Origin of the sequence: Rhizobium sp. CB3090, assembly GCF_029714285.1 — a bacterium.
Taxonomy (GTDB): domain Bacteria; phylum Pseudomonadota; class Alphaproteobacteria; order Rhizobiales; family Rhizobiaceae; genus Rhizobium.
On sequence record NZ_CP121662.1, the window covers coordinates 1,528,616 to 1,585,026 of the forward strand.

General features: G+C 59.2%; 58 protein-coding genes and 1 pseudogene (2 of these 59 running past the window's edge). 30 read left to right on the forward strand and 29 right to left on the reverse strand.

Annotated elements, in window-relative coordinates:
* Positions 1-470, forward strand: partial view of a tyrosine--tRNA ligase gene (gene tyrS / locus QA646_RS07455; protein ID WP_283058409.1) — the end only. 787 nt of this gene lie to the left of the window's left edge; only the last 470 of its 1,257 coding nucleotides appear in the window; the start codon falls outside the window, past its left edge; the stop codon is at positions 468-470.
* A gap of 201 nt (positions 471-671) precedes the next feature.
* Complete coding sequence (locus QA646_RS07460) at positions 672-998, forward strand: hypothetical protein (RefSeq protein WP_283058410.1); 327 nt, start codon at positions 672-674, stop codon at positions 996-998.
* Between the two features lie 103 nt (positions 999-1,101).
* Here the strand turns inward: QA646_RS07460 and QA646_RS07465 are convergent, their stop codons facing one another.
* Complete coding sequence (locus QA646_RS07465; protein WP_283058411.1) at positions 1,102-4,521, reverse strand: DUF3971 domain-containing protein; 3,420 nt, start codon at positions 4,519-4,521, stop codon at positions 1,102-1,104.
* A gap of 130 nt (positions 4,522-4,651) precedes the next feature.
* Between QA646_RS07465 and QA646_RS07470 the strand changes: the two genes are divergently transcribed.
* From QA646_RS07470 to QA646_RS07490, 5 genes are all read left to right on the forward strand, one after another.
* A complete protein-coding gene (locus tag QA646_RS07470; RefSeq protein ID WP_283058412.1) occupies positions 4,652-5,134 on the forward strand; it encodes a peroxiredoxin in 483 nt (160 codons plus the stop codon).
* Between the two features lie 11 nt (positions 5,135-5,145).
* Positions 5,146-5,976, forward strand: coding sequence for a ferritin-like domain-containing protein (locus tag QA646_RS07475; RefSeq protein WP_283058998.1), 831 nt, complete (start codon positions 5,146-5,148; stop codon positions 5,974-5,976).
* A 116-nt stretch (positions 5,977-6,092) separates the two neighbouring features.
* Positions 6,093-7,427 (forward strand): peptidoglycan DD-metalloendopeptidase family protein, encoded by a 1,335-nt coding sequence (locus tag QA646_RS07480; RefSeq protein WP_283058413.1) that lies wholly within the window; start codon positions 6,093-6,095, stop codon positions 7,425-7,427.
* Positions 7,428-7,626: 199 nt separating this feature from the next.
* Entirely contained in the window at positions 7,627-9,141 is a 1,515-nt protein-coding gene (locus tag QA646_RS07485; RefSeq protein WP_283058414.1) for a DEAD/DEAH box helicase, read from the forward strand.
* Positions 9,142-9,155: 14 nt separating this feature from the next.
* Positions 9,156-9,578, forward strand: a complete 423-nt coding sequence (locus tag QA646_RS07490) for an NUDIX domain-containing protein (protein WP_283058415.1) — start codon at positions 9,156-9,158, stop codon at positions 9,576-9,578.
* Between the two features lie 3 nt (positions 9,579-9,581).
* On the opposite strand, the gene QA646_RS07495 is transcribed toward QA646_RS07490, so the two are convergent.
* The 7 genes from QA646_RS07495 to QA646_RS07525 form a co-directional block, all read right to left on the reverse strand.
* Positions 9,582-9,902, reverse strand: coding sequence for a TfoX/Sxy family protein (locus QA646_RS07495; RefSeq protein WP_283058416.1), 321 nt, complete (start codon positions 9,900-9,902; stop codon positions 9,582-9,584).
* 3 nt (positions 9,903-9,905) lie between these two features.
* A complete protein-coding gene (locus QA646_RS07500; RefSeq protein ID WP_283058417.1) occupies positions 9,906-11,540 on the reverse strand; it encodes a molybdopterin-binding/glycosyltransferase family 2 protein in 1,635 nt (544 codons plus the stop codon).
* A complete protein-coding gene (locus QA646_RS07505; protein WP_283058418.1) occupies positions 11,537-12,244 on the reverse strand; it encodes an XdhC family protein in 708 nt (235 codons plus the stop codon). Before QA646_RS07505 ends, QA646_RS07500 begins: the two co-directional genes overlap by 4 nt.
* Positions 12,244-12,573 carry an XdhC family protein gene (locus QA646_RS07510; RefSeq protein ID WP_283058419.1) on the reverse strand — a complete coding sequence of 110 codons (330 nt, stop codon included), beginning with the start codon at positions 12,571-12,573 and terminating at the stop codon, positions 12,244-12,246. Before QA646_RS07510 ends, QA646_RS07505 begins: the two co-directional genes overlap by 1 nt.
* A gap of 7 nt (positions 12,574-12,580) precedes the next feature.
* Positions 12,581-13,828, reverse strand: coding sequence for a VWA domain-containing protein (locus QA646_RS07515; RefSeq protein WP_283058420.1), 1,248 nt, complete (start codon positions 13,826-13,828; stop codon positions 12,581-12,583).
* A gap of 4 nt (positions 13,829-13,832) precedes the next feature.
* On the reverse strand, positions 13,833-14,765 hold the full coding sequence (locus QA646_RS07520; protein WP_283058421.1) for a MoxR family ATPase: 933 nt from the start codon (positions 14,763-14,765) through the stop codon (positions 13,833-13,835).
* Positions 14,766-14,888: 123 nt separating this feature from the next.
* Complete coding sequence (locus QA646_RS07525; protein ID WP_283058422.1) at positions 14,889-15,407, reverse strand: flavin reductase; 519 nt, start codon at positions 15,405-15,407, stop codon at positions 14,889-14,891.
* 144 nt (positions 15,408-15,551) lie between these two features.
* Between QA646_RS07525 and QA646_RS07530 the strand changes: the two genes are divergently transcribed.
* The 4 genes from QA646_RS07530 (at position 15,552) to purB (ending at position 19,322) form a co-directional block, all read left to right on the forward strand.
* Positions 15,552-16,634 carry an ABC transporter substrate-binding protein gene (locus tag QA646_RS07530; protein ID WP_283058999.1) on the forward strand — a complete coding sequence of 361 codons (1,083 nt, stop codon included), beginning with the start codon at positions 15,552-15,554 and terminating at the stop codon, positions 16,632-16,634.
* Positions 16,635-16,726: 92 nt separating this feature from the next.
* A complete protein-coding gene (gene rpe, locus QA646_RS07535; RefSeq protein WP_283058423.1) occupies positions 16,727-17,413 on the forward strand; it encodes a ribulose-phosphate 3-epimerase in 687 nt (228 codons plus the stop codon).
* An 88-nt stretch (positions 17,414-17,501) separates the two neighbouring features.
* Complete coding sequence (locus tag QA646_RS07540) at positions 17,502-17,921, forward strand: hypothetical protein (protein ID WP_283059000.1); 420 nt, start codon at positions 17,502-17,504, stop codon at positions 17,919-17,921.
* A 99-nt stretch (positions 17,922-18,020) separates the two neighbouring features.
* The gene (gene purB / locus QA646_RS07545; RefSeq protein ID WP_283058424.1) at positions 18,021-19,322 is read left to right on the forward strand and encodes an adenylosuccinate lyase; all 1,302 of its coding nucleotides are present in this window, start codon (positions 18,021-18,023) and stop codon (positions 19,320-19,322) included.
* Positions 19,323-19,326: 4 nt separating this feature from the next.
* On the opposite strand, the gene QA646_RS07550 is transcribed toward purB, so the two are convergent.
* On the reverse strand, positions 19,327-19,788 hold the full coding sequence (locus QA646_RS07550) for a low affinity iron permease family protein (protein WP_283059001.1): 462 nt from the start codon (positions 19,786-19,788) through the stop codon (positions 19,327-19,329).
* Between the two features lie 176 nt (positions 19,789-19,964).
* A complete protein-coding gene (locus tag QA646_RS07555) occupies positions 19,965-20,783 on the reverse strand; it encodes a DUF2189 domain-containing protein (RefSeq protein WP_283058425.1) in 819 nt (272 codons plus the stop codon).
* A gap of 175 nt (positions 20,784-20,958) precedes the next feature.
* Here QA646_RS07555 and QA646_RS07560 point away from each other — a divergent pair, with 175 nt between their 5' ends.
* From QA646_RS07560 to QA646_RS07585, 6 genes and pseudogenes are all read left to right on the forward strand, one after another.
* Positions 20,959-21,513, forward strand: a complete 555-nt coding sequence (locus QA646_RS07560) for an alpha/beta hydrolase (protein ID WP_283058426.1) — start codon at positions 20,959-20,961, stop codon at positions 21,511-21,513.
* Between the two features lie 282 nt (positions 21,514-21,795).
* Positions 21,796-22,560 (forward strand): phosphoribosylaminoimidazolesuccinocarboxamide synthase, encoded by a 765-nt coding sequence (gene purC / locus QA646_RS07565; protein WP_283058427.1) that lies wholly within the window; start codon positions 21,796-21,798, stop codon positions 22,558-22,560.
* Between the two features lie 17 nt (positions 22,561-22,577).
* Entirely contained in the window at positions 22,578-22,820 is a 243-nt protein-coding gene (purS, locus tag QA646_RS07570; protein ID WP_283058429.1) for a phosphoribosylformylglycinamidine synthase subunit PurS, read from the forward strand.
* A 104-nt stretch (positions 22,821-22,924) separates the two neighbouring features.
* The gene (gene purQ, locus QA646_RS07575; protein WP_283058431.1) at positions 22,925-23,596 is read left to right on the forward strand and encodes a phosphoribosylformylglycinamidine synthase subunit PurQ; all 672 of its coding nucleotides are present in this window, start codon (positions 22,925-22,927) and stop codon (positions 23,594-23,596) included.
* Between the two features lie 137 nt (positions 23,597-23,733).
* Positions 23,734-24,138: a hypothetical protein gene (locus tag QA646_RS07580; RefSeq protein ID WP_283058432.1), complete on the forward strand. Its 405-nt coding sequence runs from the start codon at positions 23,734-23,736 to the stop codon at positions 24,136-24,138.
* A gap of 57 nt (positions 24,139-24,195) precedes the next feature.
* Positions 24,196-24,564 (forward strand): annotated as a pseudogene (locus QA646_RS07585) (AAA family ATPase); the annotation flags it as partial.
* A gap of 35 nt (positions 24,565-24,599) precedes the next feature.
* Here the strand turns inward: QA646_RS07585 and QA646_RS07590 are convergent.
* Positions 24,600-25,967 carry a metallophosphoesterase gene (locus tag QA646_RS07590; protein WP_283058433.1) on the reverse strand — a complete coding sequence of 456 codons (1,368 nt, stop codon included), beginning with the start codon at positions 25,965-25,967 and terminating at the stop codon, positions 24,600-24,602.
* Positions 25,957-26,571, reverse strand: coding sequence for a recombinase family protein (locus QA646_RS07595; protein ID WP_283058434.1), 615 nt, complete (start codon positions 26,569-26,571; stop codon positions 25,957-25,959). Before QA646_RS07595 ends, QA646_RS07590 begins: the two co-directional genes overlap by 11 nt.
* 94 nt (positions 26,572-26,665) lie before the next feature.
* Here QA646_RS07595 and QA646_RS07600 point away from each other — a divergent pair, with 94 nt between their 5' ends.
* Both QA646_RS07600 and QA646_RS30595 read left to right on the forward strand, forming a co-directional pair.
* A complete protein-coding gene (locus QA646_RS07600; protein ID WP_283058435.1) occupies positions 26,666-29,569 on the forward strand; it encodes a Tn3 family transposase in 2,904 nt (967 codons plus the stop codon).
* A gap of 28 nt (positions 29,570-29,597) precedes the next feature.
* Positions 29,598-29,765, forward strand: a complete 168-nt coding sequence (locus tag QA646_RS30595; protein ID WP_349254263.1) for a hypothetical protein — start codon at positions 29,598-29,600, stop codon at positions 29,763-29,765.
* A 16-nt stretch (positions 29,766-29,781) separates the two neighbouring features.
* Here QA646_RS30595 and QA646_RS07605 read toward each other — a convergent pair whose 3' ends face one another.
* Positions 29,782-30,048, reverse strand: a complete 267-nt coding sequence (locus QA646_RS07605) for a DUF1127 domain-containing protein (protein WP_283058437.1) — start codon at positions 30,046-30,048, stop codon at positions 29,782-29,784.
* An 80-nt stretch (positions 30,049-30,128) separates the two neighbouring features.
* On the opposite strand from QA646_RS07605, the gene QA646_RS07610 reads away from it, so the two are divergent.
* A complete protein-coding gene (locus QA646_RS07610; protein ID WP_283058438.1) occupies positions 30,129-31,547 on the forward strand; it encodes a PLP-dependent aminotransferase family protein in 1,419 nt (472 codons plus the stop codon).
* 153 nt (positions 31,548-31,700) lie between these two features.
* Complete coding sequence (locus tag QA646_RS07615) at positions 31,701-32,318, forward strand: acyloxyacyl hydrolase (RefSeq protein ID WP_283058439.1); 618 nt, start codon at positions 31,701-31,703, stop codon at positions 32,316-32,318.
* 155 nt (positions 32,319-32,473) lie between these two features.
* Here QA646_RS07615 and QA646_RS07620 read toward each other — a convergent pair whose 3' ends face one another.
* Positions 32,474-33,463 carry a nitrilase family protein gene (locus QA646_RS07620; protein WP_283058441.1) on the reverse strand — a complete coding sequence of 330 codons (990 nt, stop codon included), beginning with the start codon at positions 33,461-33,463 and terminating at the stop codon, positions 32,474-32,476.
* A 108-nt stretch (positions 33,464-33,571) separates the two neighbouring features.
* Between QA646_RS07620 and QA646_RS07625 the strand changes: the two genes are divergently transcribed.
* The 3 genes from QA646_RS07625 (at position 33,572) to QA646_RS07635 (ending at position 37,100) form a co-directional block, all read left to right on the forward strand.
* Entirely contained in the window at positions 33,572-34,480 is a 909-nt protein-coding gene (locus QA646_RS07625; protein ID WP_283058443.1) for a LysR substrate-binding domain-containing protein, read from the forward strand.
* Positions 34,481-34,617: 137 nt separating this feature from the next.
* A complete protein-coding gene (gene purL / locus QA646_RS07630; RefSeq protein ID WP_283058444.1) occupies positions 34,618-36,849 on the forward strand; it encodes a phosphoribosylformylglycinamidine synthase subunit PurL in 2,232 nt (743 codons plus the stop codon).
* Between the two features lie 17 nt (positions 36,850-36,866).
* Positions 36,867-37,100 (forward strand): BolA family transcriptional regulator, encoded by a 234-nt coding sequence (locus QA646_RS07635; RefSeq protein WP_004108912.1) that lies wholly within the window; start codon positions 36,867-36,869, stop codon positions 37,098-37,100.
* On the opposite strand, the gene QA646_RS07640 is transcribed toward QA646_RS07635, so the two are convergent.
* Complete coding sequence (locus tag QA646_RS07640) at positions 37,086-38,291, reverse strand: hypothetical protein (RefSeq protein ID WP_283058446.1); 1,206 nt, start codon at positions 38,289-38,291, stop codon at positions 37,086-37,088. The two genes, QA646_RS07635 and QA646_RS07640, sit on opposite strands and share 15 nt — an antisense overlap.
* Positions 38,292-38,418: 127 nt before the next feature.
* Positions 38,419-38,718 carry a hypothetical protein gene (locus tag QA646_RS07645; RefSeq protein ID WP_283058447.1) on the reverse strand — a complete coding sequence of 100 codons (300 nt, stop codon included), beginning with the start codon at positions 38,716-38,718 and terminating at the stop codon, positions 38,419-38,421.
* Between the two features lie 374 nt (positions 38,719-39,092).
* Between QA646_RS07645 and grxD the strand changes: the two genes are divergently transcribed.
* The 3 genes from grxD to QA646_RS07660 all read left to right on the forward strand — a co-directional run bounded on the left by grxD (position 39,093) and on the right by QA646_RS07660 (position 42,095).
* Complete coding sequence (grxD, locus tag QA646_RS07650; RefSeq protein ID WP_283058448.1) at positions 39,093-39,428, forward strand: Grx4 family monothiol glutaredoxin; 336 nt, start codon at positions 39,093-39,095, stop codon at positions 39,426-39,428.
* A gap of 140 nt (positions 39,429-39,568) precedes the next feature.
* On the forward strand, positions 39,569-40,801 hold the full coding sequence (locus tag QA646_RS07655) for a multidrug effflux MFS transporter (protein ID WP_283059002.1): 1,233 nt from the start codon (positions 39,569-39,571) through the stop codon (positions 40,799-40,801).
* A gap of 13 nt (positions 40,802-40,814) precedes the next feature.
* Entirely contained in the window at positions 40,815-42,095 is a 1,281-nt protein-coding gene (locus tag QA646_RS07660) for a multidrug effflux MFS transporter (RefSeq protein WP_283058450.1), read from the forward strand.
* Positions 42,096-42,117: 22 nt separating this feature from the next.
* Here the strand turns inward: QA646_RS07660 and QA646_RS07665 are convergent, their stop codons facing one another.
* The 7 genes from QA646_RS07665 to rpsD all read right to left on the reverse strand — a co-directional run bounded on the left by QA646_RS07665 (position 42,118) and on the right by rpsD (position 48,282).
* Positions 42,118-43,038, reverse strand: coding sequence for an adenylate/guanylate cyclase domain-containing protein (locus QA646_RS07665; RefSeq protein WP_283058451.1), 921 nt, complete (start codon positions 43,036-43,038; stop codon positions 42,118-42,120).
* A gap of 99 nt (positions 43,039-43,137) precedes the next feature.
* Positions 43,138-43,962 (reverse strand): inositol monophosphatase family protein, encoded by an 825-nt coding sequence (locus tag QA646_RS07670; RefSeq protein ID WP_283058452.1) that lies wholly within the window; start codon positions 43,960-43,962, stop codon positions 43,138-43,140.
* Positions 43,963-43,979: 17 nt separating this feature from the next.
* The gene (locus QA646_RS07675; RefSeq protein ID WP_283058453.1) at positions 43,980-44,807 is read right to left on the reverse strand and encodes an inositol monophosphatase; all 828 of its coding nucleotides are present in this window, start codon (positions 44,805-44,807) and stop codon (positions 43,980-43,982) included.
* 85 nt (positions 44,808-44,892) lie between these two features.
* The gene (locus tag QA646_RS07680) at positions 44,893-45,654 is read right to left on the reverse strand and encodes a Fic family protein (RefSeq protein WP_283058454.1); all 762 of its coding nucleotides are present in this window, start codon (positions 45,652-45,654) and stop codon (positions 44,893-44,895) included.
* Positions 45,655-45,727: 73 nt separating this feature from the next.
* A complete protein-coding gene (gene ttcA, locus QA646_RS07685; protein WP_283058455.1) occupies positions 45,728-46,603 on the reverse strand; it encodes a tRNA 2-thiocytidine(32) synthetase TtcA in 876 nt (291 codons plus the stop codon).
* A gap of 60 nt (positions 46,604-46,663) precedes the next feature.
* Entirely contained in the window at positions 46,664-47,593 is a 930-nt protein-coding gene (locus QA646_RS07690; RefSeq protein WP_283058456.1) for a glutaminase, read from the reverse strand.
* Between the two features lie 71 nt (positions 47,594-47,664).
* Complete coding sequence (rpsD, locus tag QA646_RS07695; protein WP_283058457.1) at positions 47,665-48,282, reverse strand: 30S ribosomal protein S4; 618 nt, start codon at positions 48,280-48,282, stop codon at positions 47,665-47,667.
* A 285-nt stretch (positions 48,283-48,567) separates the two neighbouring features.
* Here rpsD and QA646_RS07700 point away from each other — a divergent pair, with 285 nt between their 5' ends.
* Positions 48,568-48,795 carry a CopG family transcriptional regulator gene (locus tag QA646_RS07700; protein WP_283058458.1) on the forward strand — a complete coding sequence of 76 codons (228 nt, stop codon included), beginning with the start codon at positions 48,568-48,570 and terminating at the stop codon, positions 48,793-48,795.
* Positions 48,792-49,232 carry a TA system VapC family ribonuclease toxin gene (locus tag QA646_RS07705; RefSeq protein WP_283058459.1) on the forward strand — a complete coding sequence of 147 codons (441 nt, stop codon included), beginning with the start codon at positions 48,792-48,794 and terminating at the stop codon, positions 49,230-49,232. The genes QA646_RS07700 and QA646_RS07705 overlap by 4 nt, the downstream gene beginning before the upstream one ends.
* 6 nt (positions 49,233-49,238) lie before the next feature.
* Here QA646_RS07705 and QA646_RS07710 read toward each other — a convergent pair whose 3' ends face one another.
* From QA646_RS07710 to QA646_RS07735, 6 genes are all read right to left on the reverse strand, one after another.
* Positions 49,239-50,756: an ATP-binding protein gene (locus QA646_RS07710; protein WP_283058460.1), complete on the reverse strand. Its 1,518-nt coding sequence runs from the start codon at positions 50,754-50,756 to the stop codon at positions 49,239-49,241.
* A gap of 128 nt (positions 50,757-50,884) precedes the next feature.
* Positions 50,885-52,030 (reverse strand): alpha-hydroxy acid oxidase, encoded by a 1,146-nt coding sequence (locus QA646_RS07715; RefSeq protein WP_283058462.1) that lies wholly within the window; start codon positions 52,028-52,030, stop codon positions 50,885-50,887.
* A gap of 88 nt (positions 52,031-52,118) precedes the next feature.
* Complete coding sequence (locus QA646_RS07720) at positions 52,119-52,583, reverse strand: GNAT family N-acetyltransferase (RefSeq protein ID WP_283058463.1); 465 nt, start codon at positions 52,581-52,583, stop codon at positions 52,119-52,121.
* Between the two features lie 2 nt (positions 52,584-52,585).
* Positions 52,586-53,386, reverse strand: a complete 801-nt coding sequence (gene murI, locus QA646_RS07725) for a glutamate racemase (RefSeq protein WP_283058464.1) — start codon at positions 53,384-53,386, stop codon at positions 52,586-52,588.
* The gene (locus QA646_RS07730; RefSeq protein WP_283058466.1) at positions 53,367-54,209 is read right to left on the reverse strand and encodes an RNA methyltransferase; all 843 of its coding nucleotides are present in this window, start codon (positions 54,207-54,209) and stop codon (positions 53,367-53,369) included. The genes murI and QA646_RS07730 overlap by 20 nt, the downstream gene beginning before the upstream one ends.
* Before the next feature lie 170 nt (positions 54,210-54,379).
* Positions 54,380-54,967, reverse strand: coding sequence for a hypothetical protein (locus QA646_RS07735; protein WP_283058467.1), 588 nt, complete (start codon positions 54,965-54,967; stop codon positions 54,380-54,382).
* A 238-nt stretch (positions 54,968-55,205) separates the two neighbouring features.
* Here QA646_RS07735 and QA646_RS07740 point away from each other — a divergent pair, with 238 nt between their 5' ends.
* Positions 55,206-56,411, forward strand: the 5' portion of a protein-coding gene (locus QA646_RS07740) for an NADP-dependent isocitrate dehydrogenase (protein WP_283058468.1). 9 nt of this gene lie beyond the right edge of the window; the window shows 1,206 of its 1,215 coding nt (coding positions 1-1,206); its start codon is at positions 55,206-55,208; its stop codon lies beyond the right edge, outside the window.

A 56,411-nucleotide genomic window follows, 5' to 3' on the forward strand; every position in this document is an offset into this window, starting at 1 on the left:
ACACCGAGGACGCTGACGTATCTCGTTTCCTGAAGCTCTACACCACCTTGCCGATGGACGAGATTGCCCGCCTCTCCGCGCTTGCAGGCTCCGAGATCAACGAGGTCAAGAAGATCCTCGCGACGGAAGTCACGGCCATCCTGCATGGCCGCGAGGCCGCCGAACTTGCTGCCGAAACGGCGCGCAAAACCTTTGAGGAAGGCGGCCTCTCCGAAAACCTGCCGTCCGTCGACGTTCCCGCGTCCGAACTCGACGCCGGTATCGGACTGCTCTCACTGATCGTCCGCGCGGGTCTCGCCGGCTCGAATGGCGAAGCCCGCCGTCACGTCCAGGGCGGCGCGGTGCGCATCAACGATCAGGCGATCAGCGACGAACGCAAGGTGATCGGCAGCGGCGAAATCACCGCCGACGGCGTCATCAAGCTGTCGCTCGGCAAGAAGAAGCACATCCTGATCCGTCCTGCCGCCTAAGAGATCGACTGACACCGAAACGCAAGAAGCCGGCGCATCCCGCCGGCTTCTTGCGTTTCAACGACTTCGCTGTGCCTCCGGGGCGTCGCTGAACAAGCGGAATTGACGGAGTGTCGGCGCCGGAAGCAATTTTATACTCGATCATGTCGGGCCACGGCATTTCCGTTCGTCTTTTGCAGAGATCAGCTTTGGAGGTGAGTTATGAACGAACTGCCGGTGATCAAAACGAGGCGTAAAGGCAGAAGCCTCACGCAGAGCATGCTGATTCCAAGCGAGGAAATGGTCGCAGAAGCACTCCGCGCGGCCCCTCCAGGCGAGTTGTCTGACATTGGGTGGATAAGACAGGCACTCGCCAGGGAACACGGGGCGGATGCCTGTTGCCCTGTCACCGTCCAAAGACATCTGGTCCAAATCAGTCAAGACGGTACCGCCCCGTTTTGGCGCGTCGTAGATCCTGATCGACCTTTCGCGCGGCGCATGGTCGGTGGTCCGGAACGCATACGCCAGCAGTTGGCGGCTGAAAAATGACCCATTCTCTCCGATGCGTGCCAACGTCGGGTGGCGGCGCATTGGTGGAAATCGAAGCGGACGGGCATCGCCGATGGTGATCGCCACTATTCTGTGCGCTTGCTCAGAACTCGAAGATCTGCCGGAACACACCCGGCGCTATGATCGACAGCGGATTGATCTGCAGGTTCGGTTTCTCAAAACTACCGGTGAGCCTGAAAGTGATGCCGATCAGGCCGCGGTCGCTGCCATTGCCAAGGATGAAGCCGACGATCGGCACTTCGGCGAATAGCCGGTTGAGACCGTAGGCGGGCATGAAGGTGCCTGTCAGGTCCATATTGCCGTTCGCGTCTTTCACCGTGCCTTGGAAGGTTGCGCCCACCTGCACGCCGCGGACAACGCCATTTTCCACCGCAAGCGCCCCTTTGCGCAGCACCAACCGCGCAAAGCCGCGCTGGAAACTCTGTGATCGCGTATCAATATTTTGTTTGACCGCCGAATTCAGGCTCCGCCCATTTTTGCCGCTCGGCGTGGAAACGATGGTCGAGAGCTTCTTTTCGTCGATGATGGCGAAGTTGCGGATATCGAGCGATCCGTCCCAGGCTTCCGCTCCTGTGGAGCGCAGCGACAGGTTGAGCAGGCCACCTTGCAGATGCTTGTAGAGATCGGCAAAACGCGCCACCGCGCCGGCATCGCCGCTGGTGATGCGAATGGTCCCGCCGTCTCCGCCCTTGCTCATTTGGCTGACGACAGCTTCGCCGCTGCGCGTGAGGCCGGAGAAATCCGCGGCTATGGTGCGGCCGCCGGCGATGGAATAGACGCCCTTGAGATTCCCGATCGACTCGTCGTTGAAACCGACGACCTTGTCGAGATTGGCGCGGATCGTTGCACCGGGCGAATCATCCCTGTTGTCCGCTTTGTCGCTCGACGATGTCTTCAGCCGCGCCAGGACCGGCCGGAGATCGGCTGAGTTGCCGGCGACGGATATGTCGTAATTGCCGCTTTTGCCGTGCTTGATCGACAGAGCGAAATCATCGAGCGCGGAAAGCTTGACGCTATCGAAACTTGCCGAAGACAGCCCCCCCTTGCTGACGATGAGATCGCCGCTGACGCCGAAGCCATCGCCCTTGAGGATGAAATTTTTGAGCGCCGTCTGACTGTCCGGCCCGGAAGCCTCGAACTGGGCGCTTGCGGGAATGCCGCTGCCCTTCGACCAGCCGACCCACGGCACCGTCAACGCGGCCTTGGCGAGGTCGACTTTGACGCCTTGGCGATCGTCGTCGATGCGCGTGAGTTCTATCTTGATCGGGCCATCGATAATGTCGTTGAGACCCGGCATGACGCTGTTGCGCTGGGCATCGGTAAGCGTGGCCGTGATCACGCGGCTGCGCTTGACCGATGACTTGGCGTCCGTCGGCTCGACCATATCGATCTGCGCGGGAATGCCATCGATCTGCGCCTGGGCATTCAGATGCACGGATTGGGGATCGGCATTGATCCCACCGGTAAGATTGGAAATCTTGCGATTATTCATCGGCTTCAGCAGATCGACATCATCGAGCTGCAGGTTAGCCTTCCAAACCGGCGGCGGCGGCTTCTGGTCGCTGATCAGGCCGATCGTGGCATCGACCTTGGCGACGATCTTGCCGTTGAAATTCTCCGGTTTGAATTCGGTTCGCTGCAGCACTTCCAGAGGCTTATAGGTCAATAGCTCGCCGATTGAATCGCCCGAACCCGATATGTCCAGCTTGAGTTCGGCCATGAGCGGCTTGTCGTAGGCCGAAGGGATCGAGAAATTGCTGTTGCTCAGCGTTACGGAACGGCCGGTCGGGAAATAGGAAGTGCCGCTCGCAATATCGACGCTCATCGTCGGGCCCGTCAGATCGAAATGCGCCTTGGTATCCCGGATCGGCGGAATCTCGCCCGGTACATCGAGGCGGGCGCCGTCGATATCGAAGGCGATATGCAATTCGTTCTTCCCGAGTTGCAGCTTGCTGGTCTTTGCCGCCTCTGCCAGTCGTCCGGCGGGGATGAAGACCGAAATGACCCCGTTGGTCACCGTCCCTCCGAAGAGGTTTTTTTCCACCCATACCCGCGGTTTCGAAGCCATCCAGAACGGCCAGAGTTGCTTGATCGCAGTCGTATCGAGCTTGTCGGCGCGGCCGCCGAAACTGATCTCCGGTGAGCTGTCTCCGAGTTTCATATGCAGCGAGCCGAACAGCGCCCCGAGCGGCGTCGAGATGCCGAGATTCTGGAATTGCAATTCCTTGGTCGCGGCAAGGAAGCGCCCTGTCGCCTGCCCGTCGAAGCTGACCGGCTGTTCATCCGAAATGGAGGATGCCGCCGTGCCGCCGCGGATCAGGAAGTCGATGCCGAAGCCCTTGCCGGCACTGGCATCGATGCGGTCGAGGTCGATCAGCGCGCCGGAGAATGGCACTATGGTACCGACGAATTGGGCTTTCGACGGCACGATCTCAAGCGTCTGATGATCGAAGTTATAGGCGAGGTTGATGTTGGCCTGTGTCAGCTCCTGCGGATCGCGGTCCATATAAAGCGTGCCGGGCTGGACATCGATGGAAGCACTGAGCTTCGGATCGATGCCTTCACCGCCACGAATCGCGGTCACCGTCATCCCGGCGAAACTCATCAAGCCCTGGCGCGGCGTACCGTTCTGATCATAGGCCATCGTCAGTGGCTTCAGGTCGAGATTGGTGACCTTTGCGATCAGAGAAGAGCTGCGGCCGGCCTCCTGTTGATCGGCGACGACATCCAATGTTGCAACGGAGCCGTTGACCGCAACCTGCCCGTAAAGATGCAACGATGACGGTCCGTTGCGCTCGAAGGTGAGGTTGTCGACCACAAGCGAGATCGGTTCGCCGCCCTCCTGTCGTGCCAGCTTGACGGCAAAGCCGGAAATACGCACCGAGTTCGTGCCGCCGCGCTCGACGAAACGCTCGAGGAAATCGAGATTGTCAAAGGCTGAAAACAGCGCTCGCGGCAGCGCGTCGACGCGCAGCGTCGTCAGATCGACGGGATCGCCCTGCGGTAGCAGCGAGGTGTCGAGCGCGATGCCCTCTGCTGCCACATTGGCCACTTCGACCCGGCCTTCGACAAGCGCCAGCGGATCGAGCACCATACTGACCGCAGCCATAGTCGACAGATGCTTGCCGCTTTCCTGATCGACCACATTGACGTTGCGGGCTTCGAGTTCCAGTCGCAGGCTTGGTGTGAAGCGGACCACAGTGGAGCCGACTTCGGCCTTGTAGCGCGGCCCGATCGCGTGATCGAGCGCGAGCTGCGCCTTCTGCGACAGGGGCTCATCGAAAATGCCGTTTTCGATAGTGAAGATAATTGCGCCGAAGATAAGGGCGAGGAAAGCGGTGAAAACAAGGGTGATGCGGCAGACATGCCAGACATGCGAGCGCTTGCGGCGGACCGGCTCGGGGACATGCACGATCAAAGGATCGTCCACCTGAGCGGAAGGCAAGTGGTCGAGCGAGACGAGATCCTTTTTGCGGAATGTAATCTTTTCGCCTCGGATCACTCCCGTGCGTCCCTTTCGTTTTTCGCAATTTTGTTGGTGACGCTGCGTCCGATGTGGACGGCATACCGGTGCAGTATATATGGCTGATATTTGGTGTCATCCAAAATCCCGGCAAAAGAAAGGTTTTCCCGTGACCGAAATCTCTCTGGTTGAATTAGGCATCGGCGACAGAGCGCCAGATTTCGATCTTCCGCGCGATGGCGGTGGCCGTGTGCGCCTCGCTGATTTTGCCGGTAAGCCATTGGTGCTGTTCTTTTATCCCAAGGATGACACGACCGCCTGCACCGCCGAATCGATCTCTTTCACCGCGCTTGCGGCGGACTTCGAAAAAGCTGGCGCGGCCATACTCGGCATGTCGCCGGATTCGGTCAAAAGCCATGACAAATTCGTGAAGAAGCACGCCCTGTCCATCCCCCTCGCCTCCGATGAAGAGAAGACTGCCGCTGAAGCTTACGGCGTCTGGCGGGAAAAGAGCATGTATGGCAGGATCTATATGGGCGTGGTGCGCTCAACCTTCCTCATCGGTGCGGATGGCAGGGTCGTGAGGATTTGGAGCAAGGTCAAAGTGGCCGGCCATGCCGAAGAGGTCCTTGCCGCAGTCAGAGCACTCTGATGCCCGTGGCCATGCCGGTGGAAATCGAGACCATCACCTCCTTGCGCGGCGGCGCGATCGCCGCCATCCGCTCGGCCGATCTCGACCGCAAGACGGCGCTTGCCCAAGAGTCTGCAAGCCGCTGGTTCGCACGCACCCTGTCGCTGCGCTCGCCGCGCGACCCGGCACTGGCCGATCGCCCCGGCCGGCCGGAAAGACCGGAGCTGGTGCCGCCGAAACATATGGAGAAGCGCTCGCTGCATACGGTCAAAGGCCGCATCGCGCTGCTACATGCCATCGCCCATATCGAACTCAACGCTGTCGATCTGGCGCTCGATATCGTTGCTCGCTTTGCCACCGAACCGGTGCCCAATTCCTTTTTCGATGGCTGGATGCAGGTCGCTTTCGAGGAGGCAAAGCATTTTCTCATGGTGCGGACGCGTCTGCGCGATCTTGGCGCCGACTATGGCGATCTGCCGGCTCATGACGGCCTGTGGCAGGCTGCGCACGCGACCCGCAACGACCTCACCGCACGTCTTGCTGTCGTCCCCCTTATTCTCGAAGCTCGCGGCCTCGACGTGACGCCGGCGCTGCAGGCAAAAATGCGCGAGACCGGCGACATGGAGAGCGCTGCTGTCCTCGATGTCATCTACAATGATGAGAAGGGACATGTCGCTGTCGGGGCCAAATGGTTCCGTTTCCTCTGCGCCCGCGAAAAGCGCGATCCGGCCCGGACGTTTCAGGATTTGGTGCGCGCCAATTTCCGTGGTTCGCTGAAGGCGCCGTTCAATGACATTGCCCGCGCCGAAGCCGGCCTGACCCCTTCCTTCTATCGCTCGCTCACGTCTAAAAGCAATTCCTAACATACTAAATTATAAGAGTTTTTTTGTTTTCTAGGGGTGCAATAGAAAGCAATCGTTAACCATAATTCCGTGTAGTCATCAATGGATGCGAATGCGCATCGATTGGGAGATTCTCGGTGACAGCCAAGCCTCAGAACCGGGTTTTCGGCAAACAAAAGCGACAGCACACCATTATCGTCGCGAGTGGCGATACGGTGCGCCACATGACCGTGCGCCCGTGGATGGCGGCGCTCGTCGTCTGCTTCGTCGGCATCTTTTCCATTGGCTATCTCCTCGCCACATCCTATCTCGTACTGCGCGACGACCTGATCGGCGCCACCATGGCCCGGCAGGCACGCATGCAGTATGACTATGAAGATCGCATTGCGGCGCTGCGCGCCCAGGTCGACCGCGTCACGTCCCGTCAGCTTCTCGACCAACAGGTGGTCGAGGAAAAGGTCGACAAGTTGATGGAGCAGCAGCAAGCCTTGTCGTCTCGCCACGGCAAGCTCGATGCGCTGCTTGACCGCGCCGAAAGTTCCGGCCTTGTGAACAAGGATGCGCCTGGAGGTGCAAGTGCGGCAGCAGCCAAAGGCGATCACGCGGAGCTGACGGGAGGGCTTAAGTCGATAGAGAGGCTTCTTTCGAGCGGCAAGCCCGCCGATGCGACCCCCGACAATTCCACCCTCGCCTATGTCCCCGCCCCTGAAACCGTCGCGGACCATGCCGACCGGGTATTTTCGAAGGTGACATTGTCGCTGAAACATATCGAGCAGGATCAACTGGCCCGCGTACGCCATCTGACCGCAGGCGCTTCAGAGACCGCCGATGAAATCCAGTCGATCATGCAGAATGTCGGCGTCAAGGTTCCGGCCACAATAGCCGGTGCTGAGACCAAGAATGACGGTGCCACAAATGATGATGGGGGCGTCGGCGGCCCTTATGTCGCACCGGAAAATGTCGATCAATTCGATCGGTCCATGGCCGATCTCGACACGGCTTTGACGCGCCTCGAAACTGTGCGCGGCGCAGCCGAAAGCCTGCCCTTTCGCAATCCTGCGCCTGGCAAGCTGATCACGAGCCCATTCGGCAATCGCAAGGATCCTTTCTTCGGAAAGCTGGCATTACATACCGGCACCGATTTCCACTTCAGTCCGGGCGAAAAGGTCAAGGCGACGGCACCGGGCAAAGTCGTCTCCGCCGGCTGGACAGGCGGATATGGCAACATGGTCGAGATAGACCACGGCGATGGCATTTCGACGCGGTACGGCCATATGGAAGAAGTGCTGGTCAAGGTCGGCGATACAGTCAAGACCGGCGACGCCGTCGGACTTGCCGGCAGCACGGGACGTTCGACCGGGACGCATCTTCACTATGAAGTGCGCGAAAACGGCCGTGCGGTCGACCCGATGTATTTCATCAATGCAGGCACGAAGCTCGCAAGTTATATCAACGAGCTAGGGACAATTTGACCGCGGGAATGGTGACAAACGAGCAACAAAGGTGGCGCTAATCTAAAAATTGCGTTATCTATTGCCCTGAAGCTTTCTGACGCGCCCGCTTTCCTTGACTTCGCGGGTATTTGGTTCTATGTCGCGCTGCATTGCGGCATGCTTAAAGCGTGTCGACTCACGAGTGTTCGACCGAACCGGAACGGAAATAGTTTTCCCTTTGACAACATTTGCTGACCTTGGCCTGAGCCAAAAAGTCCTATCCGCGGTAACTGACGCGGGCTACACCACACCGACTCCGATCCAAGCCGGCGCAATTCCTTTTGCGCTCCAGCGTCGCGATATCTGCGGGATCGCGCAGACGGGTACCGGCAAGACCGCCTCCTTCGTTCTGCCGATGCTGACGCTTCTCGAAAAGGGTCGCGCCCGTGCGCGCATGCCGCGCACGCTGATCCTCGAGCCGACGCGTGAACTCGCGGCACAGGTTGCGGAGAATTTTGAGAAATACGGCAAGAACCATCGCCTGAACATCGCTCTGCTGATCGGCGGAGTTTCTTTCGAGGACCAGGACCGCAAGCTGGAGCGCGGCGCCGATGTGCTGATCTGCACGCCCGGCCGCCTGCTCGACCATTTCGAGCGCGGCAAGTTGCTGATGAGCGCCGTCGAAATCTTCGTCATCGATGAGGCCGACCGCATGCTCGACATGGGCTTCATCCCCGATATCGAGCGCATCGCCAAGCTCATTCCCTTCACGCGCCAGACATTGTTCTTCTCGGCCACCATGCCGGGCGAAATCCAGAAACTGGCCGACCGCTTCCTGCAAAATCCGGAACGCGTCGAAGTCGCCAAGCCCGCTTCGACGGCAAAGACCGTCACACAACGCTTCGTTGCCTCGCATGGCAAGGATTACGAGAAGCGCGCGACTTTGCGCGATCTCATCCGCTCCCAGACCGATTTGAAGAACGCCATCATCTTCTGCAACCGCAAGAAAGATGTCGCAGATCTCTTCCGTTCGCTGGAACGCCATGGTTTCTCGGTCGGCGCGTTGCACGGCGATATGGATCAGCGCTCGCGCACGACCATGCTGCAGAACTTCCGTGACGGCAATATCCAGCTTCTCGTCGCTTCCGATGTGGCGGCGCGCGGCCTCGATCTTCCCGATGTCGGCCACGTCTTCAATTTCGATGTGCCGATCCATTCGGAAGATTATGTCCACCGCATCGGCCGTACCGGCCGTGCCGGGCGCTCAGGTGCGGCCTTCACCATCGTGACGAAGCGCGATACCAAGCATGCCGATGCGATCGAAAAGCTGATCGGCGAAGAGGTCGAATGGCTGAACGGCGACCTGTCGTCGTTGCCGCCTGCCGAAGAAAGCCGTGATGACGATCGTTCTTCCCGTCGCCGGGATTCCAAAGGTAGAGGCCGCGACCGGGATCGCAGCCGCGGAGGCCGGAGTGCCTCGAGTCATAAATCTGATATCGACGTCGAGGATAATGGCGTCGAAGTGATCGAAGCAGCACCAGCAAAGGCCGAAAGCGTGAGAAACGAGCGCAAGTCTGAGAACAACAAGTCCCACAACGGTTCTCGTAACAATCACCGGCCCTTCCCTGCTGCCAACGACGACAATCGCGAGCGCCGCAATCGCTACCGCGATCAGGACGATGGCCCGACCCCGGTCGGCTTCGGCGATGACATCCCCGCCTTCATGCTGATCGTTGCCAACGCCAAGGGCTGACAGGCTCGCGGCGCGTGGGACAACCCGGCATCCACTTCCCAGGATTAGGAACCGGTCTCGCAATTTTGCGGGACGGGAAGCTGTTGCTCTATAAGCGCCTGAAGGCGCCGGAAGCCGGCTTCTGGAGCATCGTCGGCGGCAAAGTCGACCACATGGAACCGGCCGCAGATGCCGCTGTCCGTGAGGCGGAAGAGGAAAGCGGCCTTTCCATCGGCAAGATCGATTATCTCTGCACGACAGAGGTTATCAACGAAGCCGATCGCCAGCACTGGATTTCTTTGATCTATATTGCCAGGGATTTTTCCGGGGAGCCACGTTTGGTCGAGCCTGACAAGCTCTCCGATTTCGGCTGGTTCGGCCGCAATGAGCTGCCCCAGCCGCTTTCAGATTTCGCCAAAGCAACTATCGCCCATTTGAGCGAAGAAGACTTCCACTGACGTCTATTTTTCCGCCCGCACCGCCGCCTCGTAAGCAAGCCTGACCCAACGTGCCATGATATCCGGATCGTCGAAAGCATCGTCTGGGATCGACCAGTAGGGCATGTTGACGGGTTTGCCTTTCTTACCTTCATAGGCCCAGCGCCGGGCGCCTGCTGCCGCGAATTCCGGAGCGCTGACGTCATCGGCCTTCAGCAGCATCTCATCGCTCACTTCGACGGCGACGATGCGGCCCATATGATAGACGCCCTTGCCGCCAAACATGCGCTTGATCGTCACCGGGCCGAGCGCCTGAAACATTTCCTCGATCTCGATATTGTCCATACCCTACCCCTTCAAAATACCACCGGCGGCTAATACGGCCTCGGGCGTATCCACATCAAGATGGGCTGCATCGCCGATGTCTACATCGATGACGGGAAGCCCCGCAGTTTCGATGATATGCCGCGCGCCGACATCGCCCTCTAGCCGCGTCACAGCGTCGAACACGGCGCGCGGCAGGATGACGGGATTGCCGCGTTTGCCGCGCGAAACGGCACGGACGATCGCCTGCCCATTCGCCTTGCGAAAGGCTGCAATCAGCGTCTTCAGGTCGTCGCTGGTGACCCCCGGCATGTCGGCCAGCATAACCAGGACACCGTCAGCCCGTTGCACTGTTGGGGGGCTGATGCCGGCCACCAGCGAGCTTGCCATGCCGGAGGCATAGTCGGGATTGTGCACGCGCTCGACCGCCAGGCCGTCTAGCGCCTGTTCGATCTCCTCGCGACGATGGCCGGTGACGGCAACGACAGCCGATGCATCACTTGCCAAGGCCGTTGCAGCCGAGCGGCGTACCAGAGGAATGCCGTCGAATTCCGCCAACAGTTTATGTGGCCCGCCCTCGCCCATGCGGCGCGCTTTGCCGGCGGCAAGAAGCACGATGGCGACCGAAATCTGTGCTTGCGGTTTGACGGCAATATCACGCGGCCTCGGCCGCGACTGTATTTCCATGAGAAGCCCTCCGACGCCCATGCCGCTGATTTCCTGCGGCGTCGGCTTCTCGCCGGCAAGGATACGGTCCAGCACCCAGTCGAAACCATTTTCCTTCGGGCTGCGGGCGCAGCCCGGTGCCCCCACGATATGGACATCGCCGACCCTGCCAAGCACCAGCAGATTGCCGGGATCAACCGGCATGCCGACCTGGATCACCTGGCCACCCGCAATTCGGATCGCCTCGGGGATCACGTCGCCGGCGTCGATAACGGCGGATGCACCGAAGACGATGACGAGCTTCGACGATTGATCCGCTGCCTGCAGCGCCTTACCGATCGCTTCCGCGACCGCAGGCGCGCGATGCGCTACTCGCTCTTCCCGCTCTAGCGTGCTGCCGGCAAGCTGCAGCCGCTGCGAAAGGATACGCGCCGTCTTGTCCATCACCGAGGTCTTCAGCGACGGCAGTTCGGTCGCCACGAGCGACACCGCATGCGGCCTGAATGGCTTGACCTCGAAGACAGTCGCCTGCCGCAGGATATCGACGCCTGCAGCGACCTTCTCGCCTGAAACTGCCAACGGAATGATCTTGAAGGTCGCGACCATATCGCCGCGACGCACCGGCACATGATCGGCAAGACAGGCAAGTGTGATGGCCGGATCGACACTGTTCAGCCGGTCGACGGCGGCGCGGTTCGCAACGAACAGGCCATCGACCGCGCTATGGACATTGACGCGCCCCGTCGCCGCTTCGGAAAAAGTCAGATGATCCGGGGCGATCGCCCGCGCCAATCGCGTCGCAGCCTCATTCTCCATGAGATCGTCAGGTTCGATTTTGGCGGCGGTGACATGAACGATATTAGCTGCGGCGAGGCGGTCGAGATCGGCGCGATCAAGCACATGCCCTTTAGCGAGGCTGCCGTCGGGCAATCGGATGGAATGCGCAAGCACGGCGCCTTCGGCTTCCGCTGTCGCAAAATCACCGAATTTCATCGCTTATCACCCTTCGGTGACGAAACGTCACGGCCGCGTAGCGCAGCGATGATCTCGGCTAAAATGGCAACGGCGATTTCAGCGGGGCTTGACGCGCCGATGGGAAGACCGATGGGGGCATGAATCCGGGCGAGATCAGCCTCCGTCAAACCCTCGCGCTTCAATCGTTCCACGCGGCTTGCATGTGTCTTGCGGCTGCCGAGCGCTCCGACATAGAAGCAGCCGACCTTCAGCGCGTCGGCAATCGGAAAATCGTCGATCTTGGGATCGTGGGTGACTGCAACCAGCGCCGTATAGGCATCGAGCGGCCGCTCTTTCAGGGCATCTACCGGCCAGTCGGCCATGAGGTCGACGCCATCGAAGCGCTCCGGCGTCGCAAAAGCGGTGCGCGGATCGATGATGCGGATGTCAAAGCCCGCAAGCTCGGCCATGCCAGCCAAAACCTGGCTGATGTGTACGGCGCCGATGACGACAATTTGCGGCGGCGGCAGATGAACGTTGAGGAAGAGGCTTTGTCCTCCGATCTCCACCGCCGAGGACTTTCCCGAGCGAAAGGCGGAAGCGACGACGTCGGCAAACGGACCGTCGACGGCATCGCCCTCGACGATCAGCCGATCTTGCCCGCCGGAGAGATCGGTGACCAGAACAGCCGCTTGCCGCGCGCGCCGCAACGCATTCAGTCTCGCCAGTATCTGACGGTCCATCAGACAAGCCTCTCGACATAGACGCGAATACGGCCGCCGCAGGACAGGCCGACGCGCCAGGCGGTTTCATCTGCGACGCCGAACTCCAGCATGCGGGCCTTGCCGCTTTCGATCACGTCCAGCGCTTCGGTGATGACGGCACCTTCCACGCAGCCGCCGGAGACCGAGCCGTGAAAATTGCCCACGCCGTCGATGACGAGATGGCTGCCGGTCGGGCGCGGTGCGGAACCCCAGGTGTCGACGACGGTCGCCAGCGCCACGTTGCGGCCGGCGGACGCCCATTCCTCCGCGATAAAAAGCGGGTCCAGGGTTTCGGGTGCATATGTCATGGATGCCTCACAGCTTGGCGAGAAAACGGCGTGGATCATAGGCGCCGGCGCGACCGGCACTCAGGGCCGATACGAGATCGGCCAGAGATAATAGATTGTGAACCGGACGGAATTCGTCAACATGCGGCAGCATGGCGCGAACGCCGCGGGCGCGAGGTTCGAAGCCCTCGAAGCGCAAGAGCGGATTGAGCCAGATCAGCCGCCTGCAGGAGCGATGCAGCCTGTCCATTTCGCGTTGCAAAAGCTCCACGCCCTCCCGCTCCAGTCCATCGGTGATGAGGAGCACGATCGCACCCTGGCCCAGCACCCGCCGCGCCCAGAGCCTATTGAACTCCTTCAGCGTCTCGCCGATCCACGTGCCACCCGACCAGTCGCGGACGGCGGCGGCGCATTCGTCGAGCGCCTCGTCCGGGTCTTTGTGACGCATCTGCCTGCTGACGTTGGTGAGCCGCGTGCCGAACAGGAATGTATGCACCCGCCGGCGCTTCTCAGTGAGCACATGCAGGAAATGCAAGAAGATGCGCGTGTATTGGCTCATCGAGCCGGAAATGTCGGCAAGCACCACCAAGGGCGGCTGCATTTCCTTGGGCTCGCGATAGCGCGGCAGGATCAGCGTACCGCCGGTGCGAAGTGCCGACCGCATCGTCGCACGCGGATCGACCTTGGCGGAAGCATGCGACGGCATGAAACGGCGGGTGCGGACGCTATCGAGCGGCAATTCCAGCCTTGCCAATTCTTTTTTCGCAACGGCAATTTCCGCAGCCGACATCTGGGCGAAATCCATACGGCGCAGGAGTTCATTACCCGATGTCGTGAAGCGGGCATCGATTTCGATATCCGGGACCTCGCGCTCCGGCCGGCGGTCGTCTCGCTCGCCAAGCAGGGCGTCACTGACGCGGAGCTCGCCCGGCTTCGGCTTTTCCGTCTCACGACTATCGGGAGCGACCGGCGACATCATCGCGATCATCTTCTGCACGAGATCGCGCGAGCGCCAGAACAGTCGGAAAGCCTCATCGAAAACTGCGAGATCCTCATGCCGTTTGACGAAGACGGAAGACAATGCCGCGTGGAACTCTTCGCGCGAGCCGATGCCTATGGTCTCGACGGCTTCGATTGCGTCGGCGATGGCCGCCGGCCCGATCTTTAGGCCGGCCTTACGCAAAGCGCGGGCAAAGAAGACGATGTTGTCCGCCAGACGCCCATCACCAGACGGTGACGGCGGTGCTGTAATGCCGTCCTGCATTGCCGGTTCCATCGCCTCATCCTGTCGCCAGCAGTTCGGATTTGACCTCGTCCAGCACCCGTTTGCCCTCGCCGCCCTTGATGCGGGCGATATCGTCCTGGTATTTCAGCAGGGTGCCGAGCGTATCGGAAATCGTTTCGGGATCGAGCGCCAGCCGATCGAGTTCGGTCAGCGCCGTCGCCCAGTCGATGGTTTCGGCGACGCCGGGATTTTTGAAGAGGTCGAGTGTGCGCAGCTTCTGCACATAGGCGACGATCTGGCGCGACAGCGCCTCGTTGCAGCCGGGCACCTTGCGGCGGATGATATCGAGCTCTTGCTCCGCCTCGGGGTAGTCGACCCAATGGTAGAGGCAGCGCCGCTTCAGAGCATCGTGCACCTCGCGGGTGCGGTTGGTGGTGATGATGACGATGGGGGGCTCGGCGGCGCGGATGGTTCCGAGTTCGGGGACGGTCACCTGGAAATCCGAGAGCACTTCGAGGAGAAAAGCTTCGAACGCTTCATCGGTGCGGTCCAGTTCGTCGATCAGGAATACCGGCGCGCGGCCGCCTGTGTTCGACAAAGCCTGCAGCACGGGCCGGCGGATGAGATAGCGTTCGGAAAAGATATCGGCCTCTATGCGGTCCCGATCGGTAAGTCCCGACGCCTCGGCAAGGCGGATTTCCAGCATTTGTGCCGGATAGTTCCATTCATAAACGGCGGAGGAAACGTCGAGGCCTTCATAACATTGCAAGCGGATCAGCGGCCGGTCGAGCGCCTTCGACAGAACCTTGGCGATCTCGGTCTTGCCGACACCGGCCTCGCCCTCGAGAAAGAGCGGCCGTTTCATTTTCAGCGCCAGAAACAATACCGTACCGAGGGCACGCCCCGCGAGATAATCGTGGGCACCGAGCAAGGCTATTGTTTCGTCGATCGAACTCGGCAGCGAAAGTGCGTGATGACGATCAGGCATGGTCTCTCCCATTACTGCGCCGCGCGTCCCATCGAACGCGCTAAGGACGCAGTAACGCTTCAAATCGGCGCATAATCCTTCCTTTAGATCGATTCCGATCTAAAGGGTTGTGCTCTAGCGAGGTTATAGCGTGTGATAGTCCCGGTTCATATAGAGCAGCGCCGGCATTGTTTCATCGAAATGCACGGCTACGACTTCGCCGAAGATAATGTTATGCGTGGAAGCGCGCTTGATTTCGGTGACGCGGCAATCGAAGGCGGCCAGCGCGTCGGCTAGCACCGGGGCGCCGGTCACCAGCGTATCGAACTTGCCCATGGCGAAACGCTCGTCATTGGTCAAATTCGTCTTGCCGGAAAAAGCGTCGGCGAGCGCCTGATGATGGGCGCCCAGTGCGTTCAGGGCAAAGATGCCGCTTTTGAAGAAGATGTCGTTCTTGGCGTTGTTATTGTTAAGGCAGATCAGGATCGTGGCGGGATTGTCCGAGACCGAGCAGGCGGCCGTGATCGTTACCCCGCGCCGTTCATTGCCAAGCGCCGTGGTCACTAGCTGCACATGCCCCGCATAGCGGCTCATGGCGTCGCGATAGAGCACCGGATCCATACGCTGCTTGTCCAGCACGATTGCTTCCCTCGTTTTCGTCATTTCTCGTTTTCACCTAATATGGCGGGCAGACGTTAGCTTTTCTACAATAGGATTATTGAAATCAGAGAGATTTCGTTGCTTTTTCTTTGACGGCGACCTTCTGGCGGATAAAAGGGCATGAGAATTGTCCAGGATACCATGTCGATGAACGTTCTGCGCCGCACACCGCTTCTGATCGCGCTGCTTCTGGCGGCGGGCAGCAGCCATGCTGCGGGCATCAATATCGGCATTGTCGCGCCGCAGAACGGGAACTTCGCATCCCTCGGCGCCCAGATCACCGCGGGAGCCAATTTTGAACTGCAGACCCTGCAGGACTCCGCCACTATCGTCGACGAACCCTGCACGGAGGATGCTGGCAGGGCCGCGGCCGAGTCATTGATCACCGCCAAGGCGCAGGTCGCGATCGGCTTTCTCTGTAGCGAGACGCTGGCAGGTGCGCTGCCGAGGCTGAAAGAAGCCGGCATTCCGGTCATCACCGTTTCCGTGCGTTCGCATATCGTGATGGAAGATGCGCTGAAGAACGGCTGGCAGCTTTTCCGTCTCGCTCCGGTTGACAGCGCCGAGGCTGCCATGGCGGCCGAGGTCATCCTGAAGAACTGGGCGGCTGAGCCTATAGCGCTCATCGAAGACGGCACGATCCATGGCCGCGAACTGGTGGAAGCGGTGCGCAATGCGCTGGAAGAGAAAGGCCTGAAGCCGGTCTTCACCGACACCTATCGCCCAGGACAGGACCAGCAGATCGCCCTTGTCCGCCGGCTGAAGAAGGCTGGCGTCACCCGCGTTTTCATCGGCGGCGATCGTAGCGACGTTACGGTCATAGCCCGCGATGCGCACAACGAGAACATTCCCTTGACGCTGATGGGCGGTGACGCGATGCGCGCTGCCAATCAGCCAGTGCCTCTGGCAGACGGCGTGCAGGCCATAGCCCTGCCCGATTACGCCAGCCTGCCCGTTGCCCAAGCAACCGCGCGGGCGATGCGGACCAAGGGCATCGAGCCGGATGGTTATGTTCTGCCGGCCGCGGCCGCCGTGCTGATTGCCAACCAGGCTGCAGAAAGTGCCAAGACGGAAAACAAGCCGATTGCGGACAAACTGATCGGCACGGCATTTCAGACGCCGATCGGCCCCGTCACCTTCGGTCAGCATCACGAATTGATGGAAAATCCCTTCCTGCTGCTGGAATGGCGCGGCAGCGCCTTTGTGCCGGTGACATCGCCGTCGAACTGAAGGGTCCGTGCAAGGCTAGCGGATTAGGTTGTTTGCCTGCCGAACCGGTGATAAGCCAAGCGCAATAAAACCAGACGGAGTTCAGCCATCTCATGACCCTGCCGATCCGCATTGCGCCCTCCATCCTCGCGGCCGATTTCGCCAAGCTCGGACAGGAAGTCAAAGATGTGACCGAAGCCGGGGCGGACTGGATCCATCTCGACGTCATGGACGGACATTTTGTACCGAACATCTCCTTCGGTCCCGATGTCATCAAATCGCTGCGCTCCTATACCGGCGCCACTTTCGACTGCCATCTGATGATCTCGCCCGCCGATCCCTATCTCGAGGCCTTCGCCAAAGCCGGCTGCGATCGCATTACGGTTCACGCAGAAGCCGGCGCGCATTTGCATCGCTCGCTGCAAACCGTTCGTCATCTCGGCAAGAAGGTCGGCGTCACGCTCAATCCGGCAACGCCCCTATCCGTTCTGGAAAACGTGCTGGATGATATCGATCTGATCCTGATCATGTCGGTCAATCCCGGTTTCGGCGGACAAAAGTTTATTCCCGCCATGGCCGACAAGATCCGGAATGCCCGGTTGCTGATCGGCGACCGCCCGATCGAACTCGAGGTCGACGGCGGCGTCACCGTAGACACGGCGCCGATCGTCACCGCCGCCGGCGCCAATGTCCTCGTCGCCGGCTCGGCGATCTTCAAGGGCGGATCCGTCGACGCCTATCGGCAGACGGTCTCCGACCTGCGCGCTGCGGCAGAACGAGGCCGCGTTGGATCAAATTAATCCGGTCAGCGCTGTCGCGACCACCGGACGGCTGAGGGCAGCCTTTCCGTCCTATCGGCAGCTTCTGTTCGGGGCGCCCTGCTGGGGCATGGCAATGGCGAGTTCCGCGCTATCGGTGCTCTATCTGCGCAATGGTCTACTGACGAGCCATCTGCCCGCGCTCGTGGCGGTCTATTTCTTCGGCGGTGCGCTTGCCTGGCCGTTTATGCTGCCTCTAGCGCGGCTGATCGCGCACAAGCGTCCGCTCGAAACGCGTTTTGCCGCTTTCTTTCTGGCGCTGTCGCTTGGCACAGTCGCCATGACCGCCTTTCTTTTCGCCATGGACTACCGCTGGTTCTATGCACGCTGGCATGCGCCCTTCGGTACGCTGCTCTGGGCTTTTCAGTTTGCCTTCACCAGCGCCAGCGCCGTCTATCAGTTCGCCATCCTTGGCCTTGGCCTGTTTCTGCCGCTCGGCTTCATCTTTTTGGCATCGGCAAGCTTTTATCTCGCCAAGCATACGCGTTGAGTTGAAGCAAAGATTGAACCAAGAAACATTGAGATTGCCTCCCTTCTTTGTTATGGGGGCCGTGGATTTGTTTCCCCTTACCCAAGAAAGCTTGAGCCCATGATCCCGCGCTACTCCCGACCGGAAATGGTCGCCATCTGGTCGCCCGAAACCAAGTTCCGTATCTGGTTCGAGATCGAAGCCCATGCTTGCGACGCGCTGGCCGAGCTTGGCGTCATTCCGAAATCCGCAGCCGAAACCATCTGGGAAAAGGGCGGCAAGGCGACCTTCGACGTCGCCCGCATCGACGAGATCGAAGCCGTCACCAAGCACGACGTCATCGCCTTCCTCACGCATCTCGCCGAAATCGTCGGACCGGATGCCCGTTTCGTGCATCAGGGCATGACCTCTTCGGACGTTCTCGACACCTGCTTCAACGTTCAGCTCGTCCGCGCCAGCGACTTGCTGCTGGCCGATATCGACAAGCTTCTGGAAGCCCTGAAACGCCGTGCCTTCGAGCACAAGGACACCGTCACCATCGGCCGCTCGCACGGCATCCATGCCGAGCCGACCACCTTCGGCGTCAAGCTGGCTCTCGCCTATGCCGAATTCGAGCGTTGCAAGCAGCGCCTCATCGCCGCGCGCGAGGAAGTGGCTACATGCGCCATTTCCGGCGCCGTCGGCACCTTTGCCAATATCGATCCGCGCGTCGAGGAACACGTCGCGGCGGCTCTGGGCCTGAAGCCCGAACCGGTTTCGACACAGGTCATTCCGCGCGACCGTCACGCCATGTTCTTCGCCACGCTCGGCGTCGTCGCCTCCTCGATAGAGCGTCTCGCTACAGAAATCCGTCATTTGCAGCGTACCGAAGTGCTGGAGGCCGAAGAATATTTCTCCCCCGGCCAAAAAGGCTCATCGGCAATGCCGCACAAGCGCAATCCGGTACTGACCGAAAATCTGACCGGCCTTGCCCGCATGGTCCGCTCCTACGCCATGCCGGCGATGGAAAATGTGGCGCTGTGGCATGAGCGCGATATTTCCCACTCTTCAGTCGAGCGAATGATCGGCCCAGATGCGACGGTGACACTCGATTTCGCCTTGGCCCGTATGACCAGCGTTGTCGACAAGCTGCTTGTCTATCCGGACAATATGATGAAGAATCTGAACAAGTTCCGCGGACTTGTTCATTCTCAGCGTGTGCTGCTGGCACTGACGCAGGCAGGTGTTTCCCGCGAGGATTCCTACCGCCTCGTGCAGCGCAACGCCATGAAGGTTTGGGAACAGGGCAAGGACTTCCTCGAGGAGTTGCTCGCCGACCAGGAAGTCCGTGCGGCGCTCTCGGAGGAAGACATCCGCGAAAAGTTCGACTTGGGCTATCACACCAAGCACGTCGACACGATCTTCAAGCGTGTGTTCGGCTGACCAACTACTGGTCGAGATTTGATGAGGTGGCGCCGACAACGCGCCGCCTTTTCTGTTTTATGTCGGGTTTCCCGACAGTCTCATCCTCTTCGATAACGCGGCCCGGTCCTTCTCCATCGCGCTTGGCTGCCTTCGCGACTAGGCGATCGAGGTGTTTCAGATCTTCTTCGTCGAGATTTTCTATGCCGATGAACCGGTTCTCGGCGGCGCTTGTCAGGATGAGTTCGTTGAGCTTGGCTTGAATGGCGCGGGTGTCGCGCGTCTGGGAATTCTGTAAGAGGAAGACCATCAAAAAGGTGATGATGGTCGTGCCGGTATTGATGACCAGTTGCCAGTTTTCGGAAAAATCGAAGATTGGCCCGGTGATGCCCCAGACAGCAACCGACAGCAGAGCCAATATGAAGACGACCGGTTTTCCCGTCCATTCCGAAACGATGGTGGCGAAACGGGAGAAAATATGTCTGATCCTTGCCATGTAATTCGCATCTTCCACTGAGCCGCATGTCCGAAACGGACATGCGAACGCCTAAGCCTCGTTCGCACGCTTCTCCCGAATTTGATGGATTCCGAAAAAGCGTGCGAGTTGATGCGGATCAACGTTGCAAAGTGATTGGCGGTTCCAGTCGATCGCCTGGAACGTATTCACGGCCGAAATTGGCTCTCGACGGCCGGTGCCACGAGTTTGCGATAAAGATGCCAGGTGGCATGTCCGAGAATGGGCATGACCACGGCGAGCCCCGCAAAGATCGGGATCGTGCCGACGACAAGAAGCCCGGCCACGATCAGACCCCAGATCGCCACCGGCACCGGATTGATGAGTGTCGCGCGAATGCTGGCGTCGATCGCCGCCACGGCACCGACATCGCGGTCCAGCAGCAGCGGGAAGGTAACGACGGTCGTTGCCAGCACGACGAGCGCAAAGACGAAGCCGACGAGATTGCCCCAGAACATCATGCTCATGCCTTGCGGCGTCGTCACCACGTTCGACACGAAGGATGAGAGCGTTGCGGGCACGCTATCGCCGAAATAAGCGGTATAGATGGTCTGTGCCACGACCAGCCACACGATGAAGAAGCCAAACAGCATGAGGCCGACCGCAATGATGGACGGCAACGCCGGAGAGAAGCGGACTTCGAAAGCATGATGCCAGGACGTGTCCTGCCCCTTCTCCCGCCGCCGGCTGATCTCATAGAGGCCGATCGCCGCCAACGGTCCGAGCAGCGCGAAGCCGGACATCAGCGGAAACAGCAACGGCAGCAGGTTCTCGCCGGAACTCCAGATCGCCAGAGCTATGCCCGCGATCGGATACATGAGACACAGGAATACGTAATGTGATGGTTTTTCGCTGAAGTCGTCCAGCCCCAGTTTCAGGGCATCGATGAGATCGGCGACGCCGATCTTGCGGATGGCCGGACGCGTAAAGGTGTGATTGGCGCCAGCCATGACATGAAATGCCGTCATAGTATTCCTCCTCCTCATCAGCCTATATGAGTTTAGCTGGCGGCACGAAAACGTCGGGCAAAAGAGGCGCCGACATCATCAATCGCTACCGGCAGGCGGGATCCTAGCAAATTTTGCCGCAATTGTCGCCTTTCCCCTTGACACCTCGGTCTTCCTTTTCCACATCGGCGCCATCATGAAAGCCTCCGACGCAGATATCCTCATCATCCCCGGATACACCAACTCCGGCCCGGACCACTGGCAGACGCGCTGGGAGCAGAAGCTCTCGACGGCGCGGCGGGTGGAGCAGGCCGAATGGTCGAAGCCCGTGCGCGATGATTGGGTTGCCCGTATCGCCGAAGAAGTGAACGCCTCCACCCGGCCCGTCGTGTTGGTGGCGCATTCGCTTGGCGTGCCCTCGGTGATCCATGCGATCCCGCATTTCCGCAACAAGGTGGCTGGCGCGTTCTTCGTTGCTCCGCCCGACGTCGCCAATCCGAAGATCAGGCCGAAGCATCTGATGACGTTCGGTCCTTATCCGCGCGATCCCCTGCCTTTTCCATCGATCACCATTGCCAGCCGCAACGATCCCTTCGGCAGCTACGAGCATGCCGACGACATTGCGGGTAGCTGGGGCTCGCTGTTGATCGACGCCGGCGAGGCCGGCCATATCAACGCCGATTCCGGTCATGGTCCCTGGCCGGAAGGCACGATGGTCTTCGCCAAGTTTCTCGGTCAGCTCAAGCCGTGATTGCGGCCGAGCCGTGATATAGTGGCGGAAGCCGTGCTCACTAGCCTGTGAAGCCCGACTAGCCTGTGCAGTACAGAGGCGGCTTCATTCCATCGTCAAATAAAAGCCTGTAGAACATGGGAGAACAGGATCGCGATTCTCGCATTGGTATAGAACCAAAGCCGGAATTCCGAGGAAGGAGGCGCTGGCGGATTGTGAATTCGCTTCTTATCCGTTATGGGGACGCCCACAGATCGATCCACTTGCGCTATTTCAGAGCGCTAACGACAGAGAACATTACCGATGAACCGTCGCCGCCGTATTTACGAGGGCAAGGCCAAGATCCTTTACGAAGGGCCTGAGCCAGGCACGCTGATCCAATTTTTCAAGGATGACGCCACCGCCTTCAACAAGAAGAAACACGAAGTCATCGATGGCAAGGGCGTTCTGAACAATCGTATTTGCGAATATATTTTTAGTCATCTGAACAAAATCGGCATTCCCACGCACTTCATCCGCCGCCTCAACATGCGCGAGCAGTTGATCAAGGAAGTGGAGATGATTCCGCTCGAGATCGTCGTGCGCAACGTCGCCGCCGGCTCGCTCGCCAAGCGCCTCGGCATCGAAGAAGGCGTCGTGCTGCCGCGCTCGATCATCGAATTCTACTACAAGTCCGACGCACTTGAAGACCCGATGGTCTCGGAGGAACACATCACGGCGTTCGGCTGGGCCAATCCGGCCGAGCTCGACGATATCATGGCGCTCGCCATCCGCGTCAACGACTTCATGACCGGCCTCTTCCTTGGCGTCGGTATCCAGCTCGTCGATTTCAAGATCGAGTGCGGCCGCCTGTTCGAAGGCGACATGATGCGTATCATCCTTGCCGACGAAATTTCGCCGGACTCCTGCCGTCTCTGGGATATTCAAACCCACGAGAAGATGGACAAGGATCGCTTCCGCCGCGACATGGGTGGTTTGCTGGAAGCCTATTCCGAAGTCGCCCGCCGACTCGGCATCATCAATGAAAACGAACCCGTGCGCGGCACGGGCCCGGTTCTCGTCAAGTAAGCGCAGGAAGGACAATCGTGATCAAGGCTCGTGTAACCGTCACGCTGAAAAACGGCGTTCTCGATCCGCAGGGTAAGGCTATCGAAGGCGCGCTCGGCGCACTCGGCTTCGACGGCGTCCATCAGGTCCGCCAGGGCAAGGTTTTTGACCTGGAGCTCGACGGCGCCGACAGGGCCAAGGCCGAAGCCGAGCTGAAAGCCATGTGCGAAAAGCTTCTCGCCAACACAGTGATCGAGAACTTCAGCATTTCGATCGACTGATCGTCCTCCTTTGCAGGCCATTCTTTCTTTGCAACAGGCAAAGGAGTATGGCTTGACGGAGCATATTCCAGCGATCACCCCTCGCCTCTCTCGGGACCAGCACCATGAAATCAGCAGTCGTCCAACTCCCCGGCCTCAATCGCGATCGTGACATGATCGCGGCGCTGACCAAGATTTCCGGTCATGCGCCGGTAACTGTCTGGCAGACAGAGACCGAGATTCCCGACGTCGACCTGATCGTCATTCCCGGCGGCTTTTCCTATGGTGACTATCTGCGCTGCGGCGCGATCGCAGCCCGTATGCCGGTCATGCAGGCGATCAAGGAGAAAGCCGATAAAGGCGTCAAGGTTCTGGGCGTCTGCAACGGTTTCCAGATCCTTTTGGAAGCCGGCATGCTACCTGGTGCGCTGATGCGCAATGCCTCGCTGAAATTCGTCTGCCGCGAGATCAAGCTCGAAGTCGTCAATGCCGAAACGGATTTCAGCCGCGCCTATGCCAAGGGTCAGGTGATCCGCTGCCCGGTCGCCCACCATGACGGCAATTATTTTGCCGACGCGGAAACGCTGGCAGCGATCGAAAGCAATGGCCAGGTGGTGTTCCGCTATGCCGAAGATACCAATCCGAACGGCTCGATCAACGATATCGCAGGCATCATCAATACCAAGGGCAATGTGCTCGGTATGATGCCCCATCCGGAGAACCTGATCGAAGCCGCCCATGGCGGTGCCGACGGTCGCGGCCTCTTCGCTTCCGCTCTCGACGTGATCGCCGCCTGATATCAGGTCGATATCAGAAACCATAAAATCGGCGTCTTTGCATAAAACAGCAGGGCGCCGAAATGCCGTTTAACCACCTTCGGCAGAACAGTCGTACTTGCTTCATTAGCCCCAACCACTTCATTGGAAAGAGTTTGATGCGCCCTCGCCTCCTGACAGGATTTTATTCCGCCGCTGCCATCGCGACGCTTGGGCTGCTGGTGACCTCGTGCGGCCCGCGTCCGCCGAGCATCAGCGCGACCGATCACAGCGCCCTGTCGACGATGGAGCGCGTCATGACCAATGCCAATGCCTGCTGGTTCAAATCGGCTGATCCGGCCTTTGCTGGGTACCAGCTTGCTCCCGAGCTTAACTCCTACACTGGCCGTCCGCGCATTCTCGTGGTTGACAAAAAACACCCGACCGGCCGGCCGTCTCTCGTCGTCCAGGCGGAAGGAAGCCCGGCGCAGTTGCAAGCCTTCGGCCCGATGATGTCAGGCGCCTCGGGCGGCCGCATCACCGGCGATGTCAACCGCTGGGCCGCAGGCACGAAGGGCTGCTGAGGCGGAGCCTGATATCCTGGGAAAACGTGCTGGCCCTCAATTTCGGGGATCGCTGCCTTGGATCGATTTGTCGTCATTTCCGGATGCTCGGGCGGCGGCAAGTCGACGTTGCTTGAGGAGCTTAGCAGGCGCGGCTACCAAGTCGTAGAAGAACCGGGACGCCGGATCGTCATCGAGGAATTGGAACGCGGCGGTTCGGCCCTACCTTGGGTGGATGTGCCCGCGTTTGCCCGCCGGGCTATAGAGGTGTCGATGTCAGATCGCTCCATCGCTGCCTCAGCTCCCGGCCTGGTATTCTTCGACAGAGGATTGATCGATGCCGCGGCGGCACTGCACCACCTGACCGACGGAGCCGATCTGGCCGCACTGCGACAATCCCATCGCTACAACAGACACGTCTTCCTGACACCGCCATGGCCGGAAATATAGGGGTCGTTTGCGGGAGGGGGCGGAATACTACCTTAAGCGAAATCCTGACGCACGCGGATAGTTAAGCCGGTCCCTTTGAACCGTCGGTCATGTTCTCCATGCTGGCCGTATCCAACATTCCAAGAACCCGGCCACTTAACGTTTTCAATTCCGGTCGCTGTGGCAGCTTTGAATGAGGTCCACACGGCTTCACTATGATGCCGGTAGAGAATGCCCCCTGGCCCCATCTCCGGATAGAAAGCGACATGAATATCAAAGTCCGAAGCAGCTACTAAATCGGGGCCGAACCAGTAGGAAGGGCTTCGTCCTGGCTGTCTCCCAACGACCAGAGTGAGAGTTTGCTTCGGTCCGCGCGTACCTAGCCAGACTGGAGCGATGGTCTCTGGAGAATGTGCGGTGAACAGCGTCTGCTCAGGTGCCCAGGGCTTCTGAGCCGTCCGTCCTACAACGCGAAATTCAACAACGCTTCCGCGACCGATCAATCCGGTAAAGAGTGCGTCAGATTTACCGTCCCCAACGCGCTGCCATTCAGTAGAAGCGGCGGTGGGCATAGGTGGCCATTGCAATCGCTCCCGTGCAACGCCCTCCGTGTCGAGCACCTGATATTTTAGCCCGTTTTCATCGAGCGCAGCCTGGATGCAGTGAAGATATTCAACACCTTCAGGCATTCTATGTGCTGTGCCGGCTCCAGCGGTGCAAATCTGAAGCACTCCTCGGTGCACCTGGACGTCATATGCGAGAATATGGCTGCAGACATAGGCAAGGACGTTCGCATCCACCAGTATATTCCAGAACTCATCAGCATACTCATGGCCGATTTCACGTTGGTAAGTTCCGGAAAAGCCGTTGACTGGAAATACCGGATGGTGGCCAAGCACGATTTTATATTTTGCATCAGCGTGCTGCTTGAGCGTTCTCTGCAACCATTCAGTTTCGACATGCCCCTCTCCACCGAGACCGGTCCAAAGCGTATGAACGAAGACCAACAATAAGTCGTCTCGACGGACCCAATAAGACAGCCCTTTCTGGTCCGCTGGACCGTTGTCTGGAAGCTGTAAGACTTCGCGAAAAATGTCCTCGCTCATCTTGTCGTATGCTGTGTGATTGCCTGTGGTATGCCACATCGGGATTTTCTGGCGGTCGAGCCATGCCATTTCGACTTCAAACCAGTGTTTCCACTGTTCGCGTAAAGCATCCGGATGAGGAGTTAGGCCGATTATTTCATCACCCGGAAACAGTATGAACTCAGGCTGTGGTGCCAGGCGCTTCACGATTGCGTTCACCTCAGCGAGCGTTCGTTCGTGCAGAGCGTTTGGAACGCCGGAACATGAATCGCCATACATTACGAACTGGTGGCCGCCCGATTTCGGAAGAAGCGCGGTGATAGGCTCATGTGCCATTGTTTAAATCTCTATTCCGTTTGAGAATGTCGTTGACGGTATTTTTGCTAATGCCGAGGTCTCTAGCGATCCAGCGATAGCTGCGGCCTTCAGCGATCAGCGCCATGACTTTCGGTGCAAGCCTATCTGACTTTGGTCGTTCTCCAGTTTGGCGGCCGAGTCTTCTGCCACGCGCTTTTGCAGCGGCTAGGCCGGACTTGACCCGCTCACTGATCAGATCGCGTTCGAATTCCGCAATGCCGGACAGGAAGGTTGCGAGCATTCGGCCGTGCGGAGAGGATAAATCGAAAGTCATCCCATTCATCGCGATGACTGAAACCTTCCAACTTTCCAGCTCGCGTAGCGTATTGAGAAGGTCGATGGTCGAACGGCCCCATCGGGACAGTTCAGTGACCAGGATGGCGTCGATCTGCCGGGCCTGTGCGAGGGCCATAATCTTACGGCGTTCAGCTCGGTCAAGCTTTGCGCCGGAACCCGTTTCTTTAAAAATTCCCGCCACTTCGTAACCGGCACGCTCGGCAAACGCCGTCAGGTCACGCTCCTGCCGCTCACATGACTGGTCGGCGGTCGAAACGCGGCAATAGATGGTGGCTCGCTGTCCCAATTGAACCCTTTTGGATTTTGATGCCGAAAGGCCTTGATTTGTATAAGCCGATCGTTGTCCAGAACAGACTATACTTCAATAGGGACAACGTTGCATGCCAAGGCGCACTATTCTGACCGAACGCCAGCGCGAGAGGCTATTTGATCTGCCGACCGACGAACCGTCATTGCTTCGACATTACATATTGAGTGACGAAGACCTGCGGCACATCAGGCAACGTCGTCGCCCTCGAAATCGATTGGGATTTGCTCTCCAGCTTTGCGCCTTCCGATATCCTGGCCGCCTCCTACAGCCAGGAGAGATGATCCCGCGATCGATGTTGGCCTTCATCGGTGCGCAGATCGGTGTCGTGGCTGAAGAACTTGCCGAGTACGGTGCCAGATCTGAAACGCGCTATCAACATTCGACGGCACTGCAGCAACTTTACGGCTATCGACCATTTGAAGGCCAGATTCGCGCAAACATGCTCATTTGGCTCAAGGAGGCTGCGGAGAAGTCAAAAACGAATGACTTATTGGCGGCCGAGTTCCTGGCGGAGCTGCGCCGTCGCCATGTCATCGTCCCGGCGGCCTCGACCGTCGAACGGTGCTGTGCCGACGCTTTGGTTGCCGCAGAACGTGCAATCGCGTCCCGCATCACTTGGCGTCTGGATGCACAAAGCCGCACTCGGCTGTTGTCCCTGCTTTCCGAAGCGGTCGATGGTCGGATTACGCGTTTTGTGTGGTTGCGTCAGTTCGAAGCCGGTTCCAATTCCAACGATATGAACAGCCTCCTCGACCGGCTGGACTTTTTGCGCAAGCTCGCCATCAATATTGGCACCCTCGACGATATCCCGCCTTTCCGCATGACTGGTTTGCGTCGTCAAGGCGAACGTTATTCCGCCGATGGAATGCGGGATCTGCCGGAAACTCGACGATTGGCGATATTGGCTGCGTGCGTCGTGGAGTGGACGGCCATGTTGGCGGATGTCGCTGTCGAAACGCATGATCGTATCGTCGGAAAGCTCTATCGCGCATGTGAACGCAAACGAGATGAGCTGTTGCAGGCCGAGCGCGCTTCGATCGGCGACACGCTGAAAATGCTTTCCCGCTTTGGCGGCGCATTGATCACCGCGCATGATGAGCAGGACGATTTGGGACTAGCCATCGCGGAAGGTGGTGGTTGGGAATTGCTCCGCCAAACTGTCGCGCAGGCGGCCGCGCTGACAGGCAAGGTCTCGGCAGATCCGCTGGAATTCGTGACTGACGGATATGCCCGTTTCCGGAGGTATGCGCCTCGGTTTCTGGAAATCCTGACGTTCCGAGGTGGGCGCGGCGCGGATTCGCTTCTCGAAGCATTGGAAGTGCTGCGCCGTCTCAATCGCCGCGGACATCGCACTTTGCCAGTCAATGCACCGCTCGACTTCGCTCGAGCCAAGTGGCGCAAAAGGATTCTGACGGATGGAAAACCCGATCGGCAAGTATGGGAAATCGGGATCTTGTTCGAACTTCGCAACGCGCTGCGCTCGGGCGACATCTGGCTGGCTGACAGCAGGCGGTATCGCGAGATCAGCACAGCACTGGTCCCGATTGAAACCGTCTCCGAAACTGCACGGCTGGCTGTTCCGCTGGAAGCCGACGACTGGCTTCGCCAGCGAAGCCAGATCCTCAAACGCGGCATGACGCAAATCGAATGTGCCAACGAGGCTGGTATTCTTGCAGGTGGGGCCATCGTCGACGGCAGGCTTCAGATCGATCGGCTCGAAAAGGCGACACCAGAGGAGGCTGCCGCACTCGTCCTGAAACTCTATGAAAGCATGCCGCTCGTTCGGATCACGGACATCCTCATTGAGGTCGATGAAAAGCTGCACTTCACCGATGCCTTCACCGATCTCCGTACGGGTATCGCCTGCGGCGACCGCATTGGTATCCTGACTGTTCTGCTCGCTGACGGCGTCAATCTCGGTCTCAGGAAGATGGCTGACGCCAGCGACACTCACACTTTCTGGGAGTTGCTGCGGATCGGTAAATGGCACGTTAGAGAGGAGACAACGGCACGCGCCCTTGCGATGATTGTTGAGGCACAGTCGAAATTACCTATGGCCCGCTTCTGGGGTGACGGAACCACTTCGTCTTCTGATGGTCAGCACTTCGCCGCAGGGTCGACCGGAGAAGCATTGAACGTCGTCAATGCCCGGTATGGCAATGAGCCTGGGCTTTCGGCATACAGTCACGTCTCTGATCAATATGCACCATATTCGACGCAGGTTATTCCCGCGACTGCTCACGAAGCGCCCTATATTCTCGATGGTCTGTTGCAGAATGACACCGGAAGGCAAATCCGCGAGCATTATGCTGATACGGGCGGCTTTACGGATCATGTTTTTGCCATCTGCTCTGTTCTCGGCTTCCGGTTCGCACCGAGAATCCGCGACCTGCCGGACAAGCGGATCTATGTTCCCGCGATCAACGAGGTGCCCCCCGTGCTTCAGCCGATGATCGGCGGCCGGATCAACATTCGGCTAATCCGTGAAAATTGGCCCGATATCCTGCGGCTCGCCGCCAGCATGGCCGCCGGGACCGTCGTGCCCAGCCAAATTCTTCGAAAACTTGCCGCCTATCCACGTCAGAACAGCCTGGCAGTGGCGCTCAGAGAGGTCGGGCGTCTCGAGCGCTCTATCTTCATGCTCGACTGGCTGAGCGACATTGATCTACAGCGCCGGGCGCAAATCGGATTGAACAAGGGCGAGGCGCATCATGCCCTGAAGCGTGCGGTCAACTTCAACAGGCGAGGTGAAATTCGAGACCGCTCGTCCGACGGACAGCAACATCGAATTGCTGGCCTCAACCTCCTCACAGCCGTCATCATCTATTGGAACGCATGGAAGCTCGGCGAAATCGTTGCCGAGCAAATTGACAGCGGTGAGCAGATCGACCTTGGGCTCCTGCCTCATGTCTCACCGCTCGGATGGGAGCATATAACGCTCACGGGAGAATATCGATGGCCGCCGTTAAGGTAGTATATCGCCCCCTCCCGCAAATGACCCCATATACGTCGCGGACCGTGAGCGAAGGCATGATCTTTCAGCAGCCATAGCGGAATATGACAGGCTGGCCGCGATCTATCCTTCGCTCGGCTACGAAATTCACGTCTTGCCGAAAGTGTCCGTCGAGAAGCGTGCAGATGCCGTGCTTTCCGTATTAGCTAACATCTAACCGTCCTCGGCGTCGTTCAGTCCCAGAAAAAGGATTTTCCCGCCTCGGCCATCGCTTCCCGACGGGTCAGGCCGATGTCGCGCAGCTCGTCATCGGTCAGATGGCGCAAAGTCCAGCGGCTTTCCCGTTTCTGCAACCAAACTGCAAAAGCATCAAAAAGGCGCCGCGCCAAGCGCGATATCGGCATGAAGGCGCGTGGCGCCTCTCCACCACTCACTATGGCGGTCTTGCTGAGTTCAGTTGTATCTATTGTATCCATTTCTTGCTCGCTTGATCGTGACAATCGAAATGTATCGAGCCAAACGACACAAATTGACTCATAATATTGACTCTATTCGCGAAGCAATCTAACAAATTGTCATTATGACAAATTGGCTACCCGACATATCCAGCGGAACCGGTCCGGTTTACATCCGTGTCGCCGACAGCATCGAGAATGCAATTACGCATGGCGTGCTGCCGCCGGGCACGAAGCTGCCGCCGCAACGCAATCTCGCCTACGATATCGGGGTGACGATCGGCACGGTCAGCCGCGCCTATGCGCTCGTACATGAGCGCGGCCTTGTGGCAGGTGAAGTCGGGCGTGGCACCTATGTGCTTGAGCGCGCCAACGGCAAACAGATCGAGCCCGTGGATCCGATTACGCAGGCGCTCGCCGGCACCCGCGGTCTTGAGGTCCCCGGCGACAAAATCCGTTTCGATACGACAGCGGCGCCGGATATCGGCCAGGGCGAGATCATCGGCCAGCTCTTCGCCGATATCAGCCGCGATCATCCGACTGAGATTTCCTCTTATTCGCGAAACTTCCCGGCGAACTGGTTTCGCGCCGGCCAGGTCTGGCTTGCCCGTAACGGCTGGCAGCCGGCGATCGAAACGATCGTGCCGACACTCGGCGCTCACGCCGCCGCCATCGCCGTCATCTCCGCCGTCACCTCGCCGGGCGATAAGATCGTCTTCGAGAACCTGACCTATACGCAGGTCAGCCGCGCCACCCGCCTTCTCGGTCGCCGTTCCATCCTGGTGGACTCCGATGAGCACGGCATTATCCCTGACGATTTCGAACGGCTTTGTCAGCAGCAACACCCGCGCCTGGCGTTCCTGATGCCGACGGCACACAATCCGACGTTGGTGACCATGCCGGAGGCGCGCCGCCGGGCCATTGCCGCCATAGCGCGCCGCCATAGCGTCTGGCTGATCGAAGACGATCTCTATGGCGGCATGACCGAAGATCCGAATCCGCTGATGGCGGACATTGCACCGGAGCGCACGTTCCTCGTCAGTGGCCTGTCAAAATCGGTAACTGCCGGCGTGCGCGGCGGCTGGGTTGCCTGCCCGCAGCATTTCGCCCAACGCATCAAGGTCACCCACAAGATGACGACCGGCGGCTTGCCCTTCATCCTGGCTGAAACCTGTGCCCGACTGGTGCTTAGCGGCCACGCGATGGCGCTGCGGCGTCAGGCGGTCGAGGAAATTCGCGCCCGTGAACAATTGGCGCGGGAAAAGCTGTCGGGCTTCGAATTCACCTCGCATCCGCATGTCCCCTTCCTATGGCTGAAACTGCCCGAACCCTGGCTTTCGGGTACGTTCAAGAATGCCGCCCTTGCCGAGGGCGTCCTCGTCGACGACGAGGACGAGTTCAAGGCCGCCCGCACGGACAAGGCCTATCACCGCGTCCGCATCGCCTTTTCATCACCACAACGCCGCGACGAGGTCGCGAGCGGCTTCATGACGTTACGTCACCTGCTGGAAAATGGGTCCGCGAGCTATGACAGCCACATATGAGGGCTGACGGCCGATTATGACGTCACTGTTGCAGTTTCGCTTCAGTTTTTGCGAAATGCACTGTCATATACTCTAGCCTACTTTACCTCGACCTTAAGGATGCTACCACTTGGTTAACGACTGAGAATCGGTTGCCATCTGGGGGTTGGGTGCATGGCTTTTGACGCTATTTCTAGGGGCCGTTTTTGGACACGTGCGCTCACCGCTTTGGTGATGATTGGTTCGGCTAGTGTCGCTGAATCCGCTGCCGCCGCAGACATTGCGGGCACAAAAGCAGCCACGGAAACCAAGATATTCGATGAACTTCGCTTCGGCGCCAGCGGCTCCATCCAGACCGGGCATGACCATGAAGCCGGCGTCTTTCCGGAAGTCGAAGTGCTGTTCAATCCCTTCGGCTACAATCCGACAGACGATTGGAAAGATCAGCTCTTGCGCCCGCGCATTCACTTGGGCACCTCGATCGGCACCACCGATACAGCAGCGACGCAAGTCTTTACCGGCCTGTCTTGGACACTCACTCATAGCAACGGCATCTTCACGGAAGCCGGTTTCGGCGGCACCGTGCATACCGGCAATCTCGACGATTGGACCAAAGATGGCCCAATGCTCGGCTGTCGCCTGCTTTTCCACGAATATGCTGGGGTCGGCTATAATTTCGACAGTCACTGGAGCCTGATGGCGCAGGTGGCGCATTCCTCGCACGCCAATCTCTGCGATGGGCCGAATGCCGGTATGACTCGTGCCGGCCTTCTGGTGGGCTACAAGTTCTGATGATCTGAGAGCGGCAACAAATAGCTGCTTGTTTGACACAAGCTTCAGCCTGCCAATCAACGAGATCGTAGAGCGCAAGATGCACCTTGGCGCCGCCAATATCACCAGCAAGGATGATCGTTTCCCCTCTGTCGGCGCAGCTTGCGCAATGATGCTCACAGCGCCTCGTCTGCACCCGGGTGCTTGCGGGTCGAGGTATCGGAGAACCTAGCGTCCATCGGTGAAAGGCCTTGTGGATTAGGCCGCGTCAGAACGCCGTAAAGCTCCGGGCGACGGCCGCGAATCCAGCGCTGCCCCGTGCATTTGTCGAGCAAAGCGAGATCTATTTCGGTGCTCACGATCGCGTCGGCGGCCTGCCAGGTCTCAACCAAAATCCGGCCATAGGGATCGAGGATCATGGCATTGCCTGTGCGCACTTCATCCTCGTCTTGGCCGACGCCATTGCTAAACACCAAAAACATCCCGTTGTCATGAGCGCGAGACGGCAACCAGCGCATGAACCACTCGCGACCATTCGGACCACGAATTTCGGCTTCGATCGCTTCCGGGTCTTCATGCCGGCGGGTCCATTTCTCGACGGGAATTCGCTTCATGCCGTGCGGGCTGACGGAATAGCCGCCGCCGGCCTGATGCGGCGCGATCAGCATTTCTGCGCCAAGCAGGGCGTTTGCCCGCGCGTTCTCGATCAGATTGTTGTCCCAGCAGATCAGAATGCCGGCGCGGACACCCCAAGGCGTATCGAAAACCGTGAAGGCATTGCCGCTGGAGATGAGACGATGCTCCCAGGCATGGAGTTTGCGATGGCAGTGAATCTGCCCATCCGGTATGCAAACGGCATAGCTGTTGTATAGAGATTGATCGCCGGCCAGCTCCAAGAATCCCGCGCCGATCGCGATCCCCTTCTCGCGTGCCAGGGCAGCAAGATAGGAAATCGACGGGCCTGAAAGCGGTTCGGCAAGTGCATACAGGCCCTCTTGATCCATCTTGGGAACATGCCAGTATCCGGTGATGCACATCTCCGGGAACGCGACGAACTGGCTGCCTGCAAGAACTGCCTCGTTCGTGAAATGCGTGATCCGTGCAAGGTTGTAGGCCTTGTCGCTGGCTTTGTGCTGAAACTGCACGGAAGAAACCTTGAACGTCATGACCGATGCCCCTGATGACTTGTGGCGATGAAATGCTTCATGATGATTTGACCGTGCCGGTACCCTTTTGTAAAATGAAACTTTCGATCAAAAATATTCGGAAATGGAATGGAAATTAAACTGCTACGATCTTTCATCGAGCTGGCCGATGCGGGTCACTACGGCAAGACCGCAGCGAAGTTGTTCATCACGCAATCGACGCTGTCCAAGCAAATACAGGCGCTGGAAGAAACCGTTGGAGGAGCACTGTTCGAGCGCGGGCGGCATGGCGCGATATTGACGCCATTGGGGATGCTGCTAAAGCGGGAAGCGCGGTCGCTCCTGCGCCTTAGCGAGGATATCGATGTCAAGATGCGCCGAGCCAATGCCGGGCTGACAGGGCAGCTAGACATTGGATTCGGCGTTTCGACGCTCATCATCGCGCCCGAACTGATCGCTGGATTTCGTGCGACGATACCGGACAGCCAGATCACGCTTAATGATTTACCGTCACGAGAACAGCATCAGCGTTTAATGACTGGCCGGCTCGACGTCGGTTTTTGCCGAGCGCCGGAGGAAGACGGCGAGTTGTCTTTCATGCCGCTCATTGAGGAGCAACTGGCATTGGTGCTCCCCCGCGAGGTGGAGTTTCCTACTCCGGATCGAGTATCGACATTGAACCGCCTTGGTTTTGTTGCGCTCTCCCCGTCTAGCGGGCCGGGGTTGGATGGGCAGGTCAGCCGCTGGTGTACAGCGAGCGGCTTCAAGCCGCGTATCGTTCAACACGCCGAAGATATTCTGACCGTGCATGCCGTGGTGGCTGCCGGGCTGGGAGCGGCATTTTTACCATGGCGCGGCGTCAATGCTTTGTCCGGTCGCACCCATCAGCAACCTCTCTCCGGTGTGGAATCGAGTTGGCCCGTTGGCCTTTGCTGGCACGAAAAACAAGCAACTCCTTTATTGAGCCGATTTGTAGACTATGTATCGAAACGTCGGCGAGGAGACACTTCCCTGGACGACCAGCAGGAACAGTTCTAGCAAACGCCCGGTCGTAAATAGTGGCTGTTGTGAACGCGGTCATTTTCCTGTCGCACGACAGGTTCACATGCGCTAAAGAGACCTCGATCCCCTGACCGGCCTTCAAACCCTTTACAGGCAAGGACCATCGAGCGCCCATGACCATTTCCAATTCGATCCAGATCACCCCCGAACTCATTGCCGCCCACGGCCTGAAGCCGGATGAGTATCAGCGCATTCTGGATCTGATCGGCCGCGAGCCTTCCTTTACCGAACTCGGCATCTTCTCGGCCATGTGGAACGAGCATTGCTCGTATAAATCCTCGAAGAAGTGGCTTCGCACACTGCCGACCCAGGGGCCGCGCGTCATCCAAGGCCCCGGCGAAAATGCTGGAGTCGTCGACATCGATGACGGCGATTGCGTCGTCTTCAAGATGGAAAGCCACAACCACCCCTCCTACATCGAACCCTATCAGGGTGCTGCGACCGGCGTCGGCGGCATTCTGCGCGACGTCTTCACCATGGGCGCGCGCCCGATTGCAGCCATGAATGCGCTCCGCTTCGGCGAGCCGGATCATCCGAAAACCCGCCACCTGGTTTCCGGCGTCGTTGCCGGCGTTGGTGGCTACGGCAATTCGTTCGGCGTGCCGACCGTAGGCGGCGAAGTCGAATTCGATGCTCGCTACAACGGCAATATTCTGGTCAACGCCTTTGCCGCCGGCCTTGCGAAATCCAACGCCATCTTCCTGTCGGAAGCCAAGGGCGTCGGCCTGCCGGTCGTCTATCTCGGTGCCAAGACCGGCCGTGACGGCGTCGGCGGCGCGACCATGGCCTCGGCAGAATTCGATGAATCGATCGAAGAGAAGCGCCCGACCGTTCAGGTTGGCGATCCCTTCACCGAAAAGTGCCTCCTGGAGGCCTGCCTGGAGCTGATGCAGACAGGTGCTGTCATCGCGATCCAGGACATGGGGGCGGCTGGCCTCACCTGCTCGGCCGTCGAAATGGGCGCCAAGGGTGATCTCGGCATCGAGCTCGACCTCGACAAGGTGCCGGTGCGCGAAGAGCAGATGACAGCCTACGAGATGATGCTGTCGGAAAGCCAGGAGCGCATGCTCATGGTGCTGCAGCCGGAAAAGGAAGCCGTCGCCAAGGCGATTTTCGTGAAATGGGGCCTGGATTTCGCCATCGTCGGCAAGACGACGGACGATCTGCGTTTCCGCGTGATCCACCAGGGCGAGGAAGTTGCCAACCTGCCGATCAAGGATCTCGGCGACCAGGCGCCGGAATATGATCGGCCGTGGCGCGAATCCGACAAGCGCGCCGAGCTGCCCGCCAATCTCGTCGCTGCCCCTGAGGACTATGGCCAGGCGCTGTTGACGCTCGTCGGTTCGCCCAATCAATCCAGCCGCCGCTGGGTTTATGAACAATACGACACGCTGATCCAGGGCAATTCCCTGCAGATTCCGGGCGGTGACGCCGGCGTCGTTCGCGTCGAAGGCCATCCGACAAAGGCGCTTGCCTTCTCCTCGGATGTGACGCCGCGCTATGTCGAAGCCGATCCGTTCGAAGGCGGCAAGCAGGCCGTCGCCGAATGCTGGCGCAATATCACGGCAACCGGCGCCGAGCCGCTGGCCGCGACCGACAACCTGAATTTCGGCAATCCGGAAAAGCCCGAGATCATGGGCCAGTTCGTCGGCGCGATCAAAGGCATCGGCGAAGCCTGCCGGGCGCTCGATTTCCCGATCGTCTCGGGCAATGTCTCGCTTTATAACGAGACCAACGGCGTTGCGATCCTACCGACGCCGACGATCGCCGGCGTTGGCCTGCTTCCGGACTGGAAGGCGATGGCGCGCATCGGCTCCGCTTCGGAAGGCGATCGGATCATCCTGTTCGGCGTCGACGGCAGCCATCTCGGCTCCTCCGTCTATCTGCGCGATATCCTCGGTTCAATGGATGGTCCGGCCCCGGAGGTCGACCTTTTTGTAGAGCGTCGCAACGGCGATTTCGTCCGTTCAGCCATCCGCAACGGTCAGGTCACCGCCTGCCACGACATTTCCTCGGGCGGCCTTGCGGTGGCCCTGGCCGAAATGGCAATAGCGTCGGGCAAGGGACTGCGCATCGATCTCGCCGAATCCAAGGGCCTGCCCCATGCCATACTCTTCGGCGAGGACCAGGCGCGCTATGTTGTCGCCGTGCCTGCCGATGTCGCCGATTTCGTCTGCATCAATGCGGAAAGCGCCGGCGTGCCGTTCCGTCGCCTCGGCACGGTTGAGGACGATGCGCTTGTCGTCGAGGGACTGCTGTCGGTTTCGGTTCGGCAGTTGCGCGAGGCGCATGAATCGTGGTTTCCTGCCTTCATGGATGGCAGTGCACTCGCCGCTGCCGAATGACGTGAGGTAAATCACTAATGCCAATGAATCCCGGCGATATTGAAGACATGATCAAGGCCGGCATTCCCGGCGCCAAGGTGACGATTCGCGACCTGGCCGGGGATGGCGACCACTATGCGGCCGAAGTCGTGGCCGAAGCCTTCCGCGGCAAGAGCCGCGTACAGCAACACCAGATGGTCTATGACGCGCTTAAGGGGAATATGGGCGGCGTGCTGCATGCCCTGGCGCTACAGACATCAGCGCCCGACTGAGGAAAGCCGGGCGTTTTCATCGTCATTGCCGGCTCCGAAAGTCAGATCCGGCATATTGGCCTGAGTGAATGTTGCAAAGCTCGAAGCCGGCAGCGGGCTGGCCGTCAAAAGCGTGAAGTCGAAGGGAGCTCGGACATCCGGTCCGAGCACATATTGCCTGTGCACGCGCAGGAAATCCCGCCTGATCTTGGCATAATGCTGCGCCGTCAGCATCTTCTTGAAGCGAACGAATATGATTGTGGGCTGCGCTTCCTCCGCATGTCCGCAGACAGCAGCGACCTTCGCCTTGTAGAAATGAATCGCATCAGTCAGGCAGTGGACGTCGAGCCAAAATATCTCCTGGCAGCGGGCCAATAGGCCAACGCGCGAGCGCAGCACAGCGGCGGGCCGCAGCAATGCACATTGCAGGATCGCACTGCCGAGCGTCGTGAACACGACGCGTTTGCCTTGAAACAGTTCAGGTTCCCGTTCGAGCAGCAGTCCGATCACGTGGGCGGCGACGCTCGAGCCCATGCTGTGGGACGAAATCACATATTCGTCGGCCGGTTCGTCAAGCGCCTGGCGAGCGCTGATGGCGCAGGCTTCGATCCACTGCTCGGCACCGATACCGTTCAATCCCGCCATGGCGACGGCCATTTCCCAGTCGGCAAAGAGGTGCAACGTATGCAGCCTCTCGGCCTGCGGCAGGAAGACATAAATGAAGAAGCCCACCGCCAGGGCGATGCTGCCGATATGGCTCCAGGAGGGAAGACCGAACGCAAAGGGTGAGAGAGCGATGGTGAGGCCGATGAGCAGCCCGACCAGCATCAGCAGGAACGGAAAGATGAAGAATAGGCCGAACCGCCAGGCATGCCGGAAATAGCCCGTCAGACCGCCTGACAATGCGACTTTTGTAGCGGCGAGGTAACCCTGGCCCAACCGCACGGAAAAGAGCCTGCCATTCAATTTGGCGACCAGATCATTGTGGTCGAGGATATGAACGCGGCTCCGGGTTTCCCAATCCGCTCCCCTTGCATCGACGTCGAAATACGGCGCCCTGCCGAAATTTCGAAGCGTATCGACGGCCACCGAAAAATCCCATGCAGCAGCACTTTGCTTGGCGGATCGCTCGTAGCGCGCCCTATGCGCTGTCGCATCCAACGGTTCGAAGCCGGGGAAGTGGAGGACCACCCTCTTCTTTATGCTATTCATATTGTTCTTAATTCCCGGCGAGTTACACAGGATGCCGTCAACACCATGACCTGTCGGCTTTTTCATGGCAGCCTATCGTGAAAGCTATGCGCGAGGTTCCCACGATATGGTTAAGGAATCCCCGATATCAGCAATCGCTGCCGGCATAGGGCGAAAGGTCGGCGCAGGAATCGCGCGACGGAGCGGTCATGATCTTCTGAACGGTCGCGGATTGGACCTGCGGCACTGCCGTTGTGGATGCGCGATAACCGAAAGCAATGCTGAGAATCAGAACGATGATGCTGACCGTGATGGCGCTGTTCAGTATCGATGCTCTGGGGGTGCGAACATGCTCGTAATATTCCCGTTCGCCCTCACTCGTCTCACAGGCGCCATAAAATTCGCGCTCTTCGCCAACCTGGCCGTCGGAATAGTGATGATGGCTCATGGTACCCACTCCCTCAAAAATGCATGCAATAAAAGGGACTGGTACACGCCACGCCGCCTTCACCGGCATGAATCAACGTTTCCCGCCCCCGGCAAAAATGGGCCGGCGGCACGATACTAAGCGTCCCTTGTTTATTGCTATGTGTGTTGTTCAGCTTCCACGTTGAAGGTGCGATTTCAAAACGCACTGTTCAAAAAAACTCGCTAATTTCCGCATTGCGCCATCATTCGGAACCATTGTTGCGCGAAAGCCCATTCATGCGATGAAAAACATCTCGTGTGCATGATTGCGGCTGGAAATAGAACGTTCACCTTGCTATTTAGGGATAAGATTTGAAGCTGCGGACCTTGAACCCGCATGTGAAAGGACGAGATATGAGCGGCATTAACGAATTCATCGACAACGAAGTGAAGAATAACGACGTCGTTCTCTTCATGAAGGGCACTCCGCAGTTCCCGCAGTGTGGTTTCTCGGGCCAGGTGGTCCAGATCCTCGACTATATCGGCGTCGACTATAAGGGCATCAATGTTCTGGCCGATTCGGAAATTCGCCAGGGCATCAAGGATTATTCCAATTGGCCCACCATCCCGCAGCTCTATGTGAAGGGCGAATTCATCGGCGGTTGTGACATCGTGCGCGAAATGTTCCAGGCGGGCGAGTTGCAGCAACATCTTCAGGAAAACGGCATCAGCGTACGCGGCGCCGCCTGACCGGTCACCGGGCTCTTCCGTCCGGTTTCCATAGTCCAATTCAGTTGATAAGGCGCTGCCGCCGGGCAGCGCCTTGATATGTTTATGGGAATTAAACCGTGACGACTACATCCCAGGCTACGGCCCAGGGGCAATTGCCCATGGGCAAACGCGAGTTCATTGTGCTCGCGGCCTTCCTGATGGCGGTCAATTCGCTGGCCATCGACATCATGATCCCCGCCCTGCAGCAAATCGGCTCCAGTCTCGGCGTGGAAAACGAAAACCATCGGCAATATGTCGTGACCGCCTATCTGATCGGTTTCGGCTCTGCGCAGCTTTTCTATGGCCCGCTATCTGACCGCTTCGGCCGCCGTGTGCCGCTGCTGATCGGCCTTGCCGTCTATATCATTTCCGCCTTCGGCATTGCGCTGATCCCGTCCTTTGCCGGCCTGCTTGCCCTGCGCTTCATCCAGGGCCTGGGCTCTGCGGCGACGCGCGTCATCACCATCTCGATCGTCCGCGACGTTTTCGGCGGCCGTCAGATGGCCGAAGTCATGTCATTGATCATGATGGTCTTCATGATCGTACCGGTCATCGCGCCGGGAAGCGGGCAGGTCATCATGCTGGTCAGCACCTGGCACATGATCTTCGTCTTCATCGGCACAATGGCGACGCTTGTCGGCATCTGGATGTATTTCCGGCTGCCGGAAACGCTTAGGCCGGAGAATGTCCGCCCCCTCACCGTAAAATCGGTCCTTTCCGGCTTCGGCATGGTTCTGACGAACCGTGTCGCTCTGTGTTACACGATCGCCAACACCTTCCTGTTTGGAGCGCTGTTCGGCTTCATCAATTCGGCGCAGCAGGTCTACAACGACATATACGGGCTTGGCGTCTACACACCACTTGCCTTCGGTGGCGTGGCGCTGTTCATGGCGCTGTCCTCCTTCATAAATTCGCAGCTCGTCGGGCGCTTCGGCATGCGGCGGCTGTCGCATGCGGCCCTGGTCGGCTTTGCCACCATCACCTTTCTGTGGCTGATGGTGCAGCTCTACGGTCCGGCACCGATGCCCTTCGCGCTGTTCATGGTCCTCTTTGCGCTGGCCATGTTCCAGTTCGGGTGGATCGGCTCGAACTTCAATTCGCTCGCCATGGAACCATTGGGCCATGTCGCCGGCACGGCTTCTTCCGTGCTCGGCTTCATGAGCACGGTCGGCGGCGCCTCGATCGGCGCGGCGATCGGTCAGCTCTACGATGGGACGGCAACGCCGATGATCGTCGGCTATTTCACCGTCTCGCTGATCGGCATCGGCTTCGTGCTCATCGCCGAGAAGGGGCGCCTCTTCAGACCGCAGAATGCGCCGCCGCCCTCCGACCAGTCCCTCGCCCTTCACTGACAGGCATCTTGACATGAACCCGACCCAAACAAAGCCCGTGGAGCAATCCGGCTCCGCCCGCATCGGCCTCGGCATCGTCGAATTCATCATCATCATCGCGCTGATGACGGCGAGCATCTCGATGGGCATAGACAGCATGTTGCCGGCCCTGCCGAATATCGGCCAGTCGCTGGCGGTCGCCAATCCCAATGACACGCAATTGGTCATCGGTGTCTATTTCCTCGGCTTCGGCATCTGCCAGCTATTTTTCGGCAGCCTGTCCGATGCTTACGGCCGCCGCAATATCCTCCTCGGCGGCCTCATCTTCTACACGGTAACGCTGTTCGCGGCCGCTTGGAGCGGCACTCTCACTGCGCTGCTCGTGTTGCGCTTCATCCAGGGCGTCGGTGCCGCCGCCGTTCGCATCACCACCTTGGCGATCGTCCGCGATTGCTTCGGCGGCCGCGAAATGGCGCGGGTCATGTCCTATGTCACCATCGTTTTCATGATCATGCCGATGGTCGCCCCTTTTGTCGGTCAATTGATCGTCGCCCATTCGAACTGGCAATGGATTTTCATTGCATTGGCTATCGCGAGTGCCGTGCTCTTTCTCATTGCCTTCCTTCGCATGAAGGAAACATTGCCTGACCATGAGCGCCTGCCACTCTCCGTCAGTTCGGTGGTGTCCGGCTTCAAAACGGTGCTGACCAACCGTATCACCTGCGGCTATATGCTCGGTTTGACGCTCTTCACCGGCGTCATCTGCGCCTATGTGGTCTCGGTTCAGCAGGTGTTCGGCGAAGTCTACGGTCTCGGTGAATGGTTTCCGATTGCTTTTGCCGCGACGGCGGGCGGCACTGCGGTTGCTCAGTTCGCCAACGGCTATTTCGTTCGTAGCTACGGCATGCGGCGCATCTCGCATGTCGCGATGATCATCTTCACCGTTCTCGGCGCCTTCGGTTATGTCGCCGGCACGGCAGGTCTGCCGAGCTTCCTGTTCACCTATATTCTGATCTCGGTGATGCTGATGATGTTTGCTGTCATCACCACCAATTTCATGGCCATCAGCCTGGAGCCGATGGGGCATCTGGCAGGAACGGCTGCCGCAATTACCAGCTCCGTCTCCACCACCGGCGGCGTATTGCTCGGCGGCATCGTCGGCCAGATGTTCGATGGAACCGTCCAGCCGCTGATCGCTGGCTTCACCATTTTCGGGGCCTTGACGATTGCTGCCACGCTATGGGCGGAAAAGGGCAAGCTCTTCACCCATCCTGGCGACAGCCCGCAGCTTGAGCCAGGCATGGGTCATGTCTGAGCAGCAGTCTCCCAACGCGGCGTCATATGTCGCCGCGTTGGCGCTTGACCCAGCGAATGCCGGCAAGAACCGCCAGACCCAATAGCGGCCAAATCGCCCAGGGCGTGCCGTGCCATGATAGAAGGTTGACCCCGACGAGGCCGGCACCGACTACTGCGAAAGTGGCGAGTCGGCGATCAAACTGGCTGTTCGTTCGCGCCCAGCGAAGCCCCGCCGCCATCGCTATGCCAAGCACAGGCCACGCCGCCCAAAACTCGCCGTGCCATGTGAGAATATTCAGCGCCACCAAACCCACGGCGATCACCGCGAGCACGCCGTAACTCCGCTCACCTCGTACGGCCGCTTCCACAATGGTCGGAGGAGCACTAGGAGTTTGTTCTCGGACGCTTCCGCGATTTGTCGGTGGCGAATCAGTTTGAGGTGCGCCGATCCGCACCGCATAGCTCGGCACGCCGCCGTCGATGTTTTTGACCTCCAATTGGCCAAGAAAATCGAACCCCACTGCCACCTTGTTGCGGACCTGGTCGTAGACCGTATTCGAAATGACAATGCCGCCGGCAACTGCACATGCCTGAAGGCGGGCGGCGATATTGACGCCATCGCCATAAATATCGTTGCCCTCGGCGATAACGTCACCGAGGTTGAGGCCGATGCGAAAAAGCATCTGCGTATCGGGATCGCTGCTGGCATTATAGCCGGCAAGTTCGTTTTGAACGTCGATTGCCGCTCGCAAAGCCTCGACAACGCTGGGAAATTCGGCAAATACCCCATCGCCCCAGGTATTGATCACACGGCCGCCATGCGCTTCGATCAGTCGCGCCATGGCATCTCGATAGCGCTTCAGCGTTGCGAGCGTGCCTTCCTCGTCGTTCCGCATCAAGCGCGTGTAATCTTGAACGTCGGCGGAGAAGATGGTCGTCAGCTTGCGGCTCGTTTCGGTCATCTCGCTTGTCCCAGCCCGAGATCCCGCCAAACGGCGGTTGTATAGCGTGAGTGAAGATAATGTTCCGCTCACGACTTTCCAAGTGGGAACACTGCTACCTCAAACGGTGAAAACCTCTCTCCGCAACACTTCCCATGATGCCCCGTCCGGCGCTATCAAAAGGCCACCGTCGATATGATGCGGCAGATAGGGCGAGCCATCGAGGCGCCTGGCGTAGGCGCCCGCCTCCTTCGAGATCAGGGTGCCAGCCAAATGATCCCAAGGCATCAGTTTGTAATACATGAGATAATGGACATGCCCGCCGGCAAAAGTGCGGTACTCATGGGCCGCGCAGCGGTAATTTGTGAGAAAACGAACCTTGGCGAGATTGCCCATGATTTCGGCGCGTTTGTCCTTCGGCAGGTAACCGGTGGAGGCCATGCCGACCATATCTTCCAGCGCAACCGGCGTTGCCACGGAGAGGCGCTGCGCCTCGCCATCCGGCCGTCGGAGCCAGGCCCCGCCACCCCTTTCCGCCAGCACCCAATCGTCGCCCATCGGATCGAAGATGATGCCGGCCACCGTCTCCCCCTTGGAGATCACCGAAGCCATGACGCCGAATGCGGGAACGCCGGAGGCGAAATTGAAGGTGCCGTCGATGGGATCGACGATGATGGCCAGCTCCGCCCCGACTATCTTGTTAAGGAGCGCTGGTTCTGCGGCAACCGACTCTTCGCCGACGAAAAGCGCGCCCGGCCAAAGCTGTTTGACCTCCGCCTTGATCATCCGCTCGGCCTGCTCATCCGCTTCGGTCACGAGATCGGTCGCCTCGCTCTTGGCACGGACATCGTCACTGCCGAGCCGGCGGAAGCGCGGCAGGATCTCCGTCTGGGCTGCACGGCGCAAAAGCTCGGCTAGGGTGGTAATGTCAATGGACGATGTCATGATACAATCCTTTCCTGTCAGCAACCAATGATCTCGCGACGGATCATCCGCCAACTTTCCTCATCCGGCGCCGAAATAATGCCGCCTGTGGTTTCACCTGGGCGATAGGGCGTGCCGTCGAATTTTGCCGTAAATCCGCCAGCCTCCTGATGCACCAGCACACCGGCGAGATGGTCCCATGGCATCAGCTTCGCGTGACCGATGAAATGGATCTTGCCCGAGGCGACCAGCCAATATTCATAGGCCGAGCAGTTCAATGAAAAGGACATGCGTACCTTCGCCATGTTGGCGTTGATGCGCGAGCGGTGCGGCTCGTCCATATGCCCCCAGGACATTAAGCCGACCATCTCGCCCAAGGGTACGGCCGGGGCGACCGCCAACCGGCTCACCTGCCCTCCCCGTCGCCGCAAATAGGCGCCGGCACCGCGCACGGCCGTAACGGTATCGCCGAGCACCGGATCATGGATGATACCGGCAATCGTTTCGCCCCTGGCAACAACGGCGAGGATCGTTCCGAAGAGAGGCGAACCGGACGCGAAATTGAACGTGCCATCGACCGGATCGATGACAAAGGCGAGCTCCGCATCCGCCAACGCCGGCACGACCGACCTGTCGGCCTCATAGGCTTCCTCCCCCACGATGAGCGCGTCGGGAAAACGCGATTTCAGCGCTGCCGTGGTATGTTTTTCCGCCAACAGATCAGCTTGCGTCACCACATCGATGGCCGAGGTCTTTTCAGAAACACCACCGACGCCAAGGTTGCGGAAACGCGGCAGGATTTCCTGCGCTGCGGCCTCGGCCACTGTTGCCATCAGATATTCGAAGTCTAAATCGGAGAGCGTCATCGGTGGCCTTTGTCTGAAGAGGGAGCTCCTCTTATGCCCGATTCGATGACGCCGATGTGGCAAAAGCTCAGCTTTTAGCAACGACCTAAGGCCGCGCCTGCCGCGCTGCGTTTATATATAGATCCAAGGTCTTATCCAGCCGCCGATACATCATATCATCAAAGGCCTCATGTCCGCCGCCCCGTTGCTCCTCTTCCAGAGCAGCAATATAGGCAGCGCGGTCTTCCGGTCGGATCGCTATGGGTGGATACCCTGCTCTCAGCAACACCAAATTCATTAGCAGACGTGCCGTACGACCGTTTCCGTCGTTAAAGGGATGGATGTGGACCAATTGCCGATGTGCTCTGAACGCTGTTTCCGGCGAATTCTCCGCCTGTCCGAGCCAGCGGCAGAAATCGCCCATCAATGCCACAACTTCAACCGGTGATGGAAAATGATTCGCGCCGGCATCCGTGTTGACGTAACGGGCACGATCCGCATAGCGGCCGGCAATCTCGGGCTTTGATTGTGCGACCACCAGATAGTGAAGATTGCGTATGTCTGCCTCGGTGATCGGTCCGCTGCTGTCAGCGGAGATCTCCACCACCCAATCCAATGCCCGCGCGTGGTCGATGGCCTCCAGATGATCCTTGAGTGGCTTGCCGCCGACCGTAATGCCCTTTTCAATGACGAGCGCGGTCTCGCCCGCAGTCAGCGTGTTTCCTTCGATCGCATTCGATGTGTAGGTGATATCGATCCGCTGCGCATGTTCCAAACCGTCCAATCCGCCCGCGACCATATCTCGCTTGAGCCGATCAAGCTCATGCTTTTTGGCGAGAAGTTGCTCCGCATCTTGGGAAGACGTCATGACTGCCAGCTTTCGAATTTCGACGATCCGATTGTAGGTTAGACGGAAAAAGCGCCGAGAACCATTGCGTTCTCTATTCCGGCTTCGCCGTCATCAGCGCCGCAAAATCAAACAGCTTGGGATCGAGCAGATGCGAGGGGTTCACATGCGCCAGTGCCCGCAGCATCGTGTCCTTGCGGCCGGGCATGCGGCGTTCAATATCGGCCAGCATGTCCTTCATCGCATTGCGTTGCAGACCGTCCTGCGAACCGCAGAGATCGCAGGGGATGATCGGAAACTGCATGGCAGCAGCAAATTTGGCGAGATCGTCTTCGGCGGCATAGGCGAGCGGGCGCAGCACCATGAGGTCGCCCTCGTCGTTCAGGAGCTTCGCCGGCATCGAGGCCAGCCGGCCGCCGTGGAAGAAGTTCATGAAGAAGGTTTCGAGGATATCCTCGCGATGATGACCGAGCACCAGGGCGTCGCAGCCCTCTTCACGCGCGATGCGATAGAGATTGCCGCGGCGCAGGCGTGAACAGAGCGAGCAATAGGTGGCGCCCTCCGGCACCTTTTCCTTCACGATCGAATAGGTGTCGCGATATTCGATCCGGTGTTCGACACCGATCTTCGTGAGATATTCGGGCAATATGTGCTTCGGGAAATTCGGCTGTCCCTGATCGAGATTGCAGGCGATCAGCTCGACCGGCAGCAGACCGCGCCATTTGAGATCGAGCAGGATCGACAGCAACCCATAGGAATCCTTGCCGCCGGACAGACCGACCAGCCAACGCTTCTGACCCTTCAGCATCTGGAAATCGTCGAGCGCCTGGCGCACCTGACGCAGCAGACGCTTGCGCAGCTTGTTGAAGGAGACCGATCGCGGCGCATCCGCAAACAGCGGATGGGCGCTGCCGCTGCCATCCTCGGCTTCGGTATCGAACTCATCCGCCACTGTCGTTGCGATATTCATCTTGTCATCCCTCGGGCTTCGCCACGCTGATACCAGAAAGCGCGGCGGGAAGACACCATATCAATCACCGAAGACCGACCATCCGGTACGTCCGGCGAGCATTTCCAGCGCCACTGCCCCGAGCTGCGAATTGCCGACCTTGTTCAGCCCCGGCGACCAGACCGCGATCGAGCCGATACCCGGCGCCACCGCGAGAATGCCGCCGCCGACGCCGCTCTTGCCGGGCAAGCCGACATGATAGGCGAAATCGCCGGACCCGTCATAGTGACCGCAGGTCAACATCAGCGCATTGATGCGTCGCGCCCGCTTCGGCGAGACAACAGAATGGCCGGTGATCGGATTGGTGCCGCGAGCCGCGAGATAAAGCCCAGCCTTGGCCAATTGCTCACAACTCATCGACAGCGCGCATTGATGGAAATAGACACCGAGCACGTGCTCAACGGGATGATCGAGATTGCCGTAGGCGCGCATGAAATTGGCAAGCGCGATGTTGCGATAACCCGTCTGCGTCTCCGAGCGCGCCACCTTGTCGTCAATGGTGATCGACTCGTCGTCGGCGACATAGCGCACGAAACGCAACAACTCGCCGATCGCTTCCCGCGGCGCATAACCGGAAAGCACGACGTCGCTGACAGCGATCGCCCCGGCATTGATGAAGGGATTGCGCGGAATCCCTTCCTCGCGCTCGAGCTGGACGATGGAATTGAAAGCCGTGCCGGAAGGTTCGCGCCCGACGCGCTTCCACAGGCCTTCACCCACCTTGCCGAGCGCAAGGGTCAGCATAAAGACCTTCGATATACTCTGGATGGAAAACGGAATATCGGCGTCACCGACACTGCGGACATTGCCGTCCACCGTCGCGATCGCCATGCCGAACTGGTTCGGATCGACCTTTGCGAGCTCCGGAATATAGTCTGCAACCTTGCCTTCGCCGAGGCGCGGCAAAAGCTCCGCATGGATGCTGTCGAGAATTGCCTGCAAGTCGCTCATCGGCCGCTCCAAAGACAAAAAAGCCGCTCGAAAAAGAGCGGCTTTTGTATTCGTAAGAAGATATCCGCCTATTAACGCGAATAGAATTCGACGACCAGATGCGGTTCCATGACGACCGGATACGGTACGTCGCCGAGGGCCGGAACGCGGGCGAAGGTCGCAACCATCTTGTTGTGGTCGACTTCGACGTAGTCCGGAACGTCGCGTTCAGCGAGAGAAACCGATTCCAGAACGGTGACGAGCTGCTTGGACTTTTCGCGAACTTCGATGACGTCGCCAGCCTTGCAGCGGTACGAACCGATGTTGACGCGAACGCCGTTAACAGTGACGTGGCCATGGTTGACGAACTGACGGGCAGCGAAAACGGTCGGAACGAACTTGGCGCGATAGACGATCGCGTCGAGGCGCGATTCCAGCAGGCCGATCAGGTTTTCCGAAGTGTCGCCCTTGCGGCGGTTGGCTTCGTCGAAGATGGCACGGAACTGCTTTTCACGCAGGTCGCCATAGTAGCCCTTCAGCTTCTGCTTGGCGCGGAGCTGCACGCCGAAGTCGGAGAGCTTGCCCTTGCGGCGCTGGCCGTGCTGGCCCGGGCCGTATTCGCGGCGGTTAACCGGAGACTTCGGACGGCCCCAGATGTTTTCGCCCATACGGCGATCAATTTTGTACTTGGACGATTCGCGCTTGCTCATCGCATTTCCTTTCAAAGTGTTGTAGCGGCCCGTTGCCGAACCGCGAAGGAAACACGCCCTCCTCTGAACCCCTTTTGCGAGCTCTGACAGACTTCTCACGTTAGCGAACGGATGAAGCCACGGGACATGTCAAATGAAACACCGGACATTTCTGCCCGGCGTTGGCGCGGTCTCTAAGGGGTCGTCATGAAAATGTCAACAGCCAGCCAATCGGCGTCATTGAGATATAGCAAGAAATTGCTATATGTGATGCATGATGATTGATGCGAGCATCAAGAGGCAGTGATGCGAACGACCTTGGCGATCGACGATGACGTGCTTGCTGCAGCGAAAGCTATGGCGGAACAACAGCGCCGCAGCGTTGGCGATGTAATTTCAGATTTGGCCCGCCGCTCTCTCAGCCGCCCTCAGATGGGAGCGGAACGAAACGGCATTCCTCTATTGGTCCCGAAATCAAGCACCCCTCCCATCACGCTCGAAATCGTCAATAAACTTCGTGATGAACTCCCGTGACTTTCCTGCTTGATGTCAATGTTCTGATCGCCTTGTTCGATCCGGCGCACGTCTCTCATGATATTGCGCATAACTGGTTTAGCTCGACCGGCAATCAAAGCTGGGCGACATGTCCGTTGACAGAAAACGGCGTCATTCGAATTCTCGGCCAATCCTCCTACCCCAATTCCCCCGGTCCGCCGTCGACGGTTGTACCTTTGATTGAAGAACTTCGACGCTTGCCGGGTCACGAGTTTTGGGCCGATGACATAAGTTTGACGGATGCGAGTCTGATCGATCCTGCGCGACTTCTGACGCCCGGACAAGTCACGGACAGCTATCTATTGGCTCTTGCGAAATTCCGCCGTGGCAAGCTTGCCACTCTTGATCGCCGGTTGTCGACAGCGGCAGTGAAAGACGGGCGTGCCGCGCTTCATATCATCGGCAGCGCCACCTGATCTTAGCTATTCCGCCGCCGCCTGCTCTCCGCCTTCAACGTCAGGCGCATTGGCATCACCCGGCGCAGTCTGACAACCAATGTCCGGGAATGCGACGATGCGCTTGCCGGAGAAATCGGTATGGACGACGACGCTGCCCTGTTCTTCGAAATAGCTGAGCAGACGCCGGGCGCGGCGGGCGGAATGGGTGCCGTAGGCACGGGCTATGCGGGCATCGGAAGGGCATGGCTCGCCACAGACGGCTGCCTTGGCGAGCAGGAGAAACACGCCTTGCAGATCGTCGGTGACACCGGAAGAGAGCGACAGAGCCGTCGCCCAGGCGCCCGTCGCCATGACAGCTTCATCGGCACCGGAGCGTACGATCGCGACGCGGCGGCGAAACTCCGGCAGCGATATCGGCACACCAGGCACGCGACGCATACGCAGCCGTACGAGGAATTCCTGATAAAGCACCGAATCCGTGCGGAAGGCGGAGGCTGGATCATCGAGGATTTCCGAGAGTACGGCACTCACCCTCGCCTCGCGCTCCTCAGCCGACAATTCCGGCTGGCTGGCCTTCGGTTCCGCTGGCGCAGCACTAGCAGCAGGCGCGGAGCGGGAGAGTTCCGCCAGGATATCCGTCGTCGGACGCGGCGCAGGCGTTGTGCGGCGAACCGCGGGCCGCGTGAACTCCTCCGGGTCCGGTGTGAAGATCAAATCCTCCACGTCCTGCGGCGCATCAGGCAGCGGCATCAGCTTGGGGCTGGAGGAGCGCGCTGAGGTTTCGACCGTGCCGATGGTGATCGGCAGCGGCCGGCGCGATAGAGCCGGACCGAGCGCTACGAAATTGCCCCGCTTCAGGTCGCGGAACATTTCCGCCTGTCGCCGATCCATGCCCAGCAGGTCGGCGGTGCGGGCCATGTCGATATCGAGGAAGGTGCGGCCCATCAGGAAATTCGAAGCTTCAGCGGCAACGTTCTTGGCGAGCTTGGCCAGGCGCTGTGTGGCGATGACACCGGCAAGCCCGCGCTTACGGCCGCGGCACATCAGGTTGGTCATGGCGCCGAGCGACATCTTGCGCGCATCTTCCGAGACGTCACCACCAACCGAGGGGGCAAACATCTGCGCCTCGTCGACGACGACGAGCACCGGATACCAATATTCGCGATCAGCATCGAACATGCCATTGAGGAAGGCGGCGGCGGCCCGCATCTGCTGCTCGATATCGAGCCCTTCCAGCGTCAGCACACAGGAGACACGATGCTGGCGGATGCGGTTGGCGATCCCGGCAAGTTCAGTCTCAGTACGCTCGCCATCCACCACCACATGGCCGAACTTGTCGGCGAGCGTGACGAAATCCCCCTCTGGATCGATGATGACCTGCTGCACCCATTGCGCCGATTGCTCCAGCAGACGCCGCAGCAGATGCGATTTTCCGGAACCGGAATTGCCCTGCACGAGGAGACGCGTTGCCAGCAGTTCCTCGATATCGAGTTGGGCGCTGGTCCCGCCGGACGCCGTTCCCATGTCGATGCCGACCTGCAATGCACTACCCCTTTGACAAGACTCAGATGTGAAGGCGCCCATCTTTCAGAAACGGGGCGCCTCCGTCTATCAAAGATTTCCAAGCTGCGCGCCCGTGGATTGAAAAAACCCACAGGCGATTGCTGATGTCAGCGGAACCGAATATTGGCCCGCGACAGTTCGCTGACTGAGGTGCAACCCATCAGCTTCATGTCGCGCTCGATCTCGGTGCGCAAATGCCGCAGCGCGCGCTCCACACCTGCCTGCCCGGCAGCGGCCAGCGGATAGAGATAGAAACGGCCGATACCGACGGCCTTGGCGCCGAGCGACAGGGCTTTCAAGACATGCGTGCCGCGTTGGATGCCACCGTCCATCATCACATCGATGCGGTCGCCGACGGCATCGGCGATCTCCGCCAGTTGATCGAAGGCGGAGCGCGAGCCGTCCAATTGCCGGCCGCCATGGTTCGAAAGCACGATGCCCGTGCATCCGATATCAACCGCCCGCTTGGCATCCTCGACCGACATGATGCCCTTCAGGCAGAACTGTCCGTTCCAATGCTTCACCATTTCAGCGACATCGTTCCAGTTCATCGACGGATCGAGCATCTCGGTGAAATATTTGCCGATCGACATGGCGCCGCCGCTCATGTCCACATGTTCATCCAGCTGCGGCAGGCGGAATTTCTCGTGTGTAAGGTAGTTCAACGCCCAGGCCGGCTTGATGGCGAACTGGGTGACGCCGGCCAGATTGAGCTTGAACGGAATAGAGAATCCGGTGCGAAGATCGCGCTCGCGATTGCCGCCGGTAATGCTGTCCACCGTCAACATCATCACGTTGACGCCGGCTTCCTTCGCCCGCTCCATCATCGCCCGGTTCAGCCCACGATCCCTGTGGAAATAGAATTGATAGACCTGCGGGCCTGGATATTTCTTGCGGATTTCCTCGAGGCTGACGGTACCGAGCGACGAGACGCCGAACATGGTGCCAAGCGAGGAGGCTGCGGCTGCAACCGCATTCTCGCCCTCATGATGGAACAGCCGCTGCAGCGCCGTCGGCGAACAATAGAAGGGGGTGGCGAGCTTTTGTCCCATGACGGTGACGGACATGTCGATCTCGCTGACGCCGCGCAGGACATTGGGAACGAGATCACAGCTTTCGAAGCTCGACGTGTTTCGCCGCAGCGTCACTTCGTCGTCGGCCGCGCCGTCGATATAGTTGAAGATCGGGCCTGGAAGACGCTTTTTCGCAAGGAGGCGAAAATCATGGAAGTTGTGGCAGTCACGCAGACGCATGGCTTGCCTCGACAACGACACTGCAATCATGTTCACAAGACATCAAATATCGATCTCCCAATATCCCGCCGCCCGATCCGATCGTGAATTACAGCCGGTGCAAGCGTGCTTCCCATTTGTAAAGCACATCCGGCTCCTTTTCCTCATTGCCTGCTCCGTCAGACTCGTCAACCGCGAAGAAGCCGTGTTTCTCATAAAAGCGGCGCGCCGGCTCATTTCTCTGGAATGTCGAGAGCGAAAGCACCGGATAGGTCGATTTGGCAATATCGAGCAGACGGCTGCCGATGCCGCGCCCTTGCGCCTCCGGCAGAATGTAGAGCTGGTCGATCCAATCTTCGAGAAAAGCGATGACGCCGACCAAGCGACCGCCCTCTTCCGCGCCCCAGATCTGGCAATCCTTGAAAACCACCGCGCTCCAGAAGCCGATATCCTCTTCCGGCGTATGAAGCCCGGCAAGCGTCGGCAGCCGCTCGTTGAAGGAAGCGCGATGGACGGCAGCAGCAGCCGGCATGTCCGCGAGATTGAGTTTACGCAACGAAACCTTGTCAGTCATCATCAAGCCTTGAGCCCAAAGCCCTGCATCAGCCGGCGGGTGGGGAAATCCGGCGTCCCGGAGGTGAACACGGCGAAATCGAAAGTGTCTGAGTGAACGGCATCGGCCACCTGCGGCACCAGGCTGCGGGCGCGGCGCGCGATCGCTTCCGCAGGATCGAGCCAATCGACCGGCCAAGGAGCCAGCCGACGGAAAATGTTGGCCATGAAAGGATAGTGCGTGCAGGCGAGCACGACGATATCGGTCTTGCGCCCTTCCTTCTCGACGAAACACTGATCGATCTCGGAGACTACGGCATCGTCCGAGACGGTATCGCCTCGAATATAGGCTTCTGCCATGCGCGCCAAATTTTCCGAGCCGACGAGCCGCACATGGCATTGCGTGGCAAAGGACTGGATGAGATCGCGCGTATAGGCGCGCTTGACCGTGCCTGGCGTCGCCAGAACGGAAACCAGCCCCGAGCGCGTGCGCTCCGCAGCCGGTTTGATCGCTGGCACAGTGCCGACGAACGTCATCTGCGGAAAGGCGGCGCGCAAATCGGCGCCCGCGAGCGTGAACGCCGTATTGCAGGCGATGATGCAGACCTCCGGATCGTGGCCCGTGAGCAGTTTGGCGAAGAGATCGACGATGCGCTCCCGCAAAGCCTGCTCCTCCCAGCCGCCATAGGGGAAGCCGGCATCATCGGCGACATAGATGAAACCACGCTCTGGCATCAGCACACGCGCTTCCCGCAGCACGGTCAGCCCGCCGATGCCCGAGTCGAAGACCAGAATGGGTTTCAGCTCATTCGCCGTTGCTGTCATCGCTTGTGATTTCCTTGCGTGCGGCAGGGGTTCGGGGATGCGAGCCGCTGCCGCGCGGGGACTTGCGCGAGAAGCGGTCGAGGGACGAGATCACCCCGCGTAGGACGCTGATTTCCTGTTCCGTAAACGCCCGGCGCGAGAGGACCGCGCGCAGATTGTCGACCATTTTCGGCTTTTTCCCGGCGGGGTGGAAATAATTGCGCGCATCCAACGCTTCTTCGAGCTGATCGAAGAGACCAAAGAGCTGCTCCTTGGTGGAAGGCCGCTGTTCCACCGCCTGGAAGGGCACGGCCGCGAGATCCTCCATGCCGGATTTCATCCACTCGTAGGACATCAGCAACACCGCCTGGGCGATGTTCAACGAGGCGAAGGCCGGGTTGACGGGAAAGGTTACGATCTCGTCGGCGAGCGCGACTTCTTCGTTCGTCAGCCCCCAGCGCTCGCGGCCGAAGAGAATGCCGGTGCCCTCGCCGGCCATGAATCTCGCCCGCAGCGTTTCGGCGGCGGCGACCGGAGAACGCACGGGCTTATAGCCATCGCGTTCACGTGCGGTCGTTGCGTAGACGAAGTTGAGATCGGCGATCGCCTGCTCCAGCGTGTCGTAGACCTTCGTTGCCGCGATGATGTGATCGGCCTTGGAGGCGGTTGCCTGCGCCCTCTCATTCGGCCAGCCGTCGCGTGGATTGACAAGACGTAGCTCCGCCAGGCCGAAATTTGCCATGGCGCGGGCCACCATGCCGATATTCTCGCCCATCTGTGGCTCGACCAGAATGATGGCCGGCCCTTCGGCCAGAAGTTGACGCTCGCTGTTGGTACCTGCCATGAACTCAAATCCCCAGGCGGTAAATATACCGCGCAAATAAGGGCTCGGAATAACGGCGCGGGCCTCAATCGGCAAGCAAGAAGTCGGTTATCGGCGTCGATTGGGCCGTGGCGGTGGTCGGCAACGCCGCCATCGTCCGGCGAGATAAAGGCCTGCCGCCCATGAACGGATCACTTCGGCTGGTCCTGCTGTGGCGTCTGATCCGATGGCTGCTGTTGCTGCTGCTTTACAATGTCCTGCATCACCGATTTCAGCGTATTGGACTGGCCTGCATCATTGACCGTGATGATGTCGTCGATGACGGGCTTTCCGGCCTCCTGGATGACTTCGAAGCGCACGGTAGTCGTTTTCTGATAGTCGGCGTCGGTGCCCATGCAGACAGATTTTTTGAAGGTGGCGATCACCTCCGTCGTGGCACCTTTCGGCGCCTGCGGCGCGATGTTCACCTCCTGCAATGGGCATGCATCCTGTTCACCGACGATGACATCGTAGTCGAAGGGCGAAATGCCATCTTCATCCGCAGCGGGGAACTGCGCCGCTGCCTGGTATTTCGCAATGAAATCCTTGCTGTAGAGGTCCTTCAGCTTGCTTTCGTCGAAAATATCCTGCCAGTCGCTGTCACCACCCGCCCAATTCGACACGGTCGCATCCATCACCGTCTTGACGGGCGTGGTCACGTCGGCCGCCGCGGCCGGATTGGCGCCTAGCGAGAGCGGAAGCAGGGTGGCGAGAAGCGCGGCAGCGGCAATTTTTTGCATGATAAAAATCCGTGATGATCGGCAAAGCGTTCGCGCGAACATTAGTCGCATCCACCGCTTTGGCAATGGGCTGAGCTTGAAAAGCATGTGCGTCGCGATGAGGTGGAGGCGATCGGCAAAAACGCCGTTTCGGCGCTTCTATCGGCTTTGCGTTCGGGACTTGCGGTGCTATAGCCCTCCGGACTTCATATCATTCACAGGGGCATCCGGTCCCCATCAGCTTAAACGAGGCAGAAGCATGAAGAAGATCAAGGTCGCTAACCCTGTTGCCGATCTCGATGGCGACGAAATGACTCGCATCATCTGGCAGCTTATCAAAGAAAAACTGATCTTCCCCTACCTCGATATCGATATCGACTATTACGACCTCTCGGTCGAAAACCGCGACGCCACCAACGACCAGGTGACCGTCGACGCCGCCAACGCCATCAAGAAGTACGGCGTCGGCATCAAGTGCGCCACGATCACCCCGGACGAAGCCCGTGTGAAGGAATTCAACCTTAAGGAAATGTGGAAAAGCCCGAACGGCACGATCCGCAACATCCTCGGCGGCGTCATCTTCCGCGAGCCGATCATCTGCAAGAACGTTCCGCGCCTCGTTCCGGGCTGGACGCAGCCGATCGTCGTCGGTCGTCACGCTTTCGGCGACCAGTACCGCGCAACCGACTTCAAGTTTCCCGGCAAGGGCAAGCTGACCATCAAGTTCGTCGGCGAAGACGGTCAGGTCATCGAGAAGGAAGTCTTCAACGCTCCGGGCGCCGGCGTCGCGATGGCGATGTACAACCTCGACGAATCGATCCGCGAATTCGCCCGCGCCTCGATGATGTACGGCCTGATGCGCAAGTGGCCGGTCTATCTGTCGACCAAGAACACCATCCTCAAGGCCTATGACGGCCGCTTCAAGGACATCTTCGAAGAGGTCTACCAGAACGAGTTCAAGGCTCAGTTCGACGAAGCCGGCATCACCTACGAACACCGCCTGATCGACGACATGGTCGCCTCGGCGCTCAAGTGGTCCGGCGGCTACGTTTGGGCCTGCAAGAACTACGACGGCGATGTTCAGTCCGATACGGTTGCTCAGGGCTTCGGCTCGCTCGGCCTGATGACCTCGGTTCTCTTGACCCCGGACGGCAAGACGGTCGAAGCCGAAGCCGCACATGGCACGGTGACCCGTCACTATCGCCAGCACCAGAAGGGCCAGGAAACCTCGACGAACTCGATCGCTTCGATCTTCGCCTGGACCCGCGGCCTCGCACATCGCGCCAAGCTCGACGACAATGCCGAACTCGCCAAGTTCGCTTCGACGCTCGAAAAGGTCTGCGTCGATACCGTCGAAGCCGGTTACATGACCAAGGATCTGGCGCTGCTGATCGGCCCCGACCAGCCATGGCTCTCCACCACCGCTTTCCTCGACAAGATCGACGAGAACCTCAAGAAGGCCATG

What these genes read in the sequence shown, in the direction of transcription:
- QA646_RS07460 (WP_283058410.1), top strand. Translation starts at nt 672, where the DNA reads ATGAACGAACTGCCGGTGATCAAAACGAGGCGTAAAGGCAGAAGCCTC.
- QA646_RS07475 (WP_283058998.1), top strand. Translation starts at nt 5,146, where the DNA reads ATGCCGGTGGAAATCGAGACCATCACCTCCTTGCGCGGCGGCGCGATC.
- QA646_RS07495 (WP_283058416.1), bottom strand. Translation starts at nt 9,902, where the DNA reads ATGGACAATATCGAGATCGAGGAAATGTTTCAGGCGCTCGGCCCGGTG.
- QA646_RS07500 (WP_283058417.1), bottom strand. Translation starts at nt 11,540, where the DNA reads ATGAAATTCGGTGATTTTGCGACAGCGGAAGCCGAAGGCGCCGTGCTT.
- QA646_RS07505 (WP_283058418.1), bottom strand. Translation starts at nt 12,244, where the DNA reads ATGGACCGTCAGATACTGGCGAGACTGAATGCGTTGCGGCGCGCGCGG.
- QA646_RS07510 (WP_283058419.1), bottom strand. Translation starts at nt 12,573, where the DNA reads ATGACATATGCACCCGAAACCCTGGACCCGCTTTTTATCGCGGAGGAA.
- QA646_RS07515 (WP_283058420.1), bottom strand. Translation starts at nt 13,828, where the DNA reads ATGGAACCGGCAATGCAGGACGGCATTACAGCACCGCCGTCACCGTCT.
- QA646_RS07520 (WP_283058421.1), bottom strand. Translation starts at nt 14,765, where the DNA reads ATGCCTGATCGTCATCACGCACTTTCGCTGCCGAGTTCGATCGACGAA.
- QA646_RS07525 (WP_283058422.1), bottom strand. Translation starts at nt 15,407, where the DNA reads ATGACGAAAACGAGGGAAGCAATCGTGCTGGACAAGCAGCGTATGGAT.
- QA646_RS07530 (WP_283058999.1), top strand. Translation starts at nt 15,552, where the DNA reads ATGAACGTTCTGCGCCGCACACCGCTTCTGATCGCGCTGCTTCTGGCG.
- rpe (WP_283058423.1), top strand. Translation starts at nt 16,727, where the DNA reads ATGACCCTGCCGATCCGCATTGCGCCCTCCATCCTCGCGGCCGATTTC.
- QA646_RS07540 (WP_283059000.1), top strand. Translation starts at nt 17,502, where the DNA reads ATGGCAATGGCGAGTTCCGCGCTATCGGTGCTCTATCTGCGCAATGGT.
- purB (WP_283058424.1), top strand. Translation starts at nt 18,021, where the DNA reads ATGATCCCGCGCTACTCCCGACCGGAAATGGTCGCCATCTGGTCGCCC.
- QA646_RS07555 (WP_283058425.1), bottom strand. Translation starts at nt 20,783, where the DNA reads ATGACGGCATTTCATGTCATGGCTGGCGCCAATCACACCTTTACGCGT.
- QA646_RS07560 (WP_283058426.1), top strand. Translation starts at nt 20,959, where the DNA reads ATGAAAGCCTCCGACGCAGATATCCTCATCATCCCCGGATACACCAAC.
- purC (WP_283058427.1), top strand. Translation starts at nt 21,796, where the DNA reads ATGAACCGTCGCCGCCGTATTTACGAGGGCAAGGCCAAGATCCTTTAC.
- purQ (WP_283058431.1), top strand. Translation starts at nt 22,925, where the DNA reads ATGAAATCAGCAGTCGTCCAACTCCCCGGCCTCAATCGCGATCGTGAC.
- QA646_RS07580 (WP_283058432.1), top strand. Translation starts at nt 23,734, where the DNA reads ATGCGCCCTCGCCTCCTGACAGGATTTTATTCCGCCGCTGCCATCGCG.
- QA646_RS07590 (WP_283058433.1), bottom strand. Translation starts at nt 25,967, where the DNA reads ATGGCACATGAGCCTATCACCGCGCTTCTTCCGAAATCGGGCGGCCAC.
- QA646_RS07600 (WP_283058435.1), top strand. Translation starts at nt 26,666, where the DNA reads ATGCCAAGGCGCACTATTCTGACCGAACGCCAGCGCGAGAGGCTATTT.
- QA646_RS07610 (WP_283058438.1), top strand. Translation starts at nt 30,129, where the DNA reads ATGACAAATTGGCTACCCGACATATCCAGCGGAACCGGTCCGGTTTAC.
- QA646_RS07615 (WP_283058439.1), top strand. Translation starts at nt 31,701, where the DNA reads ATGGCTTTTGACGCTATTTCTAGGGGCCGTTTTTGGACACGTGCGCTC.
- QA646_RS07620 (WP_283058441.1), bottom strand. Translation starts at nt 33,463, where the DNA reads ATGACGTTCAAGGTTTCTTCCGTGCAGTTTCAGCACAAAGCCAGCGAC.
- QA646_RS07625 (WP_283058443.1), top strand. Translation starts at nt 33,572, where the DNA reads ATGGAAATTAAACTGCTACGATCTTTCATCGAGCTGGCCGATGCGGGT.
- purL (WP_283058444.1), top strand. Translation starts at nt 34,618, where the DNA reads ATGACCATTTCCAATTCGATCCAGATCACCCCCGAACTCATTGCCGCC.
- QA646_RS07635 (WP_004108912.1), top strand. Translation starts at nt 36,867, where the DNA reads ATGCCAATGAATCCCGGCGATATTGAAGACATGATCAAGGCCGGCATT.
- QA646_RS07640 (WP_283058446.1), bottom strand. Translation starts at nt 38,291, where the DNA reads ATGAATAGCATAAAGAAGAGGGTGGTCCTCCACTTCCCCGGCTTCGAA.
- QA646_RS07645 (WP_283058447.1), bottom strand. Translation starts at nt 38,718, where the DNA reads ATGAGCCATCATCACTATTCCGACGGCCAGGTTGGCGAAGAGCGCGAA.
- grxD (WP_283058448.1), top strand. Translation starts at nt 39,093, where the DNA reads ATGAGCGGCATTAACGAATTCATCGACAACGAAGTGAAGAATAACGAC.
- QA646_RS07655 (WP_283059002.1), top strand. Translation starts at nt 39,569, where the DNA reads ATGGGCAAACGCGAGTTCATTGTGCTCGCGGCCTTCCTGATGGCGGTC.
- QA646_RS07660 (WP_283058450.1), top strand. Translation starts at nt 40,815, where the DNA reads ATGAACCCGACCCAAACAAAGCCCGTGGAGCAATCCGGCTCCGCCCGC.
- QA646_RS07665 (WP_283058451.1), bottom strand. Translation starts at nt 43,038, where the DNA reads ATGACCGAAACGAGCCGCAAGCTGACGACCATCTTCTCCGCCGACGTT.
- QA646_RS07670 (WP_283058452.1), bottom strand. Translation starts at nt 43,962, where the DNA reads ATGACATCGTCCATTGACATTACCACCCTAGCCGAGCTTTTGCGCCGT.
- QA646_RS07675 (WP_283058453.1), bottom strand. Translation starts at nt 44,807, where the DNA reads ATGACGCTCTCCGATTTAGACTTCGAATATCTGATGGCAACAGTGGCC.
- QA646_RS07680 (WP_283058454.1), bottom strand. Translation starts at nt 45,654, where the DNA reads ATGACGTCTTCCCAAGATGCGGAGCAACTTCTCGCCAAAAAGCATGAG.
- ttcA (WP_283058455.1), bottom strand. Translation starts at nt 46,603, where the DNA reads ATGAATATCGCAACGACAGTGGCGGATGAGTTCGATACCGAAGCCGAG.
- QA646_RS07690 (WP_283058456.1), bottom strand. Translation starts at nt 47,593, where the DNA reads ATGAGCGACTTGCAGGCAATTCTCGACAGCATCCATGCGGAGCTTTTG.
- rpsD (WP_283058457.1), bottom strand. Translation starts at nt 48,282, where the DNA reads ATGAGCAAGCGCGAATCGTCCAAGTACAAAATTGATCGCCGTATGGGC.
- QA646_RS07700 (WP_283058458.1), top strand. Translation starts at nt 48,568, where the DNA reads ATGCGAACGACCTTGGCGATCGACGATGACGTGCTTGCTGCAGCGAAA.
- QA646_RS07715 (WP_283058462.1), bottom strand. Translation starts at nt 52,030, where the DNA reads ATGCGTCTGCGTGACTGCCACAACTTCCATGATTTTCGCCTCCTTGCG.
- QA646_RS07720 (WP_283058463.1), bottom strand. Translation starts at nt 52,583, where the DNA reads ATGACTGACAAGGTTTCGTTGCGTAAACTCAATCTCGCGGACATGCCG.
- murI (WP_283058464.1), bottom strand. Translation starts at nt 53,386, where the DNA reads ATGACAGCAACGGCGAATGAGCTGAAACCCATTCTGGTCTTCGACTCG.
- QA646_RS07730 (WP_283058466.1), bottom strand. Translation starts at nt 54,209, where the DNA reads ATGGCAGGTACCAACAGCGAGCGTCAACTTCTGGCCGAAGGGCCGGCC.
- QA646_RS07735 (WP_283058467.1), bottom strand. Translation starts at nt 54,967, where the DNA reads ATGCAAAAAATTGCCGCTGCCGCGCTTCTCGCCACCCTGCTTCCGCTC.